Raw genomic sequence first — 41,261 nt, 5'->3', positions numbered from 1 at the left:
TGACGTCGGGGTCGAGCAGCTCGCGCAGTTCGACGCGGCCCAGCAGTTCGGCCAGCAGGGTGCTGTCCAGCGACAGCGCAGCGGCGCGGCGTTCCGCCAGCGGGCTGTCGCCCTCGTACATGAAGGCGCCGACGTAGCCGAACAGCAGCGACGCCGCGAAGGGCGACGGCTTCGCGGTCTCCACCTCGAGCACCCGCACCCTGCGTTGCGCGATGCCCGTCATCAGCCCGACCAGCGTCGGGACGTCGTACACGTCCTGCAGGCATTCGCGGACGGTCTCCAGCACGATCGGGAAGTCGGGATACTTGCGGGCCACCTCCAGCAGCTGCGCGGCCCGCTGGCGTTGCTGCCACAGCGGCGAGCGGCGGCCGGGATGCCTACGGGGCAGCAGCAGGGCGCGCGCCGCGCACTCCCGGAACCGCGATGCGAACAGCGCCGAACCGCCCACCTCGGCGGTGACGATCGGGTCGATCTCGTCGGCGTCGAACACGAACAGCTCGGCTCCGGGCGGGTTCTCGCCCGAATCGGGCAGCCGCACCACGATGCCGTCGTCGGAGGCCGTCGGCTTTTCGTCGAGGTCGTAGCGTTCCCGCAGCCGCCGGCTGACCGCCAGCGCGAGCGGCCCGTGCACCCGCAGCCCGTACGGCGAGTGCAGGACCACCCGCCAGTCGCCCAGCTCGTCGCGGAACCGCTCAACCATCAGCGTGGTGTCGGTGGGTATCGCCCCGGCAGCGTTCCGCTGGTCGTCCAGCAGCACCCACAGGTTGTCGGTGGCGTAGTCGTCGAAACCCAGGCCCGCGCAGCGCACACCGAACGCCTCGCGGTCCAGCGCGGCCAGCTCGCCGGTGAACGCGCCGAGCGCGGCGCCAAGCTCCGCCGGGCGGCCGACCTCGTCGCCGCGCCAGAACGGCAGCCGGGCCGGCTGGCCGGGCGCGGGGATCACCAGCACCCGGTCGTGGGTGATCTCGGTGATCCGCCAGCTGGTGGCGCCCAGCGAGATCACGTCGCCGGGCCGCGACTCGTAGACCATCTCCTCGTCGAGCTCGCCCACCCGCGACGGCTTCTCGGCTTCGCTGGCCAGGTAGACGGTGAACAGCCCGCGGTCGGGGATGGCGCCGCCGGAGGTGACGGCGAGGCGCTGCGCGCCGGGCCGCGCGGTCAGGGTGCCGTTGTCGCGGTCGTAGACCAGCCGCGGGCGCAGCTCGGCGAAGTCGGTGGACGGGTACTTGCCGCTCAGCAGGTCCAGGGTGGCCTCGAACACGCTGCGCGGCAGGGTCGCAAACGGGGCGCTGCGGCGCACCGTGTCGAACCAGCGGTCGGCGTCGAGGGGCTCCAGCGCGGCCGCGGCCACGGTGTGCTGGGCGAGGATGTCGATCGGGTTGGCGGGCACCCGCATGGTCTCGATCTGGCCGGTGAGCATGCGCTGCACGGTGACCGCGCAGCCGATCAGGTCGGTGCGGTGCTTGGGGAACAGCACGCCGCGCGACGTCTCGCCGACCTGGTGCCCGGCCCGCCCGATGCGCTGCAGCCCGCTGGCCACCGACGGCGGGGCCTCCACCTGGATCACCAGGTCGACGGCGCCCATGTCGATGCCCAGCTCCAGGCTCGACGTCGCCACGACGGCCTTCAGCTGCCCGCGTTTGAGGTCCTCCTCGACGATCGCGCGCTGTTCCTTGCTGACCGAGCCGTGGTGGGCGCGGGCCAGGATCGTCGGCGCGCCGAACGTCTGGCCGCTGGCCATGACGTACGCCGGCGCCCCGCCGGCCACCCCCGGGTTGCCGTCGCCGTCCAGGGTGGCCCCGGACCGCTCCGCGTGGATCTCGTTCAGCCGGGCGGTGAGCCGCTCGGCCAGGCGCCGCGAGTTCGCGAACACGATCGTCGAGTTGTGCGCCTCGATCAGGTCGACCAGGCGCGCCTCGACGTCCGGCCAGATGGTGTTGTTCGCCAGGTTGGCCATGTCCGGCACCGGCACCTGCACGGACAGCTCGACGGTCTTGGCCGACGGGGGAGCGACGATGGTCGTCGGCGCGCTGCCGGACAGGAACCGCGCCACCTCCTCGGGCGGACGCACCGTCGCCGACAGGCCGATGCGCTGCGCTTTGCGGCCCCCGGCCAGGTCGTCCAGTCGCTCCAGCGACAGCGCCAGGTGTGCGCCGCGCTTGCCGGCGGCGATCGCGTGGATCTCGTCGACGATGACGGTCTGCACGTCGGTCAGGGTCTCGCGCGCCGCCGAGGTCAGCATCAGAAACAGCGACTCCGGCGTGGTGATCAGCACGTCGGGTGGGTGGTTGATGAGCTCCCGGCGGCGCCCGGGCGGGGTGTCACCGGAACGGACTCCGACGCTGATCTGCGGTGGCGGCTCGCCGCGGCGTTCGGCCAGCCGGGTGAGGCCGGCCAGCGGCGTGCGCAGGTTGCGCTCCACGTCGACGGCCAGCGCCTTGAGTGGCGACACGTACAGCACGCGGGTGCCGGGCTTGCGTTCGGCGTCACGGGCCAGGCCGTCCAGCGCCCACAGGAACGCCGCCAGCGTCTTGCCCGAGCCCGTCGGCGCGATCACCAGGGTGTTTTTGCCGTCCGCGATGGCGTCCCACGCGCTGGCCTGCGCGTCCGTCGGCGCCGCGAAGGTGCTGGTGAACCAGTCGCGGGTGATCGCGCTGAATCGGTCTAACGGGGCCACCTGTTCATAGTGCCAATGGGTACCGACAAGAACTCAGGGACGCTCGGCTCGACAGCGAGGTCATGCTCGCCGACGTCGGCAAGCACCGCGGGCCTTCCATCCCCGATTTGCTCATTCCGCCACCGCCGAACTCGTCGGGCTCACCGTGCTGCATGTCGAAAAGGATTTTGAGCTCATCGGCGAGCTGACCGGCCTGCCGAATCAACGGCTCGTACTCTGACCATTCGGCCATTATTGAGCTTTGCGTTGGATGGACTTCGGGGGTAGGCCCGTGGGATATCGGGAATGTCGCTAGTTCCAAGAATCCTGCAAGCGGACAGACGCAGGCTTGGCCTCGCCCGAGGTGATGACCGGTGGCAACGCGCAGCTGAAACCCTTCACGGCGCCCACGCCGAGGGGGCCGCACTGTCGTTAAACCCGGAAATCTTTGAATCGGATTGGTAATACTTATGGACATCTTCATATCTGTGACGGCGTAGCAGATCAGGGGACCGCAATGTCGGCTGAGGTGGACGGGACACCGTTCGGGCGCTACCGGCTGATCGAGGTGTTGGGCCGCGGCGGGATGGGCGAGGTGTGGCGTGCGCATGACACCGACACCGACCGCATCGTGGCACTCAAGCTGCTGCCCGCGGGTTTGTCGGAGGACGAAGACTTTCAGCGCCGATTCCGCCGCGAAGCCCACGCTGCGGCGCGGTTGAACAGCCCGCACGTCATCCCGATCCATCACTACGGCGAGATCGACGGGCGCCTATATGTCGACATGCGTCTGGTCGAGGGCCGCGACCTGCAAACCGTGCTCGCCGACGGCCCGCTGGAACCCGCCCGCGCGGTGCACATCATCGGCCAGGTCGCCGAGGCGCTGCATGCCGCGCACGAGGTGGGTCTGCTGCACCGCGACATCAAGCCTTCCAATATTCTGCTGGACCGCAACGACTTCGCCTACCTGATCGACTTCGGGATCGCCCGCGTGCTGGAGGAGACGCGGATGACCAAGTCGGGGTTCATGATTGGGACGTTCCAGTACATCGCTCCGGAGCGCCTGGACAGCAGGGCCGAGGATGCCCGCGCCGACATCTACTCGCTGGCCTGCGTGCTCTATGAATGCCTGACCGGCCATCCGCCGTTCGACGGGGACACCATGGCCCGTCTGGTCGCCGCGCATCTGAGCGCCCCGCCGCCGCGGCCCTCGTTCGATCAACCCGAGGTTCCGCCGCAGGTTGACGACGTCATCGCCACCGGCATGGCCAAAGACCCAGATGAGCGGTACGCGACGACGGTCGAACTGGCGAACGCCGCGCGAGACGCGATCACCGTCCCCATCGCGCGGCCCGTGGTGAATCCGACCCGCGTGCGCGAAACTCAGCCAGCCCCCCAGCACGTCACCGCGCAGTCGCCGACGGTCAAAGCCGAGCCGCCCGCGCCGGCCATCCCGGCAAAGACGGGCGGGATGAGTCGGCGCACCACTCTCACGCTGATCGGTGGTGGCGCGGTCGCCGCGATCGCAGCCGCCGTCGGTATCCCGGCCCTGGCCAAAAACCAGCCGTCACATTCATCGCCCACCCCAAAGGCGGCGTCGGACGGCGCTCCCATTGAACTGCCCTTCGCGGGCCTCGGGATCAACCTCGGGATTGCGGTTGATAAAGCCGGCAACGTCTACGTCGCCGATTGGGACAACCACCGAGTGCTCAAACTTGCCGCCGGCGCTAACGCCGCCACAGTATTGCCGTTCACTGACGCCGCTGGCCCCTCCGATGTGGCGGTGGACAGCGTGGGCTCCTTGTACGTGACCGACCGTCCCAGTGGACGTGTGCTGAAACTGGCGCCTGGCGCGACCACTCCGAGTGTGCTCGCGTTCGGCGTCCCCAACCAACCCGTCGCGGTGGCTGTAGACGCCGCGGCCAACGTCTACGTCACGGATGCGGGTCGCCAGCGAGTGCTCAAACTGGCGCCCGGCGCGACCGCGGCGAGTGTGCTGCCGTTCGGCGACCTTCGAGATCCAACGGTGGTGGCGGTAGACGTTGCCGGCAACGTCTACGTCGGCGACTGGATCAGTTCCCCACCGAGAAATGACGGTCAGGTGCTCAAGCTGGGCGTTGGCGCAACCGCCCCGATTGTGCTGCCGTTCGCCGACCTTCATGGTCTCCCTAAGTTGGCGGTGGACACCGCGGGCACCGTCTACGTCACCAACACCAGCGGTGTGGTGCGAAAACTGCCGGCCGGCGCAACGAAACCGAGCGTCCTGCTGTCCTCTAGCATTAACTACGACGGCGTGGCTGTGGATGCCTCCGACAACGTCTACGTCGGCGCCTGGGCTGGCGTCAGTGGCCGGGTTTACAAGGTGCCGAAGGGGTGAGTATCCGCTCCGTTCCGCAAATAGCTACTGCGCCACTCGGGCGCTGAATCGGTCGAACGGGGCCCACTCCGGGTGATATCATTAGATATCACCCGCGGAGGAGCAATGAGTGACGTCCTGATTCGCGATATTCCCGACGATGTGCTGGCCGCCTTAGATCGGCGCGCCGCGCGGCTTGGGTTGTCCCGCACCGAATACATTCGCCGCCGACTGGCTCAAGACGCGCGCACGGCACCGACCAGCGTCACCGCCGATGACTGGCGACAATTCGCAGACACCTATCGCGATCTCACGGATCCCGCGGTCGTTGACCGGGCCTGGGAATGAGCACGCAAGCGTGGCTGATCGACAAGTCTGCGCTCGTGCGGATGGCCAGCAGTCCCGAGATCGACCAATGGAACAACAGGATTGAACGCGGGCTGGTCCACATCACCAACCTCACCCGACTGGAGATCGGCTACTCCGCGCGCACCGGCTCCTCGGCCCGGCGTGACTTCCGTGAACCCCCATTGGCCGCAATGCCTGTCGAGTATCTGACTCCCGCAATCGAAGACCGCGCCCTGGAAGTGCAACTCATGCTCGCCGACGTCGGCAAGCACCGCGGGCCTTCCATCCCCGATTTGCTCATTGCCGCCACCGCCGAACTCGTCGGGCTGACCGTGCTGCATGTCGATAACGATTTTGAGCTCATCAGCGATCTGACCGGCCTGCCGAGTCAACGCCTCGCACTCTGAGCATCCGGCAACGTGCGCATGCGAACGCCTCATGCTCACCCGCGGCGAGCCGCGTCAGGGTTGGCGGCCATGGGCGTCGTTGATGAGTGCCGTGAGCCGGGTCAGGCTGGCGGTGATGGCACGACGATCAGCACCGGACAGCTCCATCAAGGCCTCATGCTGCCGCGCCCGAAAGGCCAATTGCGCTTTGATGACCCGCGTACGTCCGGCTGGCGTCAGGCCCACCAGCACCAGGCGGTCATCGGCCGACGAACGGGCGCGTTCAACCACTCCCCGTTCCTCTAGCTGCTTGAGCGCGCGAGTGGCCGTCGGCACCGCCACTCCCGCCGTGCCCGCGAGCCTGCTCACCGGCATCGCCTCCCCGTCGATCAGCGGCGCCAGCAACTCCAGCTGAGAGCGGGTCATGCCCGCCTGCGTGCCTGCGGACGACGTCCTGCCCCGACGCATCGCGAAGTAGAGCGCGTCGGTGGCCGCCGCAAGCTCTTCGATCTCACGCGCACTGGTCTCGCTCGACTGCCCTTGCACTCCCATAGTGTAAAGGTTAGCATACTAATCATTAGCTTACTAACAACATGGCAACCAATGACGAGAGGACGAACACATGCGGGCAGCGATCATCGGCGCCGGACTAGGTGGACTCACCGCAGCAGCGGCGTTGCGCGCGAACGGTATCGACGTCGTCGTCTATGAAAAGGCGCGCGAGCTGCGCGAGGTGGGCGCGGGTGTCATCGTCGCCGGTAACGGTCTGCGTGCCCTCGACGAAGTGGGGCTCGGCGATCGCGTACGCGCCCTCGGCACCCCGGTCGAGCGCATGCGCTCGCGCACCTGGCGGGGAGAGGACATTCCGCTACCAGCGACATGGCCGGCGGTGAGCCCCGATCGCCCGTCGACTTTCCTGCCCCTGCACCGTGGCGAACTGCAACAGGCATTACTTGGCGCGCTACCCGAGGGAACCGTCCAGCTGGGGCATCGCTGCCAGCACATCGTCGAGACGCCCGACGAGGTCCGCATCCATTTCGCCGACGGGTCCGAAGATCGCGCGGACGTCGCCGTGGGCGCCGACGGCATCCACTCGGCGGTGCTGCGCGTGGTGGCCGATCCCGTCGAGCTGTCCAGCGAAGGCATGATGGCCTACCGCGGCCTGATTCCCGTCGAACGTCTCGACGGCGTCGTCGATCTGAATTCCGCCCAGATGTGGACGGGTCCCGGGCGCATCTTCCTGATCTATCCGGTCTCGCAGGGGCGTCTTCTCAACGTGGTGGCCTTCACCGCAAGCAATCTCGACGCCGAGGCATCCTGGACCGCCCCAGGGGAGGTGGCGGAGCTGGCCGCCGAGTTCGCGGGATGGGACGAGCCGGTGCAGCGAGTCATCGGGGCAATGACCGAGACGTTCCGCTGGGGAATATATGACCGAAAGCCGTTGAACCGCTGGACCACCAACCGCATCGCACTTCTCGGCGACGCCGCGCATCCGATGACGCCGTACCTCGGCCAGGGCGCCAACATGTCGATTGAAGATGCCGTCGTGTTGGCGACCGTGCTGGCCGGGGCGGCCGTCACCGACATCCCTCGACGGTTGTCCTGGTATGAATCACTGCGGTATGACCGCACCAGCCGGGTCCAGCGCAACGCCCGCGAAACGGGGCGCGTCTATCGCTCCCCCGATCTGCCCCCGCAACGGCAGGCCGCACAGCTCGTCGAGATCCTCGCCGACAACTGGATTTCCGACTACGACGCCGGCGCGGCAGCCAGAGCCGGGTTCGTCACGCAGGCTTCCCACTGAGGCGAGTGTCGGGTTTTGTCACGCCTGCCGCGGAAAACCGTGCCTCAACCCGACACTCGGCGAGGTTGGCTGAAACTACTGCGGAACTTCCCGCGCGGTGGCCATCAGACCGGCCAGCTCGGGCGGAATCTCGGGCACCCGGGCGATCGTGTCCAGCAGCGAGTGCGCGCAGGAGTCGGCGAGGCGTTCGGCGTTGGCCGTCGGGTCCATGATCCGCTGACGGCAGATCTCGAAGGTGTTGGCGATCCAGCCGTTGATGATGATCCGCAGGTCGCGCTCGACTTCGGGCAGCAACTTGGCGGGGATCGCGGCCATCGTCTTGACGATCCGGTCCATGACGTGCTCGAGCTGACGGTTCTTGGCCTCGTCGTCGATGCCCAACAGGACCGGGTCGGAGCGGCCCAGGCCGACGTACGCGGCCCACGCGGCCTCCGGATTATGCTCGTGGTACGCCATGTACCCGAGCACACCGATCCGGATTTCCTCGAACATCGTCAGCCCGGTGGGCGGCAGATTCTGCGTGACCTCGTACAGCCGGTCCGCCTCGTCCTTGACGACCGCGGCGAAGAACGCGCGCTTGTCCGGGAAGTAGTGATACATCAGTGCACGAGACACCCCGGCCCGCTCTGCGATCTCGTCGATACGGACCTCGTCATAAGGCCGTTTCCCGAAGACCTCCGCCCCCAGAGCAAGCAACTCAGCGCGGCGGTCCTCGGGGGATAACCGCCTCCTGGCTGTTGCCATGTGAGAGATACTACTCATGGGTCAGATAGATTCCGCCATAGTCATTCGTCAGCCGAACCGCACGCCCTGAGCCAGCGGCAGCTCACCCGAATAATTGACGGTGTTGGTGGCACGCCGCATGTAGGCCTTCCACGAGTCCGAACCCGACTCCCGGCCGCCGCCGGTCTGCTTCTCGCCGCCGAACGCGCCGCCGATTTCGGCGCCCGAAGTGCCGATATTGACGTTCGCGATACCGCAGTCGGAACCGTCCAGGAAACGCTCCGCCTCACGGATGTCGGTGGTAAAGATCGCCGACGACAGGCCCTGGGGTACGGCGTTGTTCAGCGCGATCGCCTCGTCCAGGTCGTCGTAGGTCAGCACGTAGAGGATCGGGGCGAAGGTCTCGGCCGCCACGATGGCGGTCTGCGCCGGCATCCGCACGACGGCGGGAGCGACGTAAAAACCGCCCGGCGCGCCGGCGTCGCACCGCTCGCCGCCCATCACCTCGCCGCCGTCGGCGCGGGCCTGCTCCAGCGCGCCCACCATGTCGCGGTAGGCGGTCTCGTGGATCAGCGGGCCGACGAGCGTGCCCGGCGCCGACGGGTCGCCGACGGGCAGCTGCGCAAACGCGGACACGACGCGCGCTACCACTGAATCGGCCACCGAGCGGTGCACGATCAGCCGGCGCAGCGTGGTGCAGCGCTGACCGGCGGTGCCCGCGGCGGCGAACACGATGGCCCGCACCGCGAGCTCCAGATCGGCGGACGGGGTCACGATGGCCGCGTTGTTGCCGCCCAGTTCCAGCAGCACCCGCCCGAAGCGGGCCGCGACGCGGGGACCGACCTGCTGACCCATCCGCACCGAACCGGTGGCGGACAGCAGCGCGATCCGCGGGTCGTCGACCAGCAGCTCGCCCAGCTCGCGCCCGCCCAGGACCAGCCCGCTCACCGCGGGCGGCGCGCCCACGTCGGCGGCGGCCCGCGCGATCAGGGCGTCGCAGGCCAGCGCGGTCAGCGGCGTCAGCTCCGAGGGCTTCCACACCACCGGGTCTCCGCATACCAGCGCGACCGCGGCGTTCCACGCCCACACCGCGACCGGGAAGTTGAACGCGGTGATCACGCCGACGACGCCGAGCGGATGCCACGTCTCCATCAGCCGATGCCCCGGCCGCTCCGACGCGATGGTCCGGCCGTAGAGCTGTCGCGACAGGCCGACCGCGAACTCGCAGACGTCGATCATCTCCTGCACCTCGCCCAGCGCCTCGGAGGTGATCTTGCCGACCTCGCCGGTGACCAGCGCCGCGAGATCCTCCTTGTGGGCGGTGAGCAGCTGGCCCAGCCGGGCCACCAGCCGGGCGCGCACCGGGGCCGGGGTGGCCCGCCACGCCGGGAACGCCGCGGCGGCATCGGCGACGACGGCCTCGGCGCGCTCGGGCGTGGTCGGCGCGACGGTGAACAGCACCTCGCCGGTGATCGGCGTGCCCGCCGGCAGGCCGTCCCCGCCCGGCTCGCCCAGGTCGGCGGTCACCCCGATGGCGGCGAAGGCCTCCTGCACCCGGGCGCGTAGTTGCCGGTTCATGCGGCGGCCTCCTTCTCGTAGAGCGCATACGGGTCGTGAATGTCGCGACCGATCGCGCCGGCCAGCCACGCCACGGTGTAGCCACCATCGTCGGGGCCGGCCACCGCCGCGCCGTCGCGGTCCAGGTTGGACCGGAAGATGCCCGCCGCCGACGCTGGCAGGAAGTCCTCGTAGACGATCGGCGCCGACGGGTCCCCGCCGCGGTAGTAGGCCAGCCCCTGCGCGGCCAGTTCGGCATCGGACGACGGGAAATACTCACCCCACACCGCGGCGGGATCGCCGGCCGCCATCGCCGCGTCGTAGCGGGTGCGGCCCTTGGGCGTCAGCGCGACCCCGCGGGCCTCCACCTCACCGAAGCGCACCCGCAGGCTGCCGGGGCCGACGGCACCCTCGGCGTCCCGGAACAGGCACGGTTCGGCCAGGGCACGGAAAGAGGTCTGGCGCAAGAGCACGACGGGCCCGTCGGTGCGCGGCGGTCCCTGGATGGCGTCGATCATCGTGACGCCGCACCGGCCCATCCGGGCGTACAGCTCGTCGATGTCGAGGACACGCGGCGTCAGGTGGTTGATGTGCGTGGATCCGACGCCGGCGATGTCGGCGGCCACCGCCGACACCCGCGACAGCTCGTCGTACCAGGCCTTGTCGATCGGGTCGCGGGACAGCGCGAACGCGGCCACCGCCGCCGCGACGAACGCGGGCGCCTCGTCCGCGTCGCAGCCGCCGTCGGCCGCGATCGTGCGCGCCCGGGCCAGCAGCGCGGGGTCGAACAGCCGACGCTGCGCCAGGAACGCCTGCACCCGGGACCGCAGGTCGGTATGGAAGAACCTGGGGTCGTCGGTCGCCAGCATCGACGTGAATACGCGAAACGGATTGCGGGCCAGCTCGTCGGCGTCGACGGGACGAAAAGCGGTGGACACCACTGGGACCGGCGACGCCGCGGCGCGCAGGTCGTAGTAGCCCACCGGCGCCATGCCGAACGCGGCGAACAGGTCGGCGACGGCGGCCAGCTCGTCCGGGGCGCCCACCCGGATGGCGCCGTGCCGCTCGGCGGTGACCCGCTGCGGCGACCCGAGCCGTTCGGCGTCCGGGCGCCTCCGCAGGTATTCGCGGTTCACCTCCTCGGTGACGCGCACCAGCGTGCCGTAGGCAGGCACCTCGCCGGCGTACATCGCCGACAACCCCGCGGCGAAGCCGGCCCGCAGCTGCCACGTCGTCACGCGGTTCATGCGAAACCGCCGCTGCGATAATCTCCGGCCATGGCCGAGACGCTCGACGACATCGACCGGATCCTGCTGCGCCAGCTGGTCGCCGACGGCCGCGCCACTTTGGCAGAGTTGGCCGCGGTCGCAGGGCTGTCGGTATCGGCGGTGCAGTCGCGGGTGCGGCGGCTGGAATCCCGCGGCGTCGTCGCGGGGTATGCCGCGCGGATCGACCCGGCGGCTGTCGGGCAGCTGCTGTCCGCGTTCGTGGCGATCACCCCTCTCGATCCGTCTCAACCCGATGATGCGCCGGCGCGGCTGGAGCACATCCCGGAGATCGAATCGTGTCACTCGGTCGCCGGCGAGGAGAGCTACGTCCTGCTGGTGCGCGTCGAGTCCGCACGTGCGCTGGAGGACCTGCTGCAACGGATCCGGACCGCCGCGAACGTCAGGACTCGAAGCACCATCATATTGAATACTTTTTACAGTGACAGGCAGCACGTACCATAGTTTTTCCTGTTTAGACGTCATGATTTCGTAAAAGTATAGCTAGTATGGGCGTCATGACTGTGCTGACGGACCGCCTGACAGAGCCCGACATGGTGCCCGGGGTGCTGGCGCGCAGCATCCTGGTCGACGGCCTGGATTTGGTGCTCGATCTGACCGCCTCGGCCGGCTCGTATCTGGTCGACGCCCGCGACGGGCGCCGCTACCTGGACATGTTCACCTTCGTCGCATCGTCGGCGCTGGGCATGAACCATCCGGCCCTGGCCGACGACGAGGAGTTCCGCGCCGAACTCATGACGGCCGCGCTGAACAAGCCCGCCAACTCCGACGTGTACTCGGTGCCGATGGCCCGCTTCGTCGAAACCTTCGCGCGGGTCCTCGGCGACCCGGCGCTGCCGCATCTGTTCTTCGTCGAGGGCGGCGCGCTCGCGGTGGAGAACGCGCTGAAGGTCGCCTTCGACTGGAAGAGCCGGCACAACGAGCGGCGCGGACTCGACCCGTCGCTCGGTGCCCGGGTGCTGCACCTGCGCGGCGCGTTCCACGGGCGCAGCGGCTACACGCTGTCGCTCACCAACACCAAACCGGTCACCGTGGCCCGCTTCCCCAAGTTCGACTGGCCGCGCATCGACGCGCCCTACATCAGGCCCGGCCTGGACGCGGCGGCCACGGCCGCGCTGGAAGCCGAGTCGCTGCGCCAGGCCCGCGCGGCGTTCCAGACGCATCCGCATGACATCGCCTGCTTCATCGCCGAACCCATCCAGGGCGAGGGCGGCGACCGCCACTTCCGGCCCGAGTTCTTCGCGCGGATGCGTGAGCTGTGCGACGAGCACGACGCGCTGTTGATCTTCGACGAGGTGCAGACGGGCTGCGGGATGACCGGAACGCCTTGGGCCTACCAGCAATTGGGCGCCCAACCGGATGTCGTGGCATTCGGCAAGAAGACACAGGTCTGCGGCGTGATGGCGGGTCGGCGGGTCGACGAGGTCGCCGACAACGTGTTCGCCGTCCCGTCGCGGCTCAATTCGACGTGGGGCGGCAGCCTCGTCGACATGGTGCGCGCCCGGCGCATCCTCGAGACGATCGAGGCCGACGGGCTTTTCGAGCGCGCCGCGCGGCGAGGCGGCTACCTGGGCGCCCGGCTCGACGAACTGGCCGAGGAGTTCCCGGGCGTCGTCCTGCACGCTCGCGGGCGTGGCCTGATGCGCGCCTTCGACCTGCCGGACACCGCCGCCCGCGACGAGTTGATCCGACAATTGTGGCTCCGGGCGGTGATCCTGTTGCCGACCGGAACGCGCGGCGTCCGATTCCGTCCCGCGCTGACCGTTTCGGAGGCCGAGATCGATGCGGCCGTCGACGGCGTGCGGGCCGCTTTGTCTGAGGTCAGGTAGCTATTCGCAGGATTACGTTGCCGCTAATCGGGTATTCACCAGGACAAGTCTCCGAATAGCCGTCCCCGGGTCGGCAAGACCTGAAACGAATGCGACACAGCGAACGAAAGACCGGACAACGGTCGACCGCCGAATATGAGGTTCAGAAGAATGCAGAAGGCGTATGAGCGATCGCGTGGCGATCGCCTGGGCCATGAGGACAGCGAGGTTCGCGCCGCCGTCCGGTTCACTGCGCTGGCCGCGGCCGGCGCGGTCGGCTTCGTCATCCTGGCCGCGTTGTGGGTGAGTACCTGCAGCGGCGTGAGCGTCGACACGGCCGCGTGTGGGCCGCCGCAACGGACGATGCTGGCGTTCGGCGGGCCGCTGATCCTGCTCGCCGCCGGGCTGTGGGCGTTCGTGCGCACCTACCGCGTGTGGCGCAGCGAGGGCACATGGTGGGGCTGGCACGGCGCCGGCTGGTTCTTGTTGACGTTGATGGTGTTGACCCTCTCGATGGTTGTGCCGCCGATCGTCGGGCCCGTAATGGCACTTTGACTCGATAAATTGGCACTCCCCGAACCGCTTCCCGAGTTCTACCGTTGTTAGTTGTAGGTAAAGCCGGAATGGGCGGAATTAAGGCCCGGAACGGACCTGGAGTGGAGTAGCCATGGGAGATACCTATCGTGACCCCGTCGACCATTTACGGACGACGCGGCCGTTCGCTGGTGAATCGTTGATCGACGTCCTGCACTGGCCCGGGTACCTGTTGGTCGTCGCCGGCGTGGTCGGTGGCGTCGGCAGCCTCGCGGCCTTCGGTACCGGGCACCACCATCAGGGCATGACCGCAGGCACCGTAGCGATCGCCGTCACGGTGCTGGGCTTGATCTGGCTGGCGTTCGAGCACCGCCGCATACGCCGCATCGCGGATCGGTGGTACACCGAGCACCCGGAAGTCAGCAGGCAACGCCCCGCCAGCTAGGCCCGCAGCTTCACAACTCGTCGAATACCCCTGTCAGCTCGCCTTTTCGGTCTCCCAGGGGCGTGCGGAATATTGTTCTGATTCGCGCGGTTACCCGCCCCACCGAGCGGGTATCACGTCTAGACCATGATCATGGGGCACACAATCGCGTCAGCAGTTTCCCGACGGCCTGCTCGCAGTCCGGTACATAGGCGCGTTCGACAGCGGGAGCGCTCGTGACTAACCAGCTCGAAGGCCGGAGCCATGGCCAGCCCCACCGACAGGGTAGTGTCGATCAGATATTGCCGGGAGACTATATGACCGATGCGGAATTGCGCGGTGACAAGCGCCAACGCGGCTTACGCGCCGTCGAGTTGCAGGTTGCTGCGCGCCTGGAGAACCTGGCAATGCTGCGCACCCTGGTCGGTGCGATAGGCACCTTCGAAGATCTGGATTTCGATGCTGTTGCGGACCTGCGCCTGGCGGTGGACGAGGTCTGTACCCGATTGATCCGGTCGGCCACCCCCAACGCGGTACTCACCGTCGTCGTCGACCCCCGTGACGACGAACTGGTGGTGGAGGCCTTCGCGGCGTGTGACACCCACGACGTCGTGGCGCCCGGCAGCTTCAGCTGGCACGTACTGACCTCGCTGGCCGACGACGTCCAGACCTTCCACGATGGACGCGAGCCCGATGAGTCCGGCAGTGTTTTCGGTATCACGCTGACGGCGCCACGGGCGGCACCTAGCAGGTGACAGCCAGGTGAGCGCGCGAGCTGCCGGCGGTTCCGTGTCGCGCCCGAACGAATACGCCGATGTCCCCGACATGTTTCGGGAGTTGGCCACCCTGACCCAGGACTCCCCGGAGTTTCAGCGTCATCGGGACGTCATCGTCCAGCGCTGCCTGCCGTTGGCCGACCACATCGCCCGGCGATTCGAGGGCCGGGGCGAACCGCGTGACGACCTGGTGCAGGTCGCCCGGGTGGGGCTGGTCAACGCCGTGGTGCGCTTCGACGTGGAGACCGGCTCGGACTTCGTCTCGTTCGCCGTGCCCACGATCATGGGTGAGGTCCGGCGCCACTTCCGCGACAACAGCTGGTCGGTCAAGGTTCCGCGGCGGCTCAAGGAACTGCACCTGCGGCTGGGCACCGCCACCGCCGACCTGTCGCAGCGGCTGGGCCGCGCGCCCACCGCGACCGAACTCGCCGAGGAACTCGGCATGGACCGCGAAGAGGTCGTCGAGGGCCTGGTGGCGGGCAGCTCCTACAACACGCTGTCCATCGACAGTTCCGGTAGCGGCGAGGACGACGACGTTCGCGCCATCGCCGACACGCTCGGCGATGTGGACACCAGCCTGGACCGGATCGAGGACCAGGAGGCGCTGCGTCCGCTGCTCGAGGCACTGCCCGAGCGGGAGCGAATGGTGTTGGTCCTGAGGTTTTTCGAGTCGATGACGCAGACGCAGATCGCTGAACGCATCGGCATCTCGCAGATGCACGTGTCGCGGTTGTTGGCCAAGTCGCTGGGCCGGCTACGGGACCAGTTGGAGTAGGCCCCTTCGCGCGGTCAGGCCGTCGTCGTCGCGAATTACCAACTCCGCCAGCGAGATCGTCGTCGGCAGCGTGCCGTCGGGGTCGCAGATGCGCAACAGGCGTTGCACGGCGCGGCCCGGTATCAGCACCCAGTGGGCGCCGGCTGCCGAGCATGCCACATTGATTCGGTGCAGCGCCGAAAACCCTGCGGTACCAATGAAATCCAGACCCCGCATGTCCAGCACCACGCGCTGGGTTTGACGCAAAGTGCGTTGTACATATTCGGTGAGCTGGTTGGCGTTGGCCGCGTCGACCTCTCCGTGCACGGTGATTACTATGGCGGATTGGCCTGGGCGAGCGGCGAATTCGGCGGTGCGGCTCTTTTGCCACGATTGAATGGCAGTCACGGTTGACTCCCTCAGTCGATGAGGATTTCGTGCGGTGGATCGCGTCGGCGATACCGGGAACGGATGGGGCAAGGGATTCGCCTCCCGCGCGCCATTCACAAGGGATGGCAACGTAGTTCCGGGTGGCTGTGAACTCAACCTACCCGCACCCTACCCAAGGTGGGAGTAGCCGACAACGATCTCCGAGGGACTTAGCGCCGAATTCACAGAATCCCGGCTACTTGATCTCGGCGAGCACCGTGCCCTGCGTGATGGCCGCGCCGGCCTCGACCGCCAGGCCGGTGATAACGCCGTCCTTGTGCGCAGTGACGGGGTTCTCCATCTTCATGGCCTCGAGCACCACCACCAGGTCGCCGGTGGTGACCTCCTGGCCCTCTTCGACCGCGACCTTGACGACGGTGCCCTGCATGGGCGCCGTCACGGCGTCCCCGGACGCCGCCGCGCCGGTGTGCGCGCCGCGCTTGCGCGGCTTGGGCTTCTTGCGGATCACGCCGGCCGGGTCGCCGCCGCTGGTCAGCGCCAAGTCGCCGGGCAGGGACACCTCGAGCCGACGGCCGTCCACCTCGACGACGACCTTCTGCCGCGGGCGGGTCTCCTCCTCGTCGAGGGGTTCGCCGCCGGTGAAGGGCTCGACGGTGTTGTCCCACTCGGTCTCGATCCAGCGGGTGTGCACGGTGAAGCCGTTCCCGTCGCCGATGAACGCCGGGTCGGACACCACCGCGCGGTGGAACGGGATCACCGTGGCCAGGCCCTCGACGTGGAATTCGTCGAGCGCGCGGCGGGAGCGGGCCAGCGCCTCCTCGCGGGTGGCGCCGTACACGATCAGCTTGGACAGCATCGAGTCGAACTGGCCGCCGATCACCGAACCCGCCTCGACGCCGGAATCCAGCCGCACACCCGGCCCGGTGGGGATGTCGTACCGGGTGACCGGCCCCGGCGCGGGTAGGAAGCCGCGCCCGGCGTCCTCGCCGTTGATCCGGAACTCGATCGCGTGTCCCCGCGGGGTGGGGTCCTCGGTGATGTCCAGCTTCTCGCCGTTGGCGATCTTGAACTGCTGCAGCACCAGGTCGATGCCCGCGGTCTCCTCGGTGACCGGGTGCTCGACCTGAAGCCGGGTGTTGACCTCCAGGAAGGAGATCAGCCCGTCCTGGCCGACCAGGTATTCGACGGTGCCGGCGCCGTAGTAGTGCGCCTCCTTGCAGATCCGCTTGGCGGACTCGTGGATCTCCTTGCGCTGCGCGTCGGTCAGGAACGGCGCCGGCGCCTCCTCGACGAGCTTCTGGAAGCGGCGCTGCAGCGAGCAGTCCCGGGTGCCGGCGACGACGACATTGCCGTGCTGGTCCGCGATCACCTGGGCCTCGACGTGGCGCGGCTTGTCCAGGTAGCGCTCGACGAAGCACTCGCCGCGGCCGAACGCGGCGACGGCCTCGCGGGTGGCCGACTCGAACAGCTCCGGGATCTCCTCGAGGGTGCGGGCGACCTTCATGCCGCGGCCGCCGCCGCCGAAGGCGGCCTTGATCGCGATGGGCACGCCGTACTCCTTGGCGAACGCGACCACCTCGTCGGCGTCCTTGACCGGGTCGGGGGTGCCGGGCACCAGCGGCGCCTGCGCCTTCGCGGCGATGTGGCGGGCGGTGACCTTGTCGCCCAGGTCGCGGATCGACTGCGGGCTGGGCCCGATCCAGATCAGGCCGGCGTCCAGCACGGCCTGGGCGAAGTCGGCGTTCTCCGACAGGAAGCCGTAGCCGGGGTGGATCGCGTTGGCGCCGGACTTGGCCGCCGCGTCGAGGATCTTGGCGAAGTCCAGGTAGGACTCGGCCGAGGTCTGACCGCCCAGGGCGAACGCCTCGTCGGCGAGCTTGACGTGCGGCGCCTCGGCGTCGGGTTCGGCGTACACCGCCACGCTGGCAAGTCCCGCGTCGCGGGCTGCCCGGATCACTCGGACCGCGATCTCGCCGCGGTTTGCGACCAGAACCTTAGAGATCCTCGAGCTGGCGTGACTGGGCACCTGGCGCCTCCTGGGTAGCGTCTTCTTCGTCTCTAAGAGAATTTCTTACAAGTCTCGAGGGGGAAGTTTATGCGCCACGCCGTTGGCGCGGTCAGGCGGTTCCCAATTCAGGCCGCTTCGCGCAGTCGCCGCTTGATTCTGGCCAGCATCGCCGACATCCCGCGCAACCGAAGCGGGCTGATCAGAGCGGCGAGGCCGAGTTCGGAATAGAAGTCTTCAGGCACCGCCAGGATGTCGGCGGCGGACTGCTCGTCCAAGCCCGCGGCCAGGATCGAGGCGAACCCGCGGGTGGTCGGCGCCTCGGCCGGCGCGCTGAAATACAGCCGGACCCGATCGGGGTCGTCGGCGTCGACATGCAGGAAGAGCGGCGACTGGCATTCGGGTACCGGCTCCATCGCGGCCTCCTCGAGGTCGGCCGGCAGGGCGGGCAGCTCGTCGGCGAATTCCAGCAGCAGCCGCAGCTTGTCCTGGCCCTCAACCTCGGCGAAGTCGGACATTACCTCTGCGAGCGGGGCGGGCAGCGTCATGAAACTGCAGCGACTCCCGCGGCTCCCGGTTCTGCGCCCGCGACGATCGGCACGCGCACGGTGTTGCCCCATTCGGTCCACGAGCCGTCGTAATTGCGCACCCCGGGCTTGCCGAGCAGGTGGGTGAGGACGAACCAGGTGTGGCTGGACCGCTCGCCGATGCGGCAGTAGACGACGGTCTTGTCGTCCGGGTTGATGAACCCGTAGAGCTCGTCCAGCTCCTCGCGGGGGCGGAAGCGGCCGCTCTCGTCGACCGCCTTGCCCCACGGGATCGACCGGGCGGTGGGGATGTGGCCGGCCCGCAGCGCGCCCTCCTCCGGGTAGTCGGGCATGTGGGTGCGCTTGCCGGTGTACTCGTCGGGGGAGCGCACGTCGATGAGCGGCTGGTGGCCGATGACGGCCAGCACGTCGTCCTTGAACGCCCGGATGGGTGGATCGTTGCGCTCGACGACGGGGTAGCCGGTCGACGTCTTGGTGGGGACTTCCAGCGTGGTGTCCCGGCGTTCGGCGAGCCACAGGTCGCGGCCGCCGTTGAGCAGCCGCACGTCGGCGTGGCCGAACAGCGTGAACACCCACAGCGCGTAGGCCGCCCACCAGTTGCTCTTGTCGCCGTAGATCACCACGGTGTCGTCGCGGGAGATGCCCTTGCGGTTCATCAGGTCGGCGAATTGCTCGCCGCTGATGTAGTCGCGGACCCGCGGGTCGTTGAGGTCGGTGTGCCAGTCGATCTTCACCGCGCCGGGGATGTGCCCGACGTCGTAGAGCAGGACGTCCTCGTCGGACTCGACGATCACCAGGCCGGGCGCGCCCAGGTGGGCGGACAGCCAGTCGCTGGTGACGAGTCGTTCGGGGTGGGCGTAGGCCGACAGAGTGGGGCTGGGATCCGGGGGGAGTGGCACGTCAACGAGCCTACCGTTGGCCCGCTATGGGCGGCTTTGGCGTTGATCCGCGACACTTAAACTACACACACGACACGCCGGTCGCGGTCGCAGCAGATTAAGTCTCGCGCGCCCAGGCGTCACACCGGATTGGCGGCCCACAGCGCGGCGACGGACACGCCGGCGCGATCCAGCAGCGCGCGCGTCAGGGGCAGCCCGATGCCCACCACGGCCGACGGGTCGCCGTCCACGCCGTCGATGAACCACCCGCCCAGGCCGTCGAGGGTGAAGCCGCCGGCGACCCGCAGCGACTCGCCGCTGGCCAGGTATGCGTCAAGGTCCGCACCCGACGGCGTTCCGAAACGCACGGTGGTGACCGCGGCCGCGGCGTCGCGGTGCACCGCCCGGCCGGCAACCAGCCGGACCACGCAATGGCCGGTATACAGCTGGCCGGCGCGCCCCGCCATCGACTGCCACTGTGCATGAGCCTCGGCCACCGACAGCGGTTTGCCGCTCAGCCGGCCGTCCAGGTGGAGCATCGAATCGCAGCCGACGACAACGCAATCCGCCGCGACCGAGGCGTCCAGCCCGGCCGCCACCTGCTCGGCCTTCGCGCGGGCGAGAGCGCACACGACCTCGTCGGGTGGGGCGTCGGGCCCCAAAGCCTCGATGGCCGCGTCCTCGTCGACGCCGGAGACGACGACCAGCGGGTCGACGCCGGCCTGGCGCAGCACCTTGAGCCGTCCGGGGGAGGCGGACCCGAGCACCAGCCGGGTCATCGCTGCATGTGCACGCGTTCCTGCAGGGTGACTCGCTGGTGGTTGGTGACCGCGATCCGCAGCTTGTCGACCGCCAGGCCCCACCGGGTGTGCGGCGGCTGTTCCGGCTGGCCGGCGGCGCCGTCGATGCATCCGAGCACGGCGATCAGCGCGGCCAGCTCCGCGTCGGTGGGGTGACCCTTGTGCACCTGGAGGTGCGCCTCGTGGGGCGTCTGCTCGCTCATAGCGGTATGTTCCCGTGCTTCTTGGGCGGTAGGTGCGAGATCTTGCGTTCCAGCAGGCGCAGGGCCGTGCCGATGTAGCCGCGGGTGTGCGACGGCGGGATCACCGCGTCGACGTAGCCGCGCTCGGCGGCGACGTAGGGGTTGACCAGCGTGTCCTCGTACTCCTGCTGCAACTGCAGGCGCAGCGCGTCGACGTCTTTGCCCTCCTTGGCCGCCTCGTTCAGCTGCTTGCGGTAGACGAACCCGACTGCGCCGGAGGCGCCCATCACCGCGATCTGTGCCGTGGGCCAGGCGATGTTGACGTCGCAGCCCATGTCCTTGGAGCCCATGACGCAGTACGCGCCGCCGTAGGCCTTGCGGGTAATGACGGTGATCTTGGGGACGGTGGCCTCGCCGTAGGCGAACAGCAGCTTGGCGCCCCGCCGGATGATGCCGTTGTACTCCTGGCCGGTACCGGGCAGGAAGCCCGGCACGTCCACCAGCATGACGATCGGGATGTTGAAACAGTCGCAGGTCCGGACGAACCGCGCCGCCTTCTCCGAGGCGTTGATGTCCAGGCAGCCGGCGAACTGCGTGGGCTGGTTGGCGACGATCCCCACCGGCCGGCCGTCGATGCGCCCGAATCCCACGACGATGTTCTGGGCGTAGCCCGCCTGGATCTCCAGGAACTCGTCGTCGTCGAGGATGCGGGTGATCACCTCGTGCATGTCGTAGGGCTGGTTGGGCGAGTCCGGGATCAGCGTGTCCAGCTCGATGTCCTCGTCGGTGAGGTTCTCCTCGATGGCGCCTTCGGGCACTGGCACGGCGTAGCGCGGGGCGTCGGTGAAGTTGTTGGGCGGCAGGTAGCTCAGCAGGTCGCGGACCCAGTCGAAGGCGTCCTGCTCGCCGGATGCGACGTAGTGCAGCGTCCCCGACTTGGCCATGTGGGTATGCGCGCCGCCCAGCTCCTCCATGGTGACGTCCTCGCCGGTGACGGTCTTGATGACGTCGGGGCCGGTAATGAACATCTGGCTGGTCTGGTCGACCATGATCACGAAGTCGGTCAGCGCGGGGGAGTAGACGTGCCCGCCGGCGGCGGCGCCCATGATCAGCGAGATCTGCGGGACGACGCCGGAGGCCAGGATGTTGTTGCGGAAGATGCGGCTGTACAGGCCCAGCGAGACGACGCCCTCCTGGATGCGCGCGCCCGCGCCGTCGTTGATGCCGATCAGCGGACGGCCCGTCTTGATCGCCAGCTCCTGCACCTTGACGATCTTCTCGCCGTAGACCTCGCCGAGGCTGCCGCCGAACACGGTGGCGTCCTGGCTGAAGATGCACACGTCGCGGCCGTCGATGGTGCCGTAGCCGGTCACCACGCCGTCGCCCAGCGGGCGGTTGGCCTCCAGGCCGAAGTTGGTGCTGCGGTGCTTGGCCAGCGCGTCGAGCTCGACGAACGAGTCCTCGTCCAGCAGCGCCGTGATGCGCTCGCGGGCGGTCAGCTTGCCCTTGGCGTGCACCTTGTCGACGGCGGCCTCACCGACCGGGTGCAGCGACTCTTCGCGCCGCCGGTGCAGCTCGGCCAGCTTGCCCGCGGTCGTGTGAATGTCGATCGTGTGCTCGGCGGCGGGCTCGGCCGTGTGGGCTGAGGGGTCGGTAACGCTAGTCATGGGAATGGAGCTTAGCCGCGACGGTCCCCGCAACCTTATGAAGGTCTTAATTAAAGTCGCGCGTCGCTCACTTCGGCGGCAGCTTGACCACCTGACGGTTGGCTGGGTCGCTGACATAGACGGCGCCGGCAGCGTCGACCGCGACCCGGGCGGGGTTGTAGACGGTGAACGGCAAGGTCGTCTGCGTTGCCGATCCGGCGGCCAGCTTGAGCACCCGCTTGTCGACGTTGTCGGTGACATAGACGGCGCCGGCGGCGTCGACGGCCACCCCCTCCGGGTGTTTTAGGCCGGTGAAGGGCAGCACGGCCGGGGTGGCGGAACCCGCGGCCAGTTTCAGCACCCGGTCGTTGGCAAAGTCGGTGACGTAGACGTTCCCGGCGGTATCGACCGCGAGACCCATGGGCTGGTCGAGGCCGGTGAAGGGCAGCGCCGTCTGAGTTTTCGACCCCGCGGGCATCTTGAGGACCCGATTGTTGAGTTGGTCGACGACGTAGACGGCGCCGGCGGAGTCGACCGCCACACCGCAGGGCCGCCGCAGGCCGGTGAACGGCAGCACCATCGGGGCCTTCGATCCCGCCGCCAGTACGAGCACACGATCGTTGTCGTTATCGCTGAGGTAGACGGCGCCGGCGGAGTCGACGGCCAGTCCCTCTGTTGCTCCCAGACCGCTCAACGGCAAGAACGTCACGTCCATCGACCCCGCGGCCAGCTTGGCCACCCGATGCCTGGGCTCGCGAGTGGGTTCCTTGTCGGTGACGTAGATGTCGCCGGCGGAGTCGATCGCCAGCGCCAACGGATGCCGCAGGCCGTGGGTGTTGTTGGCGAACGGCGGCAGCACCGACGGTGCGCCGTAGGCCTGCCCGGTCGGCGTCTGCGACGACGCCGTGGTTGCGCCCGACGGCGGCGATGCAGCGGGCCCGTCGGACCTGGTGGCGAGAACCACGGCGATGCCGAGAAGCGCTGCAACCAATACGACAACACCGACGATGGTGGTGATCTTGGCGCCTCGCGTCATCTCCACGTCAAGCCTCCTAGGTCCCGAGCCTCCTAGCGTCCTGTGGCGTCACCGTATCGGGCAAACGCGAACCGGGCCACGCTTTAGGCTGAGCGGTCATGAATGCTGACGCCCTGGACGCTGACGCGCTGCGCGCCGAGGTGATCGGGTCCGGCTGGCGGCAACTGGACGTCGTCGCGCAGACCGGCTCCACCAACGCCGACCTGCTGGCCCGCGCCGCGTCCGGCGCCGACATCGCCGGGGCGGTGCTGATCGCCGAGCATCAGACCGCCGGCCGCGGCCGCCAGGGCCGCACCTGGTCGGCGACCCCGCACGCGCAGATCAGCATGTCGGTCGGCGTCAGCGTGGTCGACGTCCCGGTCACCTCGTGGGGTTGGCTGTCGCTGCTCACCGGTGTCGCGGTCGTCGACGCGGTGACTGCCCTCGGGGTGCAGACCGGCCTCAAGTGGCCCAACGACGTGCTGGCCGACGGCCGCAAGCTGGCCGGCATCCTGGCCGAGGTCGCCCGCCCCGCGGTGGTGGTCGGGCTGGGGCTCAACGTCGCGCAGGCCCCCGAGGGCGTCGACGGCGCGACGTCGCTGGCCGACCTCGGCGTCGCGGCGCCCGACCGCCGGCGCCTGCTGGCAGGCCTGTTGCGGGAATTGGACACCCGGATCGCGCAGTGGCGTCGCGCGGACCCGCGACTGCTGGCCGATTACCGCGCCCGCAGCCTCACCCTGGGGACGCGCGTGCGGGCCGAGCTGCCCGGCGGCGGCGCCGTCGTCGGGACCGCCCGCGACATCGACGACCAGGGCCGGCTCCGCATCGAGACCAGTGTCGAAACCGTCACCGTCTCGGCCGGCGACGTCATCCATTTGCGTTAGCCTTCCCAGGTGGGCTATCCCGAGAATGTCCTGGCCAAAGGCGAGCAGGTCGTCCTGCACAACCACCCGCACTGGAAGCGGCTGATCTTTCCGGTGCTGGCGCTGATCCTGGCGACCGGGCTGGCGGCGCTGGGGTCCGGATTCGTCAACTCGACGGGCTGGCCCCAACTCACCAAGAACGTGATCTACGGAGTGGTCTGGGGCGTCTGGCTGATCATCGTCGGCTGGCTCACGCTGTGGCCGTTCCTGAGCTGGCTGACCACCAACTTCGTCGTCACCAACCGCCGGGTGATGTACCGGCACGGCGTGCTCACCCGGACCGGGATCGACATCCCGTTGGCGCGGATCAACAGCGTGGAGTTCCGCGACAAGGTCACCGAACGAATGTTTCGCACCGGGACGCTGATCATCGAGTCGGCGTCACAGGACCCGCTGGAGTTCTACGACATTCCGCGGCTACGCGAGGTGCACGCGCTGCTGTATCACGAAGTTTTCGATACCGGGTCGCCGTCGTCCAACTGAGCGAACCGCGCTGCCCTGCGGTTGCGCCAGGCGCGCAGCAGGGTCACGTTCCCACCCTCGAGTTCGTCCTCGAAGACCTCGGCGATACCGCCGGCGGTGAGGGTGGATTCCAACGCCTTCTCGGGGTTGCGGGCGAACTGGTCGGGGAAGACCCAGCGCCGCATGGCCCAGAAGCGGAAGGCCATCTGCAGCAGGTTGCCGATGATGTAGGCCGAGATGAAGTCGGCGATGTTCTCCACGGTCAGCGACACCGTCGGCTCGCGCAGCTGCAGGACGTAGCTGGAAATCCACAGCGGTGCCATGCTCAGCAGCACGCCCACGCCGCTGAACGCGAAGAACAGCAACGCCTCGTGGTGGCGTTCACGGCCGCCGCGGTCGCGGAAGCTCCACTCCCGATTCAGGATGTAGGAGGCGATGACGGCGACGATCCCGGCGATCACCTTCGCGGTGACCGGCTTGGATTCCAGAATCGTCAGCTTCAGCGTGTAGAAAATCGCCGAGTCGATAATGAACGTGGTGCCGCCGACAATGGCGAATTTGATCAGCTCGTGATGGCGCATCGCAAAGGGCTGAAGAACCCCCGGGAGGCGCGCAATTGTGGCATCGGCAAAGGACACAGCACGCCAGTCTACGGATTAACGCAAAATTGGCGCAAAATCCTACATAACGATTTGGTCGCGCAGCCGCTAAACACGCCGGTCAAGCCCCGTGACACCATGATGGCCGTGCCGAGTTCACCCACCCCGCGGGACGCCCCAACCGTCGCAATGGTCGGCGGCGGCCAGCTTGCGCGGATGACGCATCAGGCCGCGATAGCGCTGGGCCAGAACCTGCGGGTGCTGGCGACCTCCGCCGACGAACCCGCGGCGCAGGTCACCCCCAACGTGGTGATCGGGTCGCATGAGGACCTGGAAGACCTGCGCCGGGTCGCGGCCGGAGCCGACGTGCTGACCTTCGACCACGAGCACGTGCCGCCCGATCTGCTGGACAAGCTGGTCGCCGAGGGCGTGACGGTGGCGCCGCCGCCGCAGGCTCTGGTGCACGCCCAGGACAAGCTCGTGATGCGGACGCGGCTGGAGGCGCTGGGCGCTCCCGTCCCGCGCTACGCCGGCGTCGAGCGCCTGGCCGATCTGGATGCGTTCGCCGCGTCGTTGGCCGCGCCAGACGCCCCGTTGGTGGTCAAGGCGGTCCGCGGCGGCTACGACGGCCGCGGCGTGCGGATGGCGCGTGACCTGGCGCACGCGCGCGAGCTGGCCGGTGAGTACCTGGCCGCGGGCGTACCGGTGCTGGTCGAGGAGCGGGTGGCGCTGCGCCGCGAACTGTCCGCGCTGGTGGCCCGGTCCTCCTTCGGCCAGGGTGCGGCATGGCCGGTGGTTCAGACGGTGCAGCAGGACGGCATCTGCGTGCTGGTCATCGCGCCGGCGCCGGAACTGCCCGACGCCCTGGCCGCGGAGGCGCAGGGGCTGGCGTTGCGGTTGGCGGGGGAGCTGGGCGTCCTCGGGCTGCTGGCGGTCGAGCTCTTCGAGACCACCGACGGCGAGCTGCTGGTGAACGAGCTGGCGATGCGGCCGCACAACTCCGGGCACTGGACCATGGACGGCGCGCGGACCAGCCAGTTCGAGCAGCATCTGCGCGCGGTGCTGGACTACCCGCTGGGCGAGACCGAGACCCTCGCGCCGGTGACGGTGATGGGCAACGTGCTGGGTGCCGCCGAGGCCTCCACGCCCGCCATGTCGATGGACGAGCGGCTGCATCACCTGTACGCGCGCCTGCCCGACGCCCGGGTTCACCTGTACGGCAAGGCCGAGCGCCCGGGCCGCAAGATCGGCCACGTCAACTTTCTCGGCTCAGATGTCGGCAAGCTGCGTGAACGCGCCGAGCTGGCGGCACACTGGTTGTCACACGCGCAGTGGACGGACGGATGGGATCCGCACGCCGGCGACGATGCAGAGCGGACTAGCGATGAGGAGGAGCGGCGTAGATGACCCGGTTGAGTGATCAGCCCCGGGTCGGGGTGATCATGGGCAGCGACAGCGACTGGTCGGTGATGGCCGACGCCGCCGAGGCGCTGGCCGAGTTCGACATCCCCGCGGAGGTGCGGGTCGTCTCGGCGCATCGCACCCCGGAGGTGATGTTCGACTACGCGCGCGGCGCGGCCGACCGTGGCATCGAGGTGATCATCGCGGGGGCCGGCGGCGCCGCGCACCTGCCCGGGATGGTCGCCGCGGCGACGCCGCTGCCGGTGATCGGGGTGCCCGTGCCGCTGGCGCGGCTGGACGGGCTGGACTCGTTGCTGTCGATCGTGCAGATGCCCGCCGGGGTCCCGGTGGCGACCGTCTCGATCGGCGGTGCGCGCAACGCCGGGCTGCTCGCGGTGCGGATTCTCGGGTCCTCGGACCCGCAGCTGCGGGCCCGGGTCGTCGCATTTCAGGACCAGCTGGCGCAGACCGTGCGGGCCAAGGATGCGGCGCTGCAGGAACTTCAGGTTAAAGTTACCGGCCAGTAGACCGGCGGAGTATTAGGAGGCGGAGATGGCTGCATGGGCCGGACACCCCGAATTTGACGTGTTCAAGCTGCCCGAGGAGCACGACGAGCTGCGGGCCGCGATCCGCGCGCTGGCCGAGAAGGAGATCGCGCCGTACGCCGCCGAGGTGGACGAGGGGCCGCGGTTCCCCGACGAGGCACTGGCGGCCCTGAACGCGTCGGGCTTCAACGCCGTGCACGTTCCCGAGGAGTACGGCGGTCAGGGCGCGGATTCGGTGGCCGCCTGCATCGTGATCGAGGAGGTGGCGCGCGTCGACGCGTCCGCGTCGCTGATCCCGGCGGTGAACAAGCTGGGCACCATGGGCCTGATCCTGCGCGGCTCCGAGGAGCTGAAGAAGCAGGTGCTGCCGACCATCGCCAACGACGGGTTGATGGCGTCCTACGCGCTCAGCGAGCGCGAAGCCGGCAGCGACGCGGCCTCGATGCGCACCCGCGCCAAGGCCGACGGCGACGGCTGGATCCTCAACGGCGCCAAGTGCTGGATCACCAACGGCGGCAAGTCGACCTGGTACACCGTCATGGCCGTGACCGACCCGGAGCGCGGCGCCAACGGCATCTCGGCGTTCATGGTGCACGCGGACGACGAGGGCTTCACCGTCGGTCCCAAGGAGAAGAAGCTCGGCATCAAGGGCTCCCCCACCACCGAGCTGTACTTCGAGAACTGCCGCATCCCCGGCGACCGCATCATCGGTGACCCCGGCACCGGCTTCAAGACCGCGCTGGCCACGCTGGACCACACCCGCCCCACCATCGGCGCCCAGGCCGTCGGGATCGCCCAGGGCGCGCTCGACGCCGCCATCGCCTACACCAAGGACCGCAAGCAGTTCGGCGAGTCGATCAGCAGCTTCCAGGCCGTGCAGTTCATGCTCGCGGACATGGCGATGAAGGTGGAGGCGGCGCGGCTGATGGTCTACAGCGCCGCGGCGCGGGCCGAGCGCGGGGAGTCGAATCTGGGCTTCATCTCAGCGGCGTCGAAGTGCTTTGCCTCCGACGTCGCGATGGAGGTCACCACCGACGCCGTGCAGCTTTTCGGCGGCGCCGGCTACACCGTCGACTTCCCCGTCGAACGCATGATGCGCGACGCCAAGATCACCCAGATCTACGAAGGCACCAACCAGATCCAGCGTGTCGTGATGTCCCGCGCGCTGCTGCGCTGAACTGGATTTATGCATAGTCATATGTAGTTTCATCGAACTGCGGAACAACCACCGGGTGAACGCATAACATCCACGTTTAGGCTTCTGGGGGGAACTGGGGGAATGGACGTGAAAGACGTGGTTGCGCGCGGGCACCCACGCTGGACCAGGAATTGATGCCGGTGCGTGGTCCTGCGGTTCAGGCCGCGAACTGGCAGTCGCTGTCGTTGCTGCTCGTCGAGGACGACCGCGCCGACGCGCTGCTGGTCGAGGACCTGATCGCCGACGCCGTTGCCGACATCCGCGTGGTCTGGGCGCAGTCGATGGCGCATGCCGAGCGTGAACTGTCCTCCGCCCGGCCGGACTGCGTGCTGCTGGATCTGCACCTGCCGGACGCCAACGGCATCGACGCGCTGGACCGCATCGCCAAGCGCGATGCCACCGTCCCGATCGTGGTGCTGACCGGCCTGAACGACGAGTACTTCGGGGCGTCCGCGGTCGCCGCCGGTGCACAGGACTACCTGGTCAAGGGGCGCGTCGAGCCGGACGTGCTGCGCCGCGCGCTGCTGTACGCGATCGAGCGCAAGCGCGCCGAGCTCATCGCCGCCGACCTGCACGCGAGCCAACTCCGCGCCCGCGAGAACGCGCTGCTGGAACGCGGCCTGCTGCCGTCGCCGCTGCTGCTCGACGACCCGGGTGTCGAGATCGTCGCCCGCTACCGCCCGAGCCGCGAGGATGCGCTGCTCTGCGGGGACTTCTACGACGTCGTGCAGACGCCGGACCGCACAGTCCACGTCCTGATCGGCGACGTCGCAGGCCACGGCCCCGACGAAGCCGCCCTGGGCGCGGCCCTGCGGATCGCCTGGCGCGCGCTCACGCTGGCCGGCGTGCACGGTTCCGATCTGATGCGCTACCTGGAGCGGGTGCTGGACGCCGAGCGCGACGCCGGCAAAGGCATCTTCGCGACGGTGCAAACCCTGGCGATCGCGGGCGATCCGAGGGCGCACGCCGAAGGCACACTCATCAGCGCGATCCGCGCCGGCCACCCGCCGATGCTGGTGCAGGGCGGGGGCACGGTGCAGTGGATCGAGCCGCCCGGCGGGCCGGCGCTGGGACTGCATGCCGGCGACTGGCCGCAGCACGAGCTGGTGCTGCCCGCGGGCTACGGGCTGATGCTGCTCACCGACGGGCTGTTCGAGGGGTACTCGGGACGAGGCCACGAACGGCTGGGCGAGGACGGTCTGCTCGACCTGGCCCGCACGCACGCGGACCTGCCCGGCCCGGCGTTCGTCGACGCGCTGATCAACGGCGCCCAGCAACGGGCTCAGGCGCTCGGCGGCCTCAGCGACGACATCGCCGTGCTGCGCGTGCAGCCCACGCCGAGATGCGGGATCGCGTGAGCACCCCCTCGAGCCCCTCTCCCGGCCTGCAACTCACCGTGCGCGGGTGGCTGTTCCTGGTCCTGTTCAGCATGGGGTTGCTGGTGCTTGCGGGCGCGGGAGTCGGGGCGGTGTTGCTGAATCGCACCGACGCCGTGTCGCACGACCTGAACGAGGAGATCGCGCCGGCGCGCGTCGAAGCCGGCGAGTTGCAGGCGGCCCTGCGCGACCAGGAGACCGGCATCCGCGGCTACCTGATCGCCGCCGATCGCCAATTCCTCACCCCGTATTACGGAGGCCAGGAGGCCGAACACGCCGCGGCCAAGGGCATCCGGCAGCGGCTGGCGCACCGTCCAGACCTGATCGCAGACCTGGACGCGATCGAGACCGCCGCCGCCGCGTGGCGGCGGAACTACGCCGAACCGCTGATCGCCAGCGTGACGCCGAAGGCACCCAATGTCGTCAGCAGCCAGGCGACGGAGCGCGGTAAGGCCGAATTCGACCATTTGCGTGAGCTTTTCGACCTGCAGAACACGCATCTGCTGGCGGCCCGCACGCAGGCCATCAGCGAGGTCGAGCACATCGCCGACTGGCGTGACCGCGTGCTGGGCGGGATGGTGCTGGTCTTCTGCCTGACGGCCACCATGCTGGGCCTGCTGACCCGACGCGCGGTGACCCTTCCGCTCGTCAGCCTGGCGGCGTCCTGCCGTCGCATCACCGAGGGCAACTTCAGTGACGTCATCACCCCGCCGCGCCGGCCCAAAGACGTGCGGGAGATGGCCATCGACGTGGAGAACATGCGGCAACGCGTCGTCGACGAGCTCGAGGTATCGCGCTCGGCGAAGGCGCAATTGGACGAGCAGGCCGCCGACCTGCGACGGTCGAACGCCGAACTCGAGCAGTTCGCCTACGTCGCGTCGCACGACCTGCAGGAACCCCTGCGCAAGGTCGCCTCGTTCTGTCAGCTGCTGGAGAAGCGCTACAGCGACAAGCTGGACGACCGCGCGCGCGAATACATCGGGTTCGCGGTGGACGGCGCCAAGCGCATGCAGGTGCTGATCAACGACCTGCTCAGCTTCTCGCGGGTCGGCCGGCTGGGCACCACGCGCACCGAGGTCGACCTCGATCCCACGCTGGACGCCGCGCTGGCCAACCTCGAGACCGCGGTCGAGGAATCGGGCGCGCAGATCGTGCGTCCGCAGGAGGGCCTGCCGCGCGTCGACGGGGACCCCATGCTCCTGACGATGCTGTGGCAGAACCTGATCGGCAACGCGGTGAAGTTCCGGCACGAGGACCGCCCGCCGCGCGTCGTCATCGACTGTGAGCGGCGCGACGACGATTGGTTGCTGCGCGTGTCGGACAACGGCATCGGCATCGCGGAGGAATTCACCGACAAGGTCTTCGTCATCTTCCAGCGTTTGCACGGCCGCGACGCGTACACCGGAACGGGCCTGGGCCTGGCGCTGTGCAAGAAGATCGTCGAGCACCATGGCGGCACCATTTGGATCGACACGTCTCATACCGACGGCACCCGGTTCGAATTCACGCTTCCGATCGCGCAGCGCGATGCCGAACCCGAGGACGACCAGGCAACACAACTAGAAGGAGCACGCCAATGACACCGGCCGGCCGACCGATCGACATCCTGCTGGTCGAAGACGACCCGGGCGACGAGCTCATCACGCGGGAAGCATTCGAGCACAACAAACTGAAGAACCGCCTGCACGTCGCCCACGACGGCGAGGAGGGCCTGAACTACCTGTACCGCCGCGGCGAGCACCACGACGCGCCGCGGCCCGACCTCATCCTGCTCGACCTGAACCTGCCGAAGTACGACGGCCGGCAACTGCTGGAGAAGATCAAGTCCGACCCCGACCTGTCCCGCATCCCGGTCGTCGTGCTCACCACCTCCTCAGCGGAGGAGGACATCCTGCGCAGCTACCAACTGCACGCCAACGCGTACGTCACCAAGCCGGTCGACCTCGACCAATTCATGAGCGCGGTACGGCAGATCGACGAGTTCTTCGTGCAGGTCGTGCGGCTGCCGCCGCCGAGCTAAGGGGTAAAGGCGGCCTCGACGGGGCGCAGCAGGCCTTCGGGGGTGACCTCGTACACGTGCGCCGTCGAGATGTCGAAGAACATGCCGTAGACCCGCAGCGCGCCGGCGGACTTGGCGGCAGCCAGGATTGGGCTCTGGGCCAGCTTGTCCATCTGTACGGCCACGTTGACGATGCTGAGCTGGTCGGACGCGTTGAATCCGTCGGCTTCGGCGCCGGCCCGCGCCGGGTGGTGGTCGTCGAACGCGGCGAGGGTGTCGTATCCGTGTTCCAGCCACTGGCCCATCGCGGTCTGGGCCGACGCGCCGGTCGTGGCGCCGTCGAGCAACGCCTGCATCGCGCGGCAGGACGAATGTCCGCACACCACAACCGAGGAAACCCCTAGCTGGTTGAAGGCGACATCGAGCGCGGCGTCGACCGATCGGTCGGTCGAGTTCGTCGGCACCAGGCCGCCGACGTTGCGGACGATGTACAGGTCGCCGGGGCCGCTGGCGGTGATCACGTCCGGCAGGATCCGCGAGTCGGAGCAGGTGAGGAAGACGGCGTGCGGTGTCGACGAATCGGTCAGCTTGGCAAGGCGTGGAAACAGCTCGTCGCGGCCGTTGCGATGGTAATCGTCAACGCCTTTGAGGATCTGCCGCCCGCCGTCGTTATGGTGGCCGTTGGTCGACGACCGCGTCACCGTGTCCGCCGACGGGCGGTGGTAGACCCGCTTGGGCCGGCTGGTGTGCGCGTGGTGCAGCGTGGCCGGTGATGTCTCGACGATCACCACGACGCCGCCGGTCGCCTCGTGGGCGGCTTTCCAGTCGGAGATGGCCTCGGACACCGCCTCGTCGATGTAGTCCGCGTTGAGGGTGAGCCGGACGTGTGACCCGGGCGGCATGGTGGAAAGCACCTGCGTCAGGCGGGGCAGCAGCAGGAAGCTGAGTGTGCCGTCGATGTCGATGCGCCATTTCTTCGTCTCGCCGTCGGCGTCGCCGTAGGGACGGGCCTCGATCGGTGCGCGCACCAGTCGGGTCAGCAGCATGAAGATCGCCACGGCAAGTCCGAGCGCCACGCCCTCTAGCAGGTTGAGGAAGACCACGCACACGATGGTGATCACATAGACCGCGAAATTGCCTGTGCGCCAAGCGAGTTTGATGTGTGCCAGCTTGATGAGCTGGATGCCGATCACGATGAGCAGGCCGGCGAGCGCGGCCTTGGGGATGAGTTCCACCAGGTCGGTCAGCAGGGATGCGAACAACAGGATCCAGACGCCGTGCAGGATCGCCGACGTCCGACTGCGGGCGCCGGCGGCCACGTTGGTGGAGCTGCGGACGATGACGCCGGTGATCGGCAACCCGCCGAGCAGCCCGGACAGCATGTTCGCGCTGCCCTGCCCGATCATCTCCCGGTTGAAGTTCGCCCGCGGGCCGTTGTGCAGCTTGTCGACGGCGACGGCGGAAAGCAGCGATTCGACGCTGGCGATCAGGGCGACCGTGATGACACCCAGGGCCACGCTGCCGATCTGGTCGGTCCACGACGCCCCGTTGGGCGCGGTGGCGCCCAGATGCGGCAGGCTGACGGCCTTGAAGAAGTTGCCCGAGAGGTTGATGCGGTCTACGCCCTCCAGGTTCGCGGCCTCCGCGACCGCCGTCGCCGCCACGATGGCCACCAGGGCGCCCGGGATGAATCGGATTTTGGCCGGCAGCTTCGGCCACAACATCAGGATGGCGATGACGATGCTGCCGACGATCACCTCGCGCAGTTCGTGATGCAGGATGCCGTCGGGCAGCGCCTCGATGTTCTTCCACGCGGTGCTGCGCGACGAGCCGCCCATCAAGACATGCACCTGTTGCAGCACGATGGTGAGACCGATGCCCGCCAGCATGGCGTGTACGACGACGGGAGCGACCCCGAGCGCGGCGCGCGCGACCTTGACCACTCCGAACAGGATCTGTATCGCCCCCGCGCAGATGGTGATGATGCACGTCATCGTCCAGCCGAGGTCGGAGATCAACCCGGCGACCACGACCGTGAGGCCCGCGGCCGGCCCACTGACCTGCAACACCGAGCCGCCGACGGCTCCGGCGACGATGCCGCCCACCACGGCCGCGATCAGCCCGGCCATCAGCGGCGCCCCGGAGGCGATCGCGATGCCGAGCGAAAGGGGCAGCGCGACAAGGAAAACCACCAGCGAGGCCGGGAGGTCGTGACGCAAGTTGGCCAGGAACGCCGAGGATTTCTTGGCGGCGGCGGCCGCGCCGGGGGAGTTGCTGACAGCGGTGCTCATGTGGTGACTCCTCGGAGCCGGTCAGGCAAACTGCCGGCTGCTGTCAGGGCGTGCCCCGGGACGCGGATCGGTTCAAATCTGCGGACAGCAAATATGTGCCGTCCGTCCAAGTACGTGGAAATCCTCGTTGATATGGCTGTTGGCGGGACGAATCCTGGGCGGATTCATCGATAATTCAAAGAATAAGCCCACCCGCACATAAGAACTGGCTAAGTCAGGACTCCGCCAGAAACCGGTCGTTATCCTCGCCGAGGGCTGGCGGTGGGGCGTCGTTCACCGCGTCGAAACTGGCGTAGCGCGCCGGGGTGCGGATCACGGTGATGGCCCGGTCGCCGGTGCCGACCGCCAGCGCGAGATCGTTCTCGGCAAACAGCGGGGTGTCGACCACCTGCTTCCAGCTGTAGGCGAGGCAGGCCATGAGCCCGCCCTCGTGCAGCAGCTCGACCCATTCGGCCGCGGTCTTGGCCGCGAGCGCGGATTCCAGCTCCTCGGTTAGCTCGGGGTAGTTGAGCGCCCGCGCGCGCTGGTCGATGAACCGCTCGTCGTCGAGCAGGTCGGGACGGCCGATGATCTCGCACAGCTTCGCCCAGTGCTTGGGTACGTAGGCGGACAGGACGAGGTAGCCGTCGGCGGCCCGGAAGGCGTCCGACGGCTGGGTGGCGAACCCAACTCCCTTGCGTTTCTTGGGTTTCGCGGCCTCCGGGGCCTCGTGGGACTCCGCGGGCTTCGGCGCGGGGGTGCTCGGGCGGTTCAGGTGGATGGTCAGCTGGTTGGCCTGCAGGCCCACCGCGACGTCATACATCGCGACCCGGACCGTGTCGCCCACCCCGTGCCGCTCGCGGTTGAGCAGCGCGGCCAGCACCGCCTGCGCCAGGACGTGGCCGCTGGCGTTGTCGACGAGCTGGAACGGGATGATCTGCGGTTTGCCGGTGGGTGTGGGCATGCCGGTGGTCATACCGGCCTCGGCCGCGACCATCAGGTCGACGCCCGGCCTGCTGCTGTGCGGGCCGTTACCCCCGAACGCCGACAGCCGGGCGTAGATCAGGCGCGGGTTGCGCGACCGCAGGTCGTCGGGGCCCAGGCCCATCTTCTCCATGACGCCGGGGCGGAAGCCCTCCAGCACGACGTCGGCGGTGTCCGCCAGGCGCAGGATCCGCTGCTTGGCCTCGTCGGTCCTCAGGTCCACCGCCACCGACTTCTTGCCCCGGTTGTTGGGCAGGAAGTAGGTGGCCAGCGGGGGCCGTCCGGGCAGCACCGCGGTGATGTGCCGGGCCGCCTCGCCGCCGGGTGCCTCGATCTTGATCACCTCGGCGCCCAGGTCGGCCAGGACCTGCCCGGCCAGCGGCCCGGCGACGTTCTGGGTGAAGTCGAGCACCCGGAAACCGTCGAGTGGTTTGGGGGGCATAGCGGCCTCCTCAGGCTTTGTGCAGCACCGCGGTGCAGTAGTAGTTCCTGGCGAAGGCTGCGTTCTCGTCGGTCGGCTGCAAAGGGAGACCGGTGTCGGCCAACAGCTGGTTCAGCGAAGCGCGTACCGGGCGCCACCCGCGCGCCTCCAGGTAGGTGGCGACGTCGTGGCGATCGCCCGGGAAGCCCAGGTTGTCCAGCTCGGCGTCCAGGCCGCGCTCCCGCCAGCGCTGGGCGGCGCCGTTCAAGGCCTCCTGGTTGACCGAATTGTCGAGGAAGATCTCGGCGACCAACCGGCTGCCGTCGGCGCTGAGCGCGGTGACGTTGTCCAGCAGCCGGTCCTGGGCGTCCGGCGGCAGGAATCCCAGCAGACCCTCGGCGGCCCACACGGCCGGTCGGTCGGCGTCGAACCCGGCCTGCCGCAGCGCCGCGGGCCAGTCGTGGCGCAGGTCGATGCCGACCGCGCGGATGTCGGCCGTCGGCTGCGCGCCGAGACCGCCGATGGTGGCGGCCTTGAACTCGATGACCTCGGGCTGGTCGATCTCGAACACCGTCGTGCCCGCCGGCCATTGCAGCCGGTAGCCGCGCGCGTCCAGACCGGAGGCCAGCAGCACCGCCTGGCGGATTCCCGCCGCGGCCGCGTCGGCGAAGACCGCGTCGATGTAGCGGGTGCGGGCGCCGAGCAGGTCGGTCATGCGCTGCATGCCCCACGGGGCGTCCGGGTCGTCGACGTCGGCCGGGTCGAGTTCCCCGGCGGCCCATCGGGTGAAGAAGTCGACGCCGACGGCACGCACCAGCGGCTCGGCGAACGGGTCGTCGATCACCCCCGCGCGGGTGGCGCGGGCGCGCCCGGCGGCCACCATCGTGGCCGTGGCGCCCACGCTGGTCGCGAGGTCCCAGGTGTCGTCGTCGCTGCGCGCCATGTGGTGCTCCTTTTCCGTTGCTTAGCCACTGTAACGAGTCGCCGGTGACCAAAGACCTTCGGTGGCGATGCCCTTGCGCCCTGTCGAACGCGCCCGGTCCCGGGCACGCTGGGCGACATGGCGACGAAGGCTGTAGGAACTGTCACGCGCGTCGGATTGGAGGCCCGTTCCCTGCTGTCTTATGCGCGGTCGGGTGGATTGCGGCCGTTGCGCGCCGGGCGGGTCCTGCCGGTGCTGCGTGCGGTGACGCACTACGGGATCCTGGGGGCGGCGCCGGCGATCACCGCGGCGCGCGACCCGGACGGCGTGGCGTTGATCGACGAACGCGGTGCGCTGCGATTCGGCGACCTGGACCGCAGGACCAACGCGCTGGCCAACGAATGGCGCCGGTTGGGCGTGGGTCCCGGCACCGGAGTCGCCGTGCTGGCCCGAAACCATCGCGGGATCCTCGAGTCGGCCTATAGCGCCGGCAAGTGCGGCGCGCGCATCGTGCTGTTCAACACGGGTTTCGGCAGCGCGCAGATCGCCGAGATGGTCGCCCGCGAGGGCATCGATCTGCTGGTTCACGACGAGGAATTCGAGCCGCTGCTCGCCGACATCCAGCCGCGGTTGGGCCGGCTGCGAGCGTGGAGTGACACCTCGGGCCCGGACACGCTCGAGGGGCTGATCGCGCGGGGCGACACCACCCCGCCGCCGGACCCGGGGGGCCGGCCCAAGATCGTGATCCTGACCAGCGGAACGACCGGCACCCCGAAGGGAGCGGTGCGCTCCGAACCCTACTCGCTGATACCGGTCGGCAGCCTGCTGAGCAGGGTGCCGTTCCGGGGCCGGGAAGTCGTCGAATGCTGCGTTCCGCTGTTCCATTCGCTGGGCTTCAGTCAGGCGATGATGGCGATGGTGCTGGGTTCGACGCTGGTGCTGCACCGCCAGTTCGACCCGCGGCAGGCCCTGGACAGCGTGGACGAACACCGCGCCCGGTCGATGATCGTGGTGCCGATCATGCTTCGGCGCATCCTCGACCTGCCGCAAGAGGCCTTCGCCGGGCGGGACCTGTCGTCGCTGCGGGTGGTGTTCGTCGGCGGCTCCCAACTGGGCGCCGCCCTCGCCGCCCGGGCCGCCAAGGTGCTGGGGCCCGTCGTCTACAACATGTACGGGTCCACCGAGGTCGCCTACGCCACCATCGCCACGCCCGCGGACCTGGTGACCGAACCGGGATGCGTCGGGAAGGTGGTACCCGGATCGGTCGTCAAGATCTTCGGCGACGACGGCCGCGAAGCGTCCCCGGGGACGCCGGGCCGGATCTTCGTCGGCAACGTACTGGCCTTCGAGGGGTACACCGGCGGCGGCACGAAACGGATGATCGGGGGACTCATGGCCACCGGTGACGTCGGGCACTTCGACGCCGGCGGCCGGCTGTTCATCGACGGGCGCGACGACGAGATGATCGTCTCCGGCGGCGAGAATGTCTTTCCCGGTGAGGTCGAAGAGGCGTTGGCGCTGCACCCCGACGTCGCCGACGTCGCAGTCGTGGGCGTCACCGACGACGAGTTCGGTCAGCGGCTGCGCGCCTTCGTCGTGCTACGGCCGGGTGTTCGCCTGAGCGCGCAGGACATCAAGGACTATGTCCGTAACCGGTTGGCGCGCTTCAAGGTTCCGCGTGATGTGGTGTTCGTCGACGCGTTGCCGCGCAACCCTGGCGGAAAGGTGGTCAAGCGGCTGCTGAGCACCGAACCGATCGGCGCGCCGTAAGGATTGGAGCGCATCCGCCGGCTCGCATCTAACATCGTGGAATGCAGACGCCGGCTACTTCGCACAAGGTCGGCGGCGCCGCGGTCGACAGCTGCTGTGACTCCGCCCACGATTCGCATGCGCCCGTCACGCGCGACGAGGCGTGGCAGCGCAGCGCGCACTGGGCCAGAAGGTTGGCCTGGGTCAGCCTGGTCGTGATGCTGTCCGAGGGCGCCATCGGGCTGTGGCAGGGACTGGTGGTCGGATCGATCGCGCTGACCGGGTGGGCGCTCGGGAGCGCTCCCGAGGGGCTGGCCAGCGCGATGGTGATCTGGCGCTTCAGCGGCACCCGCACGCACTGCGAGAAGTCCGAGCGGCGGGCCCAGCGTGGCGTCGCGCTGTCGTTCTGGCTGACGGCGCCGTATATCGCCGCCGAATCCATCCATCACCTGGTCGAGGGAAAGCACGCCGAAACCTCGTATATCGGGATCGGGCTGACGGCGCTGGCCATCGTGCTGATGCCGGCGCTGGGCCGGGTCAAGCACCGACTGGCGGCGCGCCTCGACTCCGGCGCGACCCATGGTGAGGGCACGCAGAACTACCTGTGTGCCGGCCAGGCCGCCGGGGTGCTGATCGGCCTCGCCGTGACCGCCGTCTGGCCCGGCGCGTGGTGGGTGGACCCGGTGATCGGGCTGGGGGTTGCCGCCGTCGCGGTCTGGTCGGGCGTGCGGGCCTGGCGCGGCCAGGATTGTGGCTGCTGACAGGTTGCTCGCGCGGCCTAATCCAGCCGGTAGCGGATCAGGCGGGAGCTGTTGGCCACCACCGCCACCGACGACGCGTTGTGCAGGATCGCGGCCAGCACCGGCGACAGCGCCCCGCCCGCGCCGATCAGCAGCCCGGCCGCATTGACGGCGATGGACATGCCGTAGTTCTGCCGGATCACGTCGACCGCCCGCGCGCCCAGGTCCCGCACGTCGAGCAGGCGGTGCAGGTCGTCATTGGCCAGCGCCACGTCGGCGGTCTCCACCGCGACGTCGGTGCCGGCCAGGCCCATCGCGATGCCGATGTCGGCGGCCGCCAGCGCTGGGGCGTCGTTGATGCCGTCGCCGACCATCCCGACGACGTAGCCGTCCTCCTGTAGGTCGCGCACCACCTCGAGCTTGTCCTCCGGCATCACCTCCGCGCGCCATTCGTCGATACCCAGCTCGTCGGCGACCACCTTGGCGATCTCCGGGTGGTCCCCGGTGAGCATGACGATCCGGCGAACGCCGCTGGCGCGCAACTGCTTCAACACACCGGCGGCCTCGGGGCGTACCTCGTCGCGCAGGCTGATCAGGCCCACCAGTTTGCCGTCGACCGCGAGCAGCAGCGGGGTCTCCGCCTCGCGGCGCAGCTTGTCGACCCACTCCGACGCCTTCTTCGAGACCCGCACCTTTTCCGAGCGCAGCAGCCCGGGACTGCCCAGCAGCAGGGTCCGGCCGTCGGCCCAGGTCCGCATGCCGAGGCCGACGAGCACCTCGCACTCCTCGTGCGGCGGGATGCTGATGTGGCGTTCCTCGGTGGAGCGGATCACCGCCTCGGCCAGCGGGTGCCGCGAGTGGATCTCCGAGCTGGCGGCATACGCCAGCACCTGCTCGGGTTCCCAATCCTTGTGCAGGGAAACGATATTGGTGACCACCGGGCGCCCAACGGTCAGGGTTCCGGTCTTGTCGAAGACGATGGCGTCCACCCGGCCGGCCTGTTCGAGGTGCGACCCGCCCTTGATCAGGATGCCGCGGCGCGCGCCGTTGCCGATCGCGGCGCTGATCGCCGTCGGCGTGGACAGGCCCACCGCGCACGGGCAGGCGATGAGCAGCATCGTCATCGCGCGCCGCACGTCGCCGGTGATCAGCAGTGTGATGCCCGAGACGATGAACGACGTCGGCACGAACCGGCGGGAGAAGTTCTCGCCGACCGTCTGGATCGGCGCCCGATCGTGTTGGGCCTCTTCGACTCTGGCGATGATGCGGCCGATCGCGGTTTGCTTGCCCACGGCCTGGGCGCGCACCACGAGGCGCCCGCGCTCCACGACCGAACCGGCGTGCACGTGCGTGCCGGTGGTGACGGCGACCGGCAGGTTCTCCCCGGTGATCGCGGATTGGTTCACCACCGCCTCGCCGTCCACCACCTCGCCGTCGACCGGGATCGCGACGTGGTCGTGCACCACGACGTCGTCGCCGATCTGCACGGTGTCCATCGGCACCTGGACCTCGGTGCCGTCGGCCAGCCGGATCCAGGCCGTGTCCTGGCTGCCGCGCAGCAGCTCCGAGATGGCCCGGCGGGTGCGCCGCAGCGTCAGGTCCTGCAAGTGCTCGCCGATGTTGAGCAGCCAGAGCACGGTCAGCGCGACGACGTTCTCGCGCAGGATCAGGCTGGCCACGGTCGCGGCGGAGACCAGCGCGTCGGTGCCGAGCTTGCCCGAGCTCACCGACCGCAGCGCGCCGCGCAAGAAGGGGTAGCCGGTGAAGACCGTGACGCCGGTGGCTACCACGCGCCCGCTCGGCCCCAGCAGCGGCGGCCGCGCGAACACGTAGCGGCGCACGCCGAGCAGGGCCAGCGCCGCCCCGCCGATGACCATGCGCAAGACGTCGGTGTTGCGGATCTCGCTCGAATGCGGTGCCCGGGCGGGAATCAGTTCGGCAGCAACGGTTTTCGCGTCCGCGATCGCCGTCATTACCGCGTCGCGGTCGCAGCGCTTCGGCGCGTACCAGACGACGACGCACCCGGTGCGCGGGTAAGCGTGCACCACCCGCACGCCGCTCTGCTTGGCGACGGCCTCCTCGACGGCGACGGCGCGGCGCGCGTCGCTGCGGACCCAGTCGACCCGGACGCGCATGCGCCCGGCCGCGTCCGACACCACTTCCAGGGCGGTGGTCACGGCGCGCTCAGTGGTCGTGGTCGTGGACTTCGCCGACGGCCGGGGTGGGCGCTTCCTCGCCGATGCGCTCGCGGGCCTCGGCCATCACGTCGGCGATCTTGAGGCGGGCCGATTCGGCGGCCTCCTCGGCCTTGCGGGTGCTGCGTAGGCCCAGCGTCGCGGTAGCCACCGCCGTCTCGTGCAGCGGCGCCTTGGCCAATCCCTTACGCAGCAGTTCGTAGGCGGTTACGCCCGCCAGTCCCGTGACCACCGTCGATGCTGCCTTGCCCAAGAGTCCGTACACCGCCATTGCCTGAACCTCCCGTGAGTGCGTTGGTCCGACGTTAACATCGAAATATTGCGATATCAATATGTATGGCTTGTGGCGTGGCGCGCCGGGGCCGTGCCGCTGGGGCGCCGCTGCAGCGTTGGGTCTGCGGTGGGCGTGGTGTCTACTCGCACTTTGCCGCAGTGGGCGCAGAGTCATTGCGGGGCCGCGCCGTAGGGGCGCGGCTGCAGCGTTGGGTCTGCGGTGAGCGTGGTGTCTACTCGCACTTTGCCGCAGTGGGCGCAGAGGCATTGCGGGGCCGCGCCGTTGGGGTGCCGCTGCAGCGTTGAGTCTGCGGTGAGCGTGGTGTCT

38 protein-coding genes and 2 pseudogenes are annotated in these 41,261 nt (G+C 68.9%); 21 read left to right on the top strand and 19 right to left on the bottom strand.

Annotated features, from left to right (window positions below):
* On the bottom strand, positions 1-2,677 hold a 2,677-nt coding region (locus AC5Y5V_RS28135), incomplete at its 3' end, for a DEAD/DEAH box helicase (protein WP_499941764.1).
* Between the two features lie 62 nt (positions 2,678-2,739).
* Here AC5Y5V_RS28135 and AC5Y5V_RS28130 point away from each other — a divergent pair.
* From AC5Y5V_RS28130 to AC5Y5V_RS28115, 4 genes and pseudogenes are all read left to right on the top strand, one after another.
* Positions 2,740-2,897, top strand: a pseudogene (locus AC5Y5V_RS28130) (PIN domain-containing protein); the annotation flags it as partial.
* Between the two features lie 276 nt (positions 2,898-3,173).
* Entirely contained in the window at positions 3,174-5,033 is a 1,860-nt protein-coding gene (locus AC5Y5V_RS28125) for a serine/threonine-protein kinase (protein ID WP_499941762.1), read from the top strand.
* Positions 5,034-5,138: 105 nt separating this feature from the next.
* Positions 5,139-5,360 carry a type II toxin-antitoxin system VapB family antitoxin gene (gene vapB, locus AC5Y5V_RS28120; RefSeq protein WP_499941760.1) on the top strand — a complete coding sequence of 74 codons (222 nt, stop codon included), beginning with the start codon at positions 5,139-5,141 and terminating at the stop codon, positions 5,358-5,360.
* Positions 5,357-5,767 carry a PIN domain nuclease gene (locus tag AC5Y5V_RS28115; RefSeq protein WP_499941758.1) on the top strand — a complete coding sequence of 137 codons (411 nt, stop codon included), beginning with the start codon at positions 5,357-5,359 and terminating at the stop codon, positions 5,765-5,767. Before vapB ends, AC5Y5V_RS28115 begins: the two co-directional genes overlap by 4 nt.
* Before the next feature lie 54 nt (positions 5,768-5,821).
* On the opposite strand, the gene AC5Y5V_RS28110 is transcribed toward AC5Y5V_RS28115, so the two are convergent.
* Complete coding sequence (locus tag AC5Y5V_RS28110; protein WP_499941756.1) at positions 5,822-6,292, bottom strand: MarR family winged helix-turn-helix transcriptional regulator; 471 nt, start codon at positions 6,290-6,292, stop codon at positions 5,822-5,824.
* A 76-nt stretch (positions 6,293-6,368) separates the two neighbouring features.
* Between AC5Y5V_RS28110 and AC5Y5V_RS28105 the strand changes: the two genes are divergently transcribed.
* Positions 6,369-7,550 (top strand): FAD-dependent monooxygenase, encoded by a 1,182-nt coding sequence (locus AC5Y5V_RS28105; protein WP_499941754.1) that lies wholly within the window; start codon positions 6,369-6,371, stop codon positions 7,548-7,550.
* Between the two features lie 75 nt (positions 7,551-7,625).
* Here the strand turns inward: AC5Y5V_RS28105 and AC5Y5V_RS28100 are convergent, their stop codons facing one another.
* From AC5Y5V_RS28100 to hglS, 3 genes are read right to left on the bottom strand one after another with little or no spacing between them, the layout of a single operon-like run.
* Positions 7,626-8,294: a TetR/AcrR family transcriptional regulator gene (locus tag AC5Y5V_RS28100; protein ID WP_499941752.1), complete on the bottom strand. Its 669-nt coding sequence runs from the start codon at positions 8,292-8,294 to the stop codon at positions 7,626-7,628.
* 48 nt (positions 8,295-8,342) lie between these two features.
* Complete coding sequence (gene amaB / locus AC5Y5V_RS28095) at positions 8,343-9,851, bottom strand: L-piperidine-6-carboxylate dehydrogenase (protein WP_499941749.1); 1,509 nt, start codon at positions 9,849-9,851, stop codon at positions 8,343-8,345.
* Positions 9,848-11,077, bottom strand: a complete 1,230-nt coding sequence (gene hglS / locus AC5Y5V_RS28090) for a 2-oxoadipate dioxygenase/decarboxylase (protein ID WP_499941747.1) — start codon at positions 11,075-11,077, stop codon at positions 9,848-9,850. Before hglS ends, amaB begins: the two co-directional genes overlap by 4 nt.
* A gap of 30 nt (positions 11,078-11,107) precedes the next feature.
* Between hglS and AC5Y5V_RS28085 the strand changes: the two genes are divergently transcribed.
* The 6 genes from AC5Y5V_RS28085 to AC5Y5V_RS28060 all read left to right on the top strand — a co-directional run bounded on the left by AC5Y5V_RS28085 (position 11,108) and on the right by AC5Y5V_RS28060 (position 15,433).
* Entirely contained in the window at positions 11,108-11,560 is a 453-nt protein-coding gene (locus AC5Y5V_RS28085) for an Lrp/AsnC family transcriptional regulator (RefSeq protein WP_499941745.1), read from the top strand.
* A gap of 44 nt (positions 11,561-11,604) precedes the next feature.
* On the top strand, positions 11,605-12,945 hold the full coding sequence (gene lat / locus AC5Y5V_RS28080) for an L-lysine 6-transaminase (RefSeq protein WP_499941742.1): 1,341 nt from the start codon (positions 11,605-11,607) through the stop codon (positions 12,943-12,945).
* Positions 12,946-13,095: 150 nt separating this feature from the next.
* The gene (locus tag AC5Y5V_RS28075; protein WP_499941740.1) at positions 13,096-13,479 is read left to right on the top strand and encodes a hypothetical protein; all 384 of its coding nucleotides are present in this window, start codon (positions 13,096-13,098) and stop codon (positions 13,477-13,479) included.
* A 112-nt stretch (positions 13,480-13,591) separates the two neighbouring features.
* On the top strand, positions 13,592-13,903 hold the full coding sequence (usfY, locus tag AC5Y5V_RS28070; RefSeq protein WP_499941738.1) for a protein UsfY: 312 nt from the start codon (positions 13,592-13,594) through the stop codon (positions 13,901-13,903).
* A 296-nt stretch (positions 13,904-14,199) separates the two neighbouring features.
* Positions 14,200-14,637: an ATP-binding protein gene (locus tag AC5Y5V_RS28065; RefSeq protein ID WP_499941770.1), complete on the top strand. Its 438-nt coding sequence runs from the start codon at positions 14,200-14,202 to the stop codon at positions 14,635-14,637.
* A 7-nt stretch (positions 14,638-14,644) separates the two neighbouring features.
* Positions 14,645-15,433 (top strand): RNA polymerase sigma factor SigF, encoded by a 789-nt coding sequence (locus tag AC5Y5V_RS28060; protein ID WP_499941736.1) that lies wholly within the window; start codon positions 14,645-14,647, stop codon positions 15,431-15,433.
* Here the strand turns inward: AC5Y5V_RS28060 and AC5Y5V_RS28055 are convergent.
* The 8 genes and pseudogenes from AC5Y5V_RS28055 to AC5Y5V_RS28020 all read right to left on the bottom strand — a co-directional run.
* Positions 15,413-15,820, bottom strand: coding sequence for an STAS domain-containing protein (locus AC5Y5V_RS28055; RefSeq protein ID WP_499941733.1), 408 nt, complete (start codon positions 15,818-15,820; stop codon positions 15,413-15,415). The genes AC5Y5V_RS28060 and AC5Y5V_RS28055 overlap by 21 nt on opposite strands.
* A gap of 217 nt (positions 15,821-16,037) precedes the next feature.
* Positions 16,038-17,828 (bottom strand): acetyl/propionyl/methylcrotonyl-CoA carboxylase subunit alpha, encoded by a 1,791-nt coding sequence (locus AC5Y5V_RS28050; protein ID WP_499941730.1) that lies wholly within the window; start codon positions 17,826-17,828, stop codon positions 16,038-16,040.
* 107 nt (positions 17,829-17,935) lie between these two features.
* Positions 17,936-18,355: a SufE family protein gene (locus AC5Y5V_RS28045; RefSeq protein WP_499941727.1), complete on the bottom strand. Its 420-nt coding sequence runs from the start codon at positions 18,353-18,355 to the stop codon at positions 17,936-17,938.
* Complete coding sequence (locus tag AC5Y5V_RS28040) at positions 18,352-19,254, bottom strand: sulfurtransferase (RefSeq protein WP_499941725.1); 903 nt, start codon at positions 19,252-19,254, stop codon at positions 18,352-18,354. The genes AC5Y5V_RS28045 and AC5Y5V_RS28040 overlap by 4 nt, the downstream gene beginning before the upstream one ends.
* A gap of 119 nt (positions 19,255-19,373) precedes the next feature.
* Positions 19,374-20,012 carry a Maf family protein gene (locus AC5Y5V_RS28035; RefSeq protein WP_499941722.1) on the bottom strand — a complete coding sequence of 213 codons (639 nt, stop codon included), beginning with the start codon at positions 20,010-20,012 and terminating at the stop codon, positions 19,374-19,376.
* Positions 20,009-20,236 carry an acyl-CoA carboxylase subunit epsilon gene (locus AC5Y5V_RS28030; RefSeq protein ID WP_499941719.1) on the bottom strand — a complete coding sequence of 76 codons (228 nt, stop codon included), beginning with the start codon at positions 20,234-20,236 and terminating at the stop codon, positions 20,009-20,011. Before AC5Y5V_RS28030 ends, AC5Y5V_RS28035 begins: the two co-directional genes overlap by 4 nt.
* A complete protein-coding gene (locus AC5Y5V_RS28025) occupies positions 20,233-21,882 on the bottom strand; it encodes an acyl-CoA carboxylase subunit beta (RefSeq protein WP_499941716.1) in 1,650 nt (549 codons plus the stop codon). Before AC5Y5V_RS28025 ends, AC5Y5V_RS28030 begins: the two co-directional genes overlap by 4 nt.
* Positions 21,883-21,949: 67 nt before the next feature.
* Positions 21,950-22,483: pseudogene (locus AC5Y5V_RS28020) on the bottom strand (NHL repeat-containing protein); the annotation flags it as partial.
* 512 nt (positions 22,484-22,995) lie between these two features.
* Here AC5Y5V_RS28020 and AC5Y5V_RS28015 point away from each other — a divergent pair.
* Together AC5Y5V_RS28015 and AC5Y5V_RS28010 are read left to right on the top strand one after the other, a co-directional pair.
* On the top strand, positions 22,996-23,760 hold the full coding sequence (locus AC5Y5V_RS28015) for a biotin--[acetyl-CoA-carboxylase] ligase (RefSeq protein WP_499941714.1): 765 nt from the start codon (positions 22,996-22,998) through the stop codon (positions 23,758-23,760).
* 9 nt (positions 23,761-23,769) lie between these two features.
* Positions 23,770-24,282 (top strand): PH domain-containing protein, encoded by a 513-nt coding sequence (locus AC5Y5V_RS28010; protein WP_499941712.1) that lies wholly within the window; start codon positions 23,770-23,772, stop codon positions 24,280-24,282.
* On the opposite strand, the gene AC5Y5V_RS28005 is transcribed toward AC5Y5V_RS28010, so the two are convergent.
* Positions 24,243-24,899, bottom strand: coding sequence for a GtrA family protein (locus AC5Y5V_RS28005; protein WP_499941709.1), 657 nt, complete (start codon positions 24,897-24,899; stop codon positions 24,243-24,245). The genes AC5Y5V_RS28010 and AC5Y5V_RS28005 overlap by 40 nt on opposite strands.
* Positions 24,900-24,998: 99 nt before the next feature.
* Here AC5Y5V_RS28005 and AC5Y5V_RS28000 point away from each other — a divergent pair, with 99 nt between their 5' ends.
* The 6 genes from AC5Y5V_RS28000 to AC5Y5V_RS27975 all read left to right on the top strand — a co-directional run bounded on the left by AC5Y5V_RS28000 (position 24,999) and on the right by AC5Y5V_RS27975 (position 31,400).
* Positions 24,999-26,267, top strand: a complete 1,269-nt coding sequence (locus AC5Y5V_RS28000) for a 5-(carboxyamino)imidazole ribonucleotide synthase (protein ID WP_499941707.1) — start codon at positions 24,999-25,001, stop codon at positions 26,265-26,267.
* Positions 26,264-26,788, top strand: a complete 525-nt coding sequence (gene purE / locus AC5Y5V_RS27995) for a 5-(carboxyamino)imidazole ribonucleotide mutase (protein WP_499941705.1) — start codon at positions 26,264-26,266, stop codon at positions 26,786-26,788. Before AC5Y5V_RS28000 ends, purE begins: the two co-directional genes overlap by 4 nt.
* 25 nt (positions 26,789-26,813) lie before the next feature.
* Positions 26,814-27,983, top strand: a complete 1,170-nt coding sequence (locus AC5Y5V_RS27990) for an acyl-CoA dehydrogenase (protein WP_499941702.1) — start codon at positions 26,814-26,816, stop codon at positions 27,981-27,983.
* Between the two features lie 155 nt (positions 27,984-28,138).
* On the top strand, positions 28,139-29,362 hold the full coding sequence (locus AC5Y5V_RS27985; RefSeq protein WP_499941700.1) for a PP2C family protein-serine/threonine phosphatase: 1,224 nt from the start codon (positions 28,139-28,141) through the stop codon (positions 29,360-29,362).
* Between the two features lie 71 nt (positions 29,363-29,433).
* Positions 29,434-30,960, top strand: a complete 1,527-nt coding sequence (locus tag AC5Y5V_RS27980; RefSeq protein WP_499941768.1) for a sensor histidine kinase — start codon at positions 29,434-29,436, stop codon at positions 30,958-30,960.
* Positions 30,957-31,400, top strand: a complete 444-nt coding sequence (locus tag AC5Y5V_RS27975) for a response regulator (RefSeq protein ID WP_499941698.1) — start codon at positions 30,957-30,959, stop codon at positions 31,398-31,400. The genes AC5Y5V_RS27980 and AC5Y5V_RS27975 overlap by 4 nt, the downstream gene beginning before the upstream one ends.
* On the opposite strand, the gene AC5Y5V_RS27970 is transcribed toward AC5Y5V_RS27975, so the two are convergent.
* The 3 genes from AC5Y5V_RS27970 to AC5Y5V_RS27960 all read right to left on the bottom strand — a co-directional run bounded on the left by AC5Y5V_RS27970 (position 31,397) and on the right by AC5Y5V_RS27960 (position 35,997).
* Positions 31,397-33,670 (bottom strand): SulP family inorganic anion transporter, encoded by a 2,274-nt coding sequence (locus tag AC5Y5V_RS27970; protein WP_499941696.1) that lies wholly within the window; start codon positions 33,668-33,670, stop codon positions 31,397-31,399. The two genes, AC5Y5V_RS27975 and AC5Y5V_RS27970, sit on opposite strands and share 4 nt — an antisense overlap.
* Before the next feature lie 214 nt (positions 33,671-33,884).
* Positions 33,885-35,075: a CoA transferase gene (locus AC5Y5V_RS27965; protein ID WP_499941694.1), complete on the bottom strand. Its 1,191-nt coding sequence runs from the start codon at positions 35,073-35,075 to the stop codon at positions 33,885-33,887.
* A 10-nt stretch (positions 35,076-35,085) separates the two neighbouring features.
* Positions 35,086-35,997: a class I SAM-dependent methyltransferase gene (locus AC5Y5V_RS27960; RefSeq protein ID WP_499941692.1), complete on the bottom strand. Its 912-nt coding sequence runs from the start codon at positions 35,995-35,997 to the stop codon at positions 35,086-35,088.
* Positions 35,998-36,114: 117 nt separating this feature from the next.
* Between AC5Y5V_RS27960 and AC5Y5V_RS27955 the strand changes: the two genes are divergently transcribed.
* Positions 36,115-37,746 (top strand): AMP-binding protein, encoded by a 1,632-nt coding sequence (locus AC5Y5V_RS27955; protein WP_499941690.1) that lies wholly within the window; start codon positions 36,115-36,117, stop codon positions 37,744-37,746.
* Positions 37,747-37,787: 41 nt separating this feature from the next.
* On the top strand, positions 37,788-38,486 hold the full coding sequence (locus AC5Y5V_RS27950) for a cation efflux transmembrane domain-containing protein (protein ID WP_499941688.1): 699 nt from the start codon (positions 37,788-37,790) through the stop codon (positions 38,484-38,486).
* Between the two features lie 17 nt (positions 38,487-38,503).
* Here the strand turns inward: AC5Y5V_RS27950 and ctpC are convergent, their stop codons facing one another.
* Entirely contained in the window at positions 38,504-40,600 is a 2,097-nt protein-coding gene (gene ctpC / locus AC5Y5V_RS27945) for a manganese-exporting P-type ATPase CtpC (protein WP_499941766.1), read from the bottom strand.
* Between the two features lie 49 nt (positions 40,601-40,649).
* Positions 40,650-40,931, bottom strand: a complete 282-nt coding sequence (locus tag AC5Y5V_RS27940) for a DUF1490 family protein (protein WP_499941686.1) — start codon at positions 40,929-40,931, stop codon at positions 40,650-40,652.
* Positions 40,932-41,261: the final 330 nt, after the last annotated feature.

This window comes from Mycobacterium sp. NGS68 (assembly GCF_059812195.1).
The sequence above is the reverse complement of the archived record's forward strand: the minus strand, read 5'-3'. Positions and strand labels throughout refer to the sequence as shown.

What these genes read in the sequence shown, in the direction of transcription:
- AC5Y5V_RS28125 (WP_499941762.1), top strand. Translation starts at nt 3,174, where the DNA reads ATGTCGGCTGAGGTGGACGGGACACCGTTCGGGCGCTACCGGCTGATC.
- vapB (WP_499941760.1), top strand. Translation starts at nt 5,139, where the DNA reads ATGAGTGACGTCCTGATTCGCGATATTCCCGACGATGTGCTGGCCGCC.
- AC5Y5V_RS28115 (WP_499941758.1), top strand. Translation starts at nt 5,357, where the DNA reads ATGAGCACGCAAGCGTGGCTGATCGACAAGTCTGCGCTCGTGCGGATG.
- AC5Y5V_RS28105 (WP_499941754.1), top strand. Translation starts at nt 6,369, where the DNA reads ATGCGGGCAGCGATCATCGGCGCCGGACTAGGTGGACTCACCGCAGCA.
- AC5Y5V_RS28100 (WP_499941752.1), bottom strand. Translation starts at nt 8,294, where the DNA reads ATGGCAACAGCCAGGAGGCGGTTATCCCCCGAGGACCGCCGCGCTGAG.
- amaB (WP_499941749.1), bottom strand. Translation starts at nt 9,851, where the DNA reads ATGAACCGGCAACTACGCGCCCGGGTGCAGGAGGCCTTCGCCGCCATC.
- hglS (WP_499941747.1), bottom strand. Translation starts at nt 11,077, where the DNA reads ATGAACCGCGTGACGACGTGGCAGCTGCGGGCCGGCTTCGCCGCGGGG.
- AC5Y5V_RS28085 (WP_499941745.1), top strand. Translation starts at nt 11,108, where the DNA reads ATGGCCGAGACGCTCGACGACATCGACCGGATCCTGCTGCGCCAGCTG.
- lat (WP_499941742.1), top strand. Translation starts at nt 11,605, where the DNA reads ATGGGCGTCATGACTGTGCTGACGGACCGCCTGACAGAGCCCGACATG.
- AC5Y5V_RS28075 (WP_499941740.1), top strand. Translation starts at nt 13,096, where the DNA reads ATGCAGAAGGCGTATGAGCGATCGCGTGGCGATCGCCTGGGCCATGAG.
- usfY (WP_499941738.1), top strand. Translation starts at nt 13,592, where the DNA reads ATGGGAGATACCTATCGTGACCCCGTCGACCATTTACGGACGACGCGG.
- AC5Y5V_RS28065 (WP_499941770.1), top strand. Translation starts at nt 14,200, where the DNA reads ATGACCGATGCGGAATTGCGCGGTGACAAGCGCCAACGCGGCTTACGC.
- AC5Y5V_RS28045 (WP_499941727.1), bottom strand. Translation starts at nt 18,355, where the DNA reads ATGACGCTGCCCGCCCCGCTCGCAGAGGTAATGTCCGACTTCGCCGAG.
- AC5Y5V_RS28035 (WP_499941722.1), bottom strand. Translation starts at nt 20,012, where the DNA reads ATGACCCGGCTGGTGCTCGGGTCCGCCTCCCCCGGACGGCTCAAGGTG.
- AC5Y5V_RS28030 (WP_499941719.1), bottom strand. Translation starts at nt 20,236, where the DNA reads ATGAGCGAGCAGACGCCCCACGAGGCGCACCTCCAGGTGCACAAGGGT.
- AC5Y5V_RS28025 (WP_499941716.1), bottom strand. Translation starts at nt 21,882, where the DNA reads ATGACTAGCGTTACCGACCCCTCAGCCCACACGGCCGAGCCCGCCGCC.
- AC5Y5V_RS28015 (WP_499941714.1), top strand. Translation starts at nt 22,996, where the DNA reads ATGAATGCTGACGCCCTGGACGCTGACGCGCTGCGCGCCGAGGTGATC.
- AC5Y5V_RS28000 (WP_499941707.1), top strand. Translation starts at nt 24,999, where the DNA reads ATGATGGCCGTGCCGAGTTCACCCACCCCGCGGGACGCCCCAACCGTC.
- purE (WP_499941705.1), top strand. Translation starts at nt 26,264, where the DNA reads ATGACCCGGTTGAGTGATCAGCCCCGGGTCGGGGTGATCATGGGCAGC.
- AC5Y5V_RS27990 (WP_499941702.1), top strand. Translation starts at nt 26,814, where the DNA reads ATGGCTGCATGGGCCGGACACCCCGAATTTGACGTGTTCAAGCTGCCC.
- AC5Y5V_RS27985 (WP_499941700.1), top strand. Translation starts at nt 28,139, where the DNA reads ATGCCGGTGCGTGGTCCTGCGGTTCAGGCCGCGAACTGGCAGTCGCTG.
- AC5Y5V_RS27980 (WP_499941768.1), top strand. Translation starts at nt 29,434, where the DNA reads ATGGGGTTGCTGGTGCTTGCGGGCGCGGGAGTCGGGGCGGTGTTGCTG.
- AC5Y5V_RS27975 (WP_499941698.1), top strand. Translation starts at nt 30,957, where the DNA reads ATGACACCGGCCGGCCGACCGATCGACATCCTGCTGGTCGAAGACGAC.
- AC5Y5V_RS27970 (WP_499941696.1), bottom strand. Translation starts at nt 33,670, where the DNA reads ATGAGCACCGCTGTCAGCAACTCCCCCGGCGCGGCCGCCGCCGCCAAG.
- AC5Y5V_RS27965 (WP_499941694.1), bottom strand. Translation starts at nt 35,075, where the DNA reads ATGCCCCCCAAACCACTCGACGGTTTCCGGGTGCTCGACTTCACCCAG.
- AC5Y5V_RS27960 (WP_499941692.1), bottom strand. Translation starts at nt 35,997, where the DNA reads ATGGCGCGCAGCGACGACGACACCTGGGACCTCGCGACCAGCGTGGGC.
- AC5Y5V_RS27955 (WP_499941690.1), top strand. Translation starts at nt 36,115, where the DNA reads ATGGCGACGAAGGCTGTAGGAACTGTCACGCGCGTCGGATTGGAGGCC.
- AC5Y5V_RS27950 (WP_499941688.1), top strand. Translation starts at nt 37,788, where the DNA reads ATGCAGACGCCGGCTACTTCGCACAAGGTCGGCGGCGCCGCGGTCGAC.
- ctpC (WP_499941766.1), bottom strand. Translation starts at nt 40,600, where the DNA reads ATGCGCGTCCGGGTCGACTGGGTCCGCAGCGACGCGCGCCGCGCCGTC.
- AC5Y5V_RS27940 (WP_499941686.1), bottom strand. Translation starts at nt 40,931, where the DNA reads ATGGCGGTGTACGGACTCTTGGGCAAGGCAGCATCGACGGTGGTCACG.